The sequence below is a fragment of the Leeuwenhoekiella aestuarii genome (assembly GCF_004104055.1).
Taxonomy (GTDB): Bacteria; Bacteroidota; Bacteroidia; order Flavobacteriales; family Flavobacteriaceae; genus Leeuwenhoekiella; species Leeuwenhoekiella aestuarii.
Genome location: NZ_QOVJ01000001.1, coordinates 115,344 through 173,014 on the forward strand (window position 1 = coordinate 115,344; position 57,671 = coordinate 173,014).

Annotated in this window: 50 protein-coding genes and 1 tRNA gene (2 of these 51 cut by a window edge); 12 read left to right on the forward strand and 39 right to left on the reverse strand. The window is 37.5% G+C overall.

The features are described from left to right. Positions 1 to 534, forward strand: the 3' portion of a protein-coding gene (locus tag DSM03_RS00535) for an alpha/beta fold hydrolase (RefSeq protein WP_128761426.1). It extends 231 nt beyond the left edge of the window; the window shows 534 of its 765 coding nt (coding positions 232–765); its start codon lies beyond the left edge, outside the window; the stop codon is at positions 532 to 534. Between the two features lie 11 nt (positions 535 to 545). Then, entirely contained in the window at positions 546 to 1,154 is a 609-nt protein-coding gene (gene yihA, locus DSM03_RS00540; RefSeq protein WP_128761427.1) for a ribosome biogenesis GTP-binding protein YihA/YsxC, read from the forward strand. On the opposite strand, the gene DSM03_RS00545 is transcribed toward yihA, so the two are convergent. From DSM03_RS00545 to gldB, 3 genes are read right to left on the reverse strand one after another with little or no spacing between them, the layout of a single operon-like run. Continuing rightward, positions 1,141 to 1,509 carry a GTPase gene (locus DSM03_RS00545; RefSeq protein WP_128761428.1) on the reverse strand — a complete coding sequence of 123 codons (369 nt, stop codon included), beginning with the start codon at positions 1,507 to 1,509 and terminating at the stop codon, positions 1,141 to 1,143. The two genes, yihA and DSM03_RS00545, sit on opposite strands and share 14 nt — an antisense overlap. A 26-nt stretch (positions 1,510 to 1,535) precedes the next feature. Next, on the reverse strand, positions 1,536 to 1,859 hold the full coding sequence (gldC, locus tag DSM03_RS00550; RefSeq protein ID WP_128761429.1) for a gliding motility protein GldC: 324 nt from the start codon (positions 1,857 to 1,859) through the stop codon (positions 1,536 to 1,538). 11 nt (positions 1,860 to 1,870) lie between these two features. Continuing rightward, a complete protein-coding gene (gldB, locus tag DSM03_RS00555; protein WP_236638840.1) occupies positions 1,871 to 2,851 on the reverse strand; it encodes a gliding motility lipoprotein GldB in 981 nt (326 codons plus the stop codon). A gap of 85 nt (positions 2,852 to 2,936) precedes the next feature. On the opposite strand from gldB, the gene nadE reads away from it, so the two are divergent. Continuing rightward, positions 2,937 to 3,725 carry an NAD(+) synthase gene (gene nadE / locus DSM03_RS00560; RefSeq protein WP_128761431.1) on the forward strand — a complete coding sequence of 263 codons (789 nt, stop codon included), beginning with the start codon at positions 2,937 to 2,939 and terminating at the stop codon, positions 3,723 to 3,725. A 97-nt stretch (positions 3,726 to 3,822) separates the two neighbouring features. Further along, complete coding sequence (locus DSM03_RS00565) at positions 3,823 to 4,461, forward strand: response regulator (protein WP_128761432.1); 639 nt, start codon at positions 3,823 to 3,825, stop codon at positions 4,459 to 4,461. Here DSM03_RS00565 and dnaG read toward each other — a convergent pair. The 14 genes from dnaG to rsgA all read right to left on the reverse strand — a co-directional run bounded on the left by dnaG (position 4,458) and on the right by rsgA (position 21,704). After that, a complete protein-coding gene (gene dnaG / locus DSM03_RS00570; RefSeq protein WP_128761433.1) occupies positions 4,458 to 6,443 on the reverse strand; it encodes a DNA primase in 1,986 nt (661 codons plus the stop codon). The genes DSM03_RS00565 and dnaG overlap by 4 nt on opposite strands. Positions 6,444 to 6,560: 117 nt before the next feature. Further along, positions 6,561 to 7,592 (reverse strand): hypothetical protein, encoded by a 1,032-nt coding sequence (locus DSM03_RS00575; protein WP_128761434.1) that lies wholly within the window; start codon positions 7,590 to 7,592, stop codon positions 6,561 to 6,563. Positions 7,593 to 7,675: 83 nt separating this feature from the next. Continuing rightward, positions 7,676 to 8,416: a hypothetical protein gene (locus tag DSM03_RS00580; protein ID WP_128761435.1), complete on the reverse strand. Its 741-nt coding sequence runs from the start codon at positions 8,414 to 8,416 to the stop codon at positions 7,676 to 7,678. Continuing rightward, positions 8,397 to 8,966, reverse strand: a complete 570-nt coding sequence (locus DSM03_RS00585) for an RNA polymerase sigma factor (protein WP_128761436.1) — start codon at positions 8,964 to 8,966, stop codon at positions 8,397 to 8,399. The genes DSM03_RS00580 and DSM03_RS00585 overlap by 20 nt, the downstream gene beginning before the upstream one ends. A 207-nt stretch (positions 8,967 to 9,173) precedes the next feature. After that, a complete protein-coding gene (locus tag DSM03_RS00590; RefSeq protein WP_128761437.1) occupies positions 9,174 to 10,151 on the reverse strand; it encodes a polyprenyl synthetase family protein in 978 nt (325 codons plus the stop codon). Between the two features lie 27 nt (positions 10,152 to 10,178). Then, positions 10,179 to 11,222: a dual-specificity RNA methyltransferase RlmN gene (gene rlmN, locus DSM03_RS00595; protein WP_128761438.1), complete on the reverse strand. Its 1,044-nt coding sequence runs from the start codon at positions 11,220 to 11,222 to the stop codon at positions 10,179 to 10,181. A gap of 114 nt (positions 11,223 to 11,336) precedes the next feature. Then, on the reverse strand, positions 11,337 to 12,386 hold the full coding sequence (queA, locus tag DSM03_RS00600) for a tRNA preQ1(34) S-adenosylmethionine ribosyltransferase-isomerase QueA (protein ID WP_128761439.1): 1,050 nt from the start codon (positions 12,384 to 12,386) through the stop codon (positions 11,337 to 11,339). A 265-nt stretch (positions 12,387 to 12,651) separates the two neighbouring features. Continuing rightward, positions 12,652 to 13,875: a 3-phosphoshikimate 1-carboxyvinyltransferase gene (locus DSM03_RS00605; protein ID WP_128761440.1), complete on the reverse strand. Its 1,224-nt coding sequence runs from the start codon at positions 13,873 to 13,875 to the stop codon at positions 12,652 to 12,654. 25 nt (positions 13,876 to 13,900) lie between these two features. Then, entirely contained in the window at positions 13,901 to 14,227 is a 327-nt protein-coding gene (locus DSM03_RS00610) for a nucleotide pyrophosphohydrolase (RefSeq protein WP_128761441.1), read from the reverse strand. 90 nt (positions 14,228 to 14,317) lie between these two features. Next, complete coding sequence (locus DSM03_RS00615; RefSeq protein WP_161567081.1) at positions 14,318 to 16,306, reverse strand: transglutaminase domain-containing protein; 1,989 nt, start codon at positions 16,304 to 16,306, stop codon at positions 14,318 to 14,320. Between the two features lie 7 nt (positions 16,307 to 16,313). Further along, the gene (locus tag DSM03_RS00620) at positions 16,314 to 18,335 is read right to left on the reverse strand and encodes a DUF3857 domain-containing protein (RefSeq protein ID WP_128761443.1); all 2,022 of its coding nucleotides are present in this window, start codon (positions 18,333 to 18,335) and stop codon (positions 16,314 to 16,316) included. Positions 18,336 to 18,339: 4 nt separating this feature from the next. Continuing rightward, positions 18,340 to 20,241 carry a DUF3857 domain-containing protein gene (locus tag DSM03_RS00625; protein ID WP_128761444.1) on the reverse strand — a complete coding sequence of 634 codons (1,902 nt, stop codon included), beginning with the start codon at positions 20,239 to 20,241 and terminating at the stop codon, positions 18,340 to 18,342. 47 nt (positions 20,242 to 20,288) lie between these two features. Next, positions 20,289 to 20,741: a D-aminoacyl-tRNA deacylase gene (gene dtd, locus DSM03_RS00630; RefSeq protein ID WP_128761445.1), complete on the reverse strand. Its 453-nt coding sequence runs from the start codon at positions 20,739 to 20,741 to the stop codon at positions 20,289 to 20,291. Between the two features lie 9 nt (positions 20,742 to 20,750). Then, positions 20,751 to 21,704 carry a ribosome small subunit-dependent GTPase A gene (rsgA, locus tag DSM03_RS00635; RefSeq protein WP_128761446.1) on the reverse strand — a complete coding sequence of 318 codons (954 nt, stop codon included), beginning with the start codon at positions 21,702 to 21,704 and terminating at the stop codon, positions 20,751 to 20,753. Between the two features lie 78 nt (positions 21,705 to 21,782). Here rsgA and DSM03_RS00640 point away from each other — a divergent pair, with 78 nt between their 5' ends. After that, entirely contained in the window at positions 21,783 to 22,244 is a 462-nt protein-coding gene (locus DSM03_RS00640) for a hypothetical protein (RefSeq protein ID WP_128761447.1), read from the forward strand. A gap of 75 nt (positions 22,245 to 22,319) precedes the next feature. Here the strand turns inward: DSM03_RS00640 and DSM03_RS00645 are convergent, their stop codons facing one another. The 4 genes from DSM03_RS00645 to DSM03_RS00660 are packed head-to-tail and all read right to left on the reverse strand — an operon-like array spanning position 22,320 to position 26,256. Next, positions 22,320 to 23,411, reverse strand: coding sequence for a bifunctional 3-deoxy-7-phosphoheptulonate synthase/chorismate mutase type II (locus DSM03_RS00645; protein WP_128761448.1), 1,092 nt, complete (start codon positions 23,409 to 23,411; stop codon positions 22,320 to 22,322). Between the two features lie 28 nt (positions 23,412 to 23,439). Continuing rightward, positions 23,440 to 24,300, reverse strand: coding sequence for a prephenate dehydrogenase (locus DSM03_RS00650; protein WP_128761449.1), 861 nt, complete (start codon positions 24,298 to 24,300; stop codon positions 23,440 to 23,442). Continuing rightward, a complete protein-coding gene (locus DSM03_RS00655) occupies positions 24,287 to 25,435 on the reverse strand; it encodes a pyridoxal phosphate-dependent aminotransferase (protein WP_128761450.1) in 1,149 nt (382 codons plus the stop codon). Before DSM03_RS00655 ends, DSM03_RS00650 begins: the two co-directional genes overlap by 14 nt. Continuing rightward, on the reverse strand, positions 25,432 to 26,256 hold the full coding sequence (locus tag DSM03_RS00660) for a prephenate dehydratase (protein ID WP_128761451.1): 825 nt from the start codon (positions 26,254 to 26,256) through the stop codon (positions 25,432 to 25,434). The genes DSM03_RS00655 and DSM03_RS00660 overlap by 4 nt, the downstream gene beginning before the upstream one ends. 426 nt (positions 26,257 to 26,682) lie before the next feature. On the opposite strand from DSM03_RS00660, the gene gldA reads away from it, so the two are divergent. After that, on the forward strand, positions 26,683 to 27,576 hold the full coding sequence (gene gldA / locus DSM03_RS00665) for a gliding motility-associated ABC transporter ATP-binding subunit GldA (protein ID WP_128761452.1): 894 nt from the start codon (positions 26,683 to 26,685) through the stop codon (positions 27,574 to 27,576). Between the two features lie 10 nt (positions 27,577 to 27,586). Further along, positions 27,587 to 28,642, forward strand: coding sequence for an endonuclease/exonuclease/phosphatase family protein (locus DSM03_RS00670; protein WP_128761453.1), 1,056 nt, complete (start codon positions 27,587 to 27,589; stop codon positions 28,640 to 28,642). A 382-nt stretch (positions 28,643 to 29,024) separates the two neighbouring features. Here DSM03_RS00670 and DSM03_RS00675 read toward each other — a convergent pair whose 3' ends face one another. The 5 genes from DSM03_RS00675 to DSM03_RS00695 form a co-directional block, all read right to left on the reverse strand. Further along, positions 29,025 to 30,275 (reverse strand): cation:proton antiporter, encoded by a 1,251-nt coding sequence (locus DSM03_RS00675; RefSeq protein WP_128761454.1) that lies wholly within the window; start codon positions 30,273 to 30,275, stop codon positions 29,025 to 29,027. Positions 30,276 to 30,284: 9 nt separating this feature from the next. Beyond that, a complete protein-coding gene (locus tag DSM03_RS00680; RefSeq protein WP_128761455.1) occupies positions 30,285 to 30,728 on the reverse strand; it encodes a VOC family protein in 444 nt (147 codons plus the stop codon). Between the two features lie 21 nt (positions 30,729 to 30,749). After that, positions 30,750 to 33,389, reverse strand: a complete 2,640-nt coding sequence (locus DSM03_RS00685) for an MGH1-like glycoside hydrolase domain-containing protein (protein ID WP_128761456.1) — start codon at positions 33,387 to 33,389, stop codon at positions 30,750 to 30,752. After that, positions 33,382 to 34,200, reverse strand: a complete 819-nt coding sequence (locus DSM03_RS00690) for an SDR family oxidoreductase (protein ID WP_128761457.1) — start codon at positions 34,198 to 34,200, stop codon at positions 33,382 to 33,384. The genes DSM03_RS00685 and DSM03_RS00690 overlap by 8 nt, the downstream gene beginning before the upstream one ends. 268 nt (positions 34,201 to 34,468) lie before the next feature. Then, complete coding sequence (locus DSM03_RS00695; protein ID WP_128761458.1) at positions 34,469 to 35,764, reverse strand: serine hydrolase domain-containing protein; 1,296 nt, start codon at positions 35,762 to 35,764, stop codon at positions 34,469 to 34,471. Positions 35,765 to 36,311: 547 nt separating this feature from the next. On the opposite strand from DSM03_RS00695, the gene DSM03_RS00700 reads away from it, so the two are divergent. Further along, complete coding sequence (locus tag DSM03_RS00700) at positions 36,312 to 39,356, forward strand: beta-L-arabinofuranosidase domain-containing protein (protein ID WP_128761459.1); 3,045 nt, start codon at positions 36,312 to 36,314, stop codon at positions 39,354 to 39,356. 174 nt (positions 39,357 to 39,530) lie between these two features. On the opposite strand, the gene DSM03_RS00705 is transcribed toward DSM03_RS00700, so the two are convergent. The 8 genes from DSM03_RS00705 to DSM03_RS00740 all read right to left on the reverse strand — a co-directional run bounded on the left by DSM03_RS00705 (position 39,531) and on the right by DSM03_RS00740 (position 46,920). Next, positions 39,531 to 39,605, reverse strand: a tRNA-Val gene (locus tag DSM03_RS00705). Between the two features lie 64 nt (positions 39,606 to 39,669). Next, positions 39,670 to 40,893: a bifunctional folylpolyglutamate synthase/dihydrofolate synthase gene (locus DSM03_RS00710; protein WP_128761460.1), complete on the reverse strand. Its 1,224-nt coding sequence runs from the start codon at positions 40,891 to 40,893 to the stop codon at positions 39,670 to 39,672. Continuing rightward, on the reverse strand, positions 40,893 to 41,723 hold the full coding sequence (locus tag DSM03_RS00715) for an energy transducer TonB (RefSeq protein ID WP_128761461.1): 831 nt from the start codon (positions 41,721 to 41,723) through the stop codon (positions 40,893 to 40,895). Before DSM03_RS00715 ends, DSM03_RS00710 begins: the two co-directional genes overlap by 1 nt. A gap of 146 nt (positions 41,724 to 41,869) precedes the next feature. Beyond that, positions 41,870 to 42,262: an ExbD/TolR family protein gene (locus tag DSM03_RS00720; protein ID WP_128761462.1), complete on the reverse strand. Its 393-nt coding sequence runs from the start codon at positions 42,260 to 42,262 to the stop codon at positions 41,870 to 41,872. A 1-nt stretch (position 42,263) separates the two neighbouring features. Then, positions 42,264 to 42,968, reverse strand: coding sequence for a MotA/TolQ/ExbB proton channel family protein (locus DSM03_RS00725; RefSeq protein ID WP_128761463.1), 705 nt, complete (start codon positions 42,966 to 42,968; stop codon positions 42,264 to 42,266). Between the two features lie 76 nt (positions 42,969 to 43,044). Then, complete coding sequence (gene nhaB, locus DSM03_RS00730) at positions 43,045 to 44,517, reverse strand: sodium/proton antiporter NhaB (RefSeq protein ID WP_128761464.1); 1,473 nt, start codon at positions 44,515 to 44,517, stop codon at positions 43,045 to 43,047. 36 nt (positions 44,518 to 44,553) lie between these two features. Continuing rightward, positions 44,554 to 45,780 (reverse strand): Glu/Leu/Phe/Val dehydrogenase dimerization domain-containing protein, encoded by a 1,227-nt coding sequence (locus tag DSM03_RS00735; RefSeq protein WP_128761465.1) that lies wholly within the window; start codon positions 45,778 to 45,780, stop codon positions 44,554 to 44,556. 66 nt (positions 45,781 to 45,846) lie between these two features. Then, the gene (locus tag DSM03_RS00740; RefSeq protein WP_128761466.1) at positions 45,847 to 46,920 is read right to left on the reverse strand and encodes an anhydro-N-acetylmuramic acid kinase; all 1,074 of its coding nucleotides are present in this window, start codon (positions 46,918 to 46,920) and stop codon (positions 45,847 to 45,849) included. Between the two features lie 237 nt (positions 46,921 to 47,157). Here DSM03_RS00740 and DSM03_RS00745 point away from each other — a divergent pair, with 237 nt between their 5' ends. Beyond that, on the forward strand, positions 47,158 to 48,300 hold the full coding sequence (locus tag DSM03_RS00745) for an acyl-CoA dehydrogenase (protein WP_128761467.1): 1,143 nt from the start codon (positions 47,158 to 47,160) through the stop codon (positions 48,298 to 48,300). A 72-nt stretch (positions 48,301 to 48,372) separates the two neighbouring features. Here the strand turns inward: DSM03_RS00745 and DSM03_RS00750 are convergent, their stop codons facing one another. Both DSM03_RS00750 and DSM03_RS00755 read right to left on the reverse strand, forming a co-directional pair. Next, positions 48,373 to 48,945 (reverse strand): hypothetical protein, encoded by a 573-nt coding sequence (locus tag DSM03_RS00750; RefSeq protein WP_128761468.1) that lies wholly within the window; start codon positions 48,943 to 48,945, stop codon positions 48,373 to 48,375. 123 nt (positions 48,946 to 49,068) lie between these two features. Continuing rightward, positions 49,069 to 50,718 (reverse strand): solute:sodium symporter family transporter, encoded by a 1,650-nt coding sequence (locus tag DSM03_RS00755; RefSeq protein WP_128761469.1) that lies wholly within the window; start codon positions 50,716 to 50,718, stop codon positions 49,069 to 49,071. Positions 50,719 to 51,153: 435 nt separating this feature from the next. On the opposite strand from DSM03_RS00755, the gene galK reads away from it, so the two are divergent. The 3 genes from galK to DSM03_RS00770 are packed head-to-tail and all read left to right on the forward strand — an operon-like array spanning position 51,154 to position 54,391. Continuing rightward, the gene (galK, locus tag DSM03_RS00760; RefSeq protein WP_236638842.1) at positions 51,154 to 52,323 is read left to right on the forward strand and encodes a galactokinase; all 1,170 of its coding nucleotides are present in this window, start codon (positions 51,154 to 51,156) and stop codon (positions 52,321 to 52,323) included. Positions 52,324 to 52,338: 15 nt separating this feature from the next. Continuing rightward, positions 52,339 to 53,376, forward strand: a complete 1,038-nt coding sequence (locus DSM03_RS00765) for a UDP-glucose--hexose-1-phosphate uridylyltransferase (RefSeq protein ID WP_128761470.1) — start codon at positions 52,339 to 52,341, stop codon at positions 53,374 to 53,376. Position 53,377: 1 nt separating this feature from the next. Continuing rightward, positions 53,378 to 54,391, forward strand: coding sequence for a LacI family DNA-binding transcriptional regulator (locus tag DSM03_RS00770; RefSeq protein WP_128761471.1), 1,014 nt, complete (start codon positions 53,378 to 53,380; stop codon positions 54,389 to 54,391). Positions 54,392 to 54,475: 84 nt separating this feature from the next. Here DSM03_RS00770 and galE read toward each other — a convergent pair whose 3' ends face one another. From galE to glpK, 3 genes are all read right to left on the reverse strand, one after another. After that, positions 54,476 to 55,498, reverse strand: coding sequence for a UDP-glucose 4-epimerase GalE (gene galE / locus DSM03_RS00775; protein WP_128761472.1), 1,023 nt, complete (start codon positions 55,496 to 55,498; stop codon positions 54,476 to 54,478). Continuing rightward, positions 55,495 to 56,301, reverse strand: a complete 807-nt coding sequence (locus tag DSM03_RS00780) for an HAD-IIA family hydrolase (protein WP_128761473.1) — start codon at positions 56,299 to 56,301, stop codon at positions 55,495 to 55,497. The genes galE and DSM03_RS00780 overlap by 4 nt, the downstream gene beginning before the upstream one ends. 67 nt (positions 56,302 to 56,368) lie before the next feature. Beyond that, positions 56,369 to 57,671 carry the end of a glycerol kinase GlpK gene (glpK, locus tag DSM03_RS00785; protein ID WP_128761474.1) on the reverse strand. Its footprint extends 1,874 nt past the window's final position, so only the last 1,303 of its 3,177 coding nucleotides appear in the window; its start codon lies beyond the right edge, outside the window; the stop codon is at positions 56,369 to 56,371.

Consider the following 57,671-nt stretch of genomic DNA (forward strand, 5'->3'; position numbering starts at 1 on the left):
AAGCTGAAAGGCTTTAAAGAAGTAATACTTTTAGGAAACTCGCTAGGTGGGCATATTGCCTTGTATCACGCAAAACTTTATCCCGAAGTGATGAAAGCTTTAGTTATCACAGGAAGTTCTGGTTTATACGAGAGTGCAATGGGTGAGAGTTACCCTAAACGCGGTGATTATGAGTATATCAAAAAGAAAGCCGAAGACGTTTTTTACGATCCAGCTGTTGCAACTAAAGAAATTGTAGATGAAGTTTATGAGACTGTAAACGACCGCAATAAACTCATTAAAACACTTGCCATTGCCAAGAGCGCTATACGTCACAATATGGCACAAGACCTCCCCACGATGAAAACTTCAACGTGTATCATTTGGGGTCGAAATGACAATGTAACCCCTCCTGAAGTAGCCGAAGATTTCAACAAACTTTTACCCGATTCTGATTTGTTTTGGATTGACAAATGTGGTCACGCTGCGATGATGGAGCGCCCGCAAGAGTTTAATGAAATTCTTTCTGACTGGCTCAAATCACGTAACATATAACACCTTTTGTTATGCATATTAAATCTGCAGAATTTCTAGTTAGTAATTCTAATGTAGCCAAGTGTCCAAAAAATAAAATGCCTGAGTATGCTTTTATTGGACGTTCTAACGTAGGGAAGTCTAGTTTAATAAATATGCTTACCGATCGTAAAAACCTTGCAAAAACTTCAGGGAGACCGGGTAAGACACAACTTATCAATCACTTTATAATTAATCAAAGTTGGTACTTGGTCGATTTACCAGGATACGGTTATGCACGCGTTTCCAAAAAGGTTAAAAAAGAATTTCAAAAATTTATTACGCAGTATTTTGAAGAACGCGAACAATTAGTTTCTGCATTTGTTCTTATAGATTGCCGGCATGAACCGCAGTCTATTGATAAAGAGTTTATGGAGTATTTAGGTGAGAAGCAAATTCCATTTTCAATCATTTTTACCAAAACAGATAAATTGAAACCAAAAGCTCTTGAGCGCAATATTGAAAATTACAAACAAGAATTATTGGCAGGAGCTTGGTTAGAAATGCCTAATTACTTTATAAGTAGCGCTTCTAACAGCACTGGCAAAGATGACATTTTAAACTACATCGATCAGATTAACGAGCAACTTAAAGAAGCTTAGTCCTTCGTTCAATTTCTGTTATCAGATCTTTTTCAGTTTTCAAATGGTCAAAATCTGATTTAGCTAGAAATAATTCAATATTATTATCATCTTCCTTTAATACTACTGGAAAATTCAGCTTTGTATATTCTAATGAATTATATTTTTTAAGGAATTTATCTTTATGTAAGAATTCCATTTCAAAACTACTTTTTTCCCGAAAAGTTTTCCAAGATGTTCGCTCACGAAAAATCCCATGCGTTAATTTACAAAGTTTGCAACTATAAGTAGCGGGACTCAAAACTTTATGAAGACTATCAAGATGGGCGTTAAACCTTCCGGAATGCGCGTTATAAACAAAGATTAATTTCTTCACATTCCGAAAGATTTATTGAAATAATATTATTTTTTCAACTCTAATTTTTCAGCAAAATAATCGCAGAAATCCAGCATTGTCGCAGTCATTTTATCATCATCAGTAGCACGCTTAAATGTGTTTGCCATGCTTACTAAAGTCTGGTGAAAGAATACTTTCATCTCATCAACCGGCATATCTTTTGTCCACAGATCAATGCGAGCCGCCTCTTGTTTGTTGTGATCCCAAAGCGAAAGCATTAATGCTTTTGCAGGTTCGTGAGAAACACCACCATCTGGAGCGTTCCACGATATCTTTTCAGGAACACGGTTCTCATCTAATTCTATACTTAATTCAATTTCAGTTTTCATCAACTGTATTTTTATTTACGGGGTTTATAATTGGCTTGTTTAAAAATCTCATCACTGGTTTCACCCGGCAGCATTTGCAAAGGTATATTATTGCGCTGCATATAACTTTTTACAATTTGCCAGCCTATATAGCGACCCAATCGCGGGGGACTATCATTATCAAAAGACAAATAGAATTTCGAAAAAGGTGCCGGATTGATAAACCTGCTTAACAACTTACTATCTGAATCAAAAAGCAATTCGTTTTCTATAAAATATTTCCAGATATCAACTTCATTAGCAATTGCCCAGTCGTATTGCGCCGGAGTGTACCCAATTATTTCATTCTTGTCTTTTAGCGTCAATAACTGCTCTATCATATAGAGTCGTTTTCCATGGTAAATCATTTCATCAAGAAATCTACGCCCCCCATTTCTTCTAACCCATTTAGCCACAAAAACATCCGCAACATCAACATCAAGCTGTTCTTTTCTAAAATTTTGCGTGTAAAACCGCTGTATTCCATCATAAAAATGATGCTCAGGACCTAGATAATTATCCAATCCAATAATCAACAGGCTATCTGTAAGAATCACCGGAGTACGGTAAGCTACATCAGAAGTAATCGTGATCACCTCTGGGATAGACGTTTTGGGATAATAATATTTGATATGTTTAAACAGAGTTTCAAGATCAGTTTGTTCTTCGGCAAAATCTGGAAAAGCTTGCGCAACCTCTTTATTCAATTCAAGTTGAATCGTATCTTTTATTTTTTCAGCCCAAAATTCACGCGTATAAGTTTCTGGAAAAAGAAAAGGATATGCACGAATCAAATCATCTAAGCCTGAAGAATCTACCGCAGCAAATTTCTGATCAAAGCGCGCTACTTTTAGGTCTATAGGAATCTGAGAAATTTCTTCAGGTAATTTTGCATCATCGTTACAGCCAGACATTAAAAATGCAAGAAGCCCTAAAAAAAAGCCAAATACACGAACTAACCCCACTCTACTCACGATTAACTTTTTAAATTTTAGTAAATTCACGATCATAAAATTGCGCCGCAAAGGTAGTATTTACAAACTATAAATTCTGTTTCTTATGCAAACCGAAAAAGTAATCGATCACATTGTAACCTGGTTAAAATCTTATGCTACAAACGCAAACATTAAAGGTTTTGTTGTAGGTGTTAGCGGCGGAATAGATAGCGCCACAACGTCTAGCCTTTGTGCTAAAACCGGTTTACGCGTCTTGTGCGTAGAAATGCCTATTCATCAACCGGAGAGTCACGTTACTCGCGCTCAGGAACATATCGCTCAATTAAAAAAGCGTTTTGCTAATGTTTCAGATGTGCGCGTTGATCTTACGGAAACTTTTGAGACCTTTAAAGGAACTTTACCAGTTGCAGACGCAAACCCTACTTTAGAGTTAAGTCTTGCTAATACACGTGCTAGATTACGTATGAGTACACTGTATTACTTTGCTGGCCTACACGGTTATCTGGTTGCTGGTACAGGTAATAAAGTAGAAGATTTTGGCGTAGGTTTTTATACAAAATATGGTGATGGCGGTGTAGATCTAAGCCCTATTGCAGATTTAATGAAAAGTGAAGTTTATGCTATCGCTAAAGAACTTGGCGTTCCTGAAAGCATACAAGTTGCTAAACCTACAGATGGCCTCTGGGGCGATGACCGCAGTGATGAAGATCAAATTGGAGCAACCTACGATGAACTAGAATGGGCAATGCTTGAAGATGAAAAAGGTAAAATCGCAACAGACTTTGAAGGTCGCCAGCAGCAGATATTTACAATTTACAAAAACTATAATAATGCCAACAAACACAAAATGGAGCCAATTCCTGTTTGCGAAATACCGGCAGAATTAAAATAAAATGTTCGTTTAACCTTTAAATTTATTGTTACAGCGAAAACCATTTGCAATTAGCATAAATCATATTAATTTAGAAAGCTAAAGACATTTAATCTCTATGATTACGATTACAATAGCAGATCACCATCCCATCGTTATAGATGGGTTAGCTCACCTCTTAAAAGACATACAACACGAGATTACTGATGTTGTTACAGACGGAGATGACCTCATCCCGTCTTTAGAACAGCAGGTGCCTGATCTTGTAGTTATGGAGATAGATATGCCTAATCTGCAAGGCCTTTCTGCCATTAAAGAATTACGCAGATTATTTGCCGGAATTAAAATCATGGTTTTTAGCACGCATCCTGAAGGGATGTATGCCCTAAGTGCCATAAAAGCCGGAGCAATGGGTTATGTGGGGAAAACTGCAGATACAGACGTGGTTCTTAAAGCAATGCTACAGGTTGCCCGAGGCGGAATTTATCTCAACAACGACCTTGTTGAAATGCTTTCTAATTCTGATCCTTCTAAGAACAATTCTCTTGCTTATAAATACAAGAAACTTTCTACACGCGAGACCGAAGTACTCAACTTGCTTTCTTCTGGCAAGCGTAATAAAGATATTGCAGAGACATTAGACATTAATGAGAAGACGGTAAGCACTTACAAAACACGCTTACTTAAAAAACTAGATGCGAGTAGTCTTGCAGAATTGATTCAACAAGCGAGACTTTTACAGACTTCAGATCTTTAACGCATAAATGGCATAATCACCAGATTGCGCTTTTTTGCAATAAGAACCTCAAGCGTCTTATAATCTTTATACTCTTCCATAAATTCTTTAGCATTTTCAGGAAGCTCACCAGATTTTAGCTGCTCTCCAAATTCTGACATTTTACTTTGTATTAAAAAATGACGCAAGTTCAAAAGCGTTTGAACAGTTTCCAATCCTGAATTGTCTTTTAAAGATTTTACATAAATCTCGTGAGTATCCCATTTGTGAAGGGTGTGTCTTTCGGGTTCAAAAGCTATAGAAGATATTTTACCCATGATTTCAGGATCAAGGGTCTGCCCAAGTTGATCTAATTTAATCTCGCCTTCTTCACGTGTTAAATGCTCAATTAAAACGGGATAAATATTCTGAAAATCTTCATTAGCAAACTCCACTTCATCCTCCTGGAGATCTAAGTAGATTTTCTCATAGATAATAAGCTCCCGCTTGACTTCTTTTTCAACAAGGTTTCCCTCCTCGTCTTCCTCAATCATTAGATCTAAAAATTCGACTGGCTCTTTACCAAAAGTAATCAGTAGTTTAATGATGTTTTGCTCCAGTTCATACTGTCTGCGAAACTTAACTTTCTCCTCATTTTTTAGCGCAACCATTTCCCCGTTACCGCTAGCTTTCGGCTTCTCTTCTTTTACAACATCTTTTTTTCCTTTATTGCGTATTTGCGCCAGCGTATTAAAAAGAACATTTTCAGTGATATCCATAATACGCGCACATTCTTGCACATAGATTTCCCGCTTAATAACATCAGGAATTTTAGCGATACTTTCTACCATATCACGCACAAGCCCTGCCTTTTTAACCGGATCACCTTGCGCTTCCTTTACCAATAGGGAAGCTTTATACTGAATAAAATCTTTAGCATTTTCTTTTAAGAAATCTTCAACTTCGGTTAAAGTATGCTTTCGAGAAAAGCTGTCAGGATCTTCCCCTTCGGGGAAACTACATACCTTCACGTTCATTCCCTGTTCAAGAATCAAATCAATCCCGCGTATCGAAGCTCGCTGCCCGGCTGCATCCCCATCAAATAAAACAGTGATATTAGGCGTAAGACGGTTTATCAATCTTATCTGCTCTGGTGTAAGCGCCGTACCTGAAGAAGAAACCACATTCTCAATACCCAATTGATGCATCTGTATAACATCAGTATAACCTTCTACTAAAAAACAATTATCCTCCTTTGCAATAGCTTGTTTGGCATGATAGATACCGTAAAGCACTTTAGATTTATGATAGATATCACTCTCCGGGCTATTTAAGTATTTTGCGGCTTTTTTTTCGTTAGTCAAAATTCGGCCTCCAAAACCCAGAACTCTTCCACTCAACGACTGAATGGGAAACATTACGCGACCTTTAAACCGATCAAACTGCTTCTCTTCTTTTACGATAGAAAGTCCGGTTTTTTCTAAATACTCTAACTTGTAACCTTTACGAATTGCCTCTGATGTAAAGGCATCCCACGTATCAGGAGAATACCCCAACTGAAATTTCTCTATTGTATCTTCAGAAAAATCACGCTCTTTAAAATAAGAAAGCCCAATGGCTTTTCCCTGTTCAGTATTTAGTAGCGTTTTATGAAAATAGTCTTTAGCAAACTCAGAAACCACATACATACTCTCCCGCTCATTAGCCTGCTCTTTCTGCTCGTCTGTCTGCTCGGTCTCTTCTACTTCTATATTGTATTTTTTTGCCAAATATTTTATGGCTTCAGGATAAGTAAAATGCTCGTGCTCCATTAAAAAAGCAACCGCATTCCCTCCTTTTCCGCTTGAGAAATCTTTCCAGATCTGTTTTACCGGGGAAACCATAAAACTGGGAGAGCGCTCATCTGTAAACGGACTCAGGCCTTTAAAGTTAGAGCCTGATTTTTTTAACTGAACAAAATCTCCAATAACCTCCTCTACCCGAGCGGTTTCAAAAACATTATCTATAGTGGTTTTAGAGATCAAATTAGTGCTGTTTGCTAAATATTAAAAAAGAATGTTTGCAAATTTACTACAATAAAAAAACCTGCACGAGATTACACGTGCAGGTCTTACATTTCTTGTTAGTATATGCTCCCAAAGTTAATCCATATCAAAACGCAAACCTACAGAAATGTTGCGTTGCTCTATCGGATTGTTTTTAAAGATGGTATTTAAATCATATTTCACATAAAGCGCGGTATCGCCAAAAGCGACATAACCACTCACACCATAAATAAAATTATTAGTGTTAAAATTCTGCTTGAATTTATCCTTGCGGTCATCGCCATTTTCTTCATATTTCAGCTTTTGAATAGTCAATAGATTGAAGCCGGCATAACCACCCAATCCTATTTTAAACTGATTTCTTGTTGAGTATCTAAAGTAGTTGTCACCGGTATGTTTTGTTGAAGGACCAAATTCAAAATGAACAGGAAAAACCAAATGATCCATTCTGAATTTTGATTTATCAAGATTTAACGGAAACGCTTCTAGAACCGTCTGATCGCCCTGCTCAACCAAATATTGATTATCATCTAATTTTAACCCATTAAATTGAAAACTAAATCCATACTTCAATCGAAGAAAGTTAGAGTTTGTAAACACGCGGGTTTTCCAAGCCAGACCCAATTCAAAAAAACGACTGCCTCCTATTTTATAAGGTGAGTCGTTAAGAGACTGCCCTTCAATTAAAACATTATTAAAACCTATAGCCAACACGATATCTGAAGTTGTGCGACGATCGTAAACCACTTCTCTTTTATCGCTTCCCAAACTCAGCTTTTCATCACCTATAAAAATCCCGAAAAAAGAATCATCTTCAAAATCCTCATTACGCTCCAGAAGATCTATTTTGCTTTCTAAAATAGCCAGTTTATCTTCTATATTTCTGGCATGCTTTTTTGCAGCTTCTTTCTTTAAAATCGATGCCTCTTCTGCAGTTAACTCCCCATTTTCTTGGCGCTTGTTAATCGTTATAACCTCAATTTTTAATGCTTCTTTCTCATCAAGAATTACCTGTTCTTTCTGGGCTTGTAATTCTAAAACAGTCTCTTGTTTTTTAGTGGTTTGAGCACTGATTTTTGCAGGTAATAAACTGATACCTGCAATTAATAATAGTAGTAACGTTCTCATAATTTTTGATTTAGTTTCAGGATATCGCTCTCCGCCCTGGTGGCAGAGAGCAGTTTCCCAAAGATTGATGAATGAATGTTTATTTAATTATTGCGCGAAGCAACAGCTTCTCTGGCTTTTAGAAAGCCTTCTTTAAGCGCTTCAAAAACGCGGTCTCTAAAAGAGGGATCCAACTCTTCTTCAACTTCATACAGCAATGCTTCTGCACTTACTGCATTGCGCTCTTTATCAAATACTTTTTCTGAAATTATATCGCGCTGTGCATCACGCAACAGCTTATCTATTTCTGCGTCAGAATAGGCAACCCCAGCATTTTGTTGCTCCTGTACTTTTGCGATGATCGCATCTACTTCTGCATCTATTTTTTGTTGTACAGGAGCCTCTAAAGCTTCTTTCTTTCGTGACGTTTCCGTGGTAACAAGCGCTTCTTTTTGTTTAGGTGAAAGTTCAACTTTTGGATTGCTTTCGTTTTCGACTGGCTTTTCTTGAACACGTACTACTTCTTCTCTAACCAACTCCTTATCAATAAGCTTATTTTGTTTCTGCACTACCGGAAGAACTGTTTCAATTTTAGATTCTTCAACCGGCACTTCAACAACCTGAGGATTCTGGTTTTGATCGACTCCGAAAAAGAATTTTCCGCTTAAAACCAATACTCCTACAAAACTCGCTGCAAGCAATAACCAGCCGTAGTTCTTTTTACTTTTCCGCTTTGCGGAAGTATCAAGATCTTGTTCTATGCGTTCCCAGGCACCAGCCGATGGTTTGATCTCTCGCTGCTCCAGCCGTTCCCGCATATTTTCTTCAAATTTTATCGGCGCCATACTTATACGTATTTAATTCACTTAATTTTTGTTGAAGCAACTTTCTGGCTTTAAACAGTTGGCTTTTTGATGTACTCTCCGCGATTTCCAACATATTAGCAATTTCCTGATGTTTGTACCCTTCTATCGCATACATCACAAAGACCGCTCTATACCCTTCTGGCAATTGATCAATTAAAAGTTGAATGTGCTCAACTTCCAGATCGCTATTCTGCGGATTGTAAGTAGGGTCATCACCCTGATTATCATAATCTGTGAAAATCATTTTTTGCTCTTTACGCAAATAGGAGATAGATTCATTAACCATTATGCGGCGTACCCAACCTTCAAAACTACCTTCGTCTCTAAAGCGATCCAGATTTTTAAATACTTTTAAAAACCCATTGCACATCGCTTCTTCTGCTTGCATGCTATCTTTTAAATATCTTCTGCAAACACTTAACATTTTAGGTGAATGTAATTCATACAATCTTCGCTGCGCTTCCCGGTCTCCCTTTGCCGCCTTTTTAATAAGCTGTTTTTCGTTATTGAAGAATGTAATGACTTTCACAAAACCTATTTTACAAAGTTGCTTTAATCTGATTTATTGTTTCCTGTTTTCAATCAAATTGAATTCGCTTTAAAACAAAAAATTAAATCAAACTGTTTTAAAAACTCACTTCATATATAAAGACGCAGCATTTTTTAAAATGGTTGCCTGGTAGAAAAATATTTTTTGAAATAAATTTTAGCTTACCGTATTTCAGTATCTTAAAATTTATTTTTTCCGCTCAATCACATAATTCACCATCAAGACCAAAGCATCTTTATACTTAGATTCCGGATATTTTTTGAGTAATTGAAGCGCTTCTTGCTGAAGTGCTTTCATTTTAGACACGGCATAATCCAACCCACCCGATTGCTTTACGTAAGCGATTACTTCGTTTACACGCTTTTTGTCTTTATTGTGATTCTTAACCGAATTGATGAGCCACTTTCGCTGTTTGTCATTGCTGTTATTCACCGCGTAGATAAGCGGTAAAGTCATTTTTTGCTCTTTAATATCAATCCCGGTAGGCTTGCCTATTTTTTGAGAGCCGTAGTCAAAAAGATCGTCTTTAATTTGGAAAGCAAGACCTATAAGTTCACCAAATTTACGCATCGTCTCGATATCTTTCTTACCGGCATGCACCGCACAGGCACCCATAGCACAGCAAGCCGCAATAAGGGTTGCTGTTTTCTGCCGAATGATTTCAAAGTAAATTTCTTCGGTGATGTCAAGGTTTCTAGCTTTTTCAATTTGCAATAATTCACCCTCACTCATCTCTCTCACAGCTACAGAAATGATCTGAAGCAAATCAAAATCTTCATTATCTATAGAAAGTAAAAGACCTTTAGACAATAAAAAATCACCTACGAGAACGGCGATTTTATTTTTCCAAAGTGCATTAAGACTAAAGAAGCCACGCCTGCGGTAACTGTCGTCTACCACATCATCATGAACCAATGTAGCGGTATGTATCAACTCAATTACAGATGCTCCTCTATAGGTACGGTCATTGAGGCGCTCATCTCCAAGCATTTTTGCAACGAGAAAGACAAACATCGGCCGCATCTGTTTCCCCTTGCGGTTCACAATATAATGCGTGATACGATTGAGAAGCGGAACTTTAGATTTCATTGAAAGCGAAAACTTCTGCTCAAAGAGTTCCATCTCGTGAGCAATAGGCTGCTTAATTTGTTCGGCTACTTTCAATGTTCTGTTAAATCTTTTTTATACTATTCAGGCTTCTTTGTTAGCGAGTTGACCGCAAGCAGCATCAATATCTTTTCCGCGAGAGCGACGCACGGTAACAGTAATACCATGATCTTCAAGCTTGGCTACATATCTGTTTATTGCCTCAGGGTCTGCCTGCTGAAACTGACCATCATCAATAGGATTGTATTCGATCAAATTCACCTTACTGGGTACCGCCAAACAAAAATCTATTAACGCTTCGATATCTTTATCCTGATCATTTATACCTCGCCACACCACATATTCGTAGGTTATGCGCTTTTTAGTTTTAACATACCAATACTGCAATGCATCTTTCAATTCTTGAAGCGGCATCTGCTCATTAAACGGCATAATATCGGTACGCACATCATCTAGAGCTGAGTGTAAAGAAACCGCCAGATTGAATTTAACCTCATCATCTGCCATTTTCTTTATGATCTTGGGAACACCAGAAGTTGAAACCGTAATGCGCTTAGGAGACATCCCTAAACCATCAGGAGCGGTGATTTTTTCAATAGATTTAACTACATTATTGTAATTCATCAACGGCTCTCCCATTCCCATAAAAACGATATTAGAAAGCGGTCTGTTGTGATACAATCGACTTTGCTGATCTATCGCCACAACCTGATCAAAAATCTCATCAGGATTGAGATTACGCATGCGCTTTAAACGAGCAGTAGCACAAAATTTACAATTTAGACTACACCCTACCTGTGAAGAAACACAAGCTGTAGTTCTTGAAGAAGTCGGGATCAAAACAGATTCTACGGTAAGACCATCATGCAATTTCACTGCATTTTTAATTGTACCGTCATTACTACGCTGCATCTGATCAACCTTAATGTGATTGATCACAAAATGCTCATCCAGAAAGCTTCGGGTTTCTTTAGAGAGATTAGTCATGTCTTCAAAAGCGTGTGCGCCTTTGCTCCATAACCACCCATAAACCTGGTTTCCTCGAAAAGCTTTTTCGCCTTGAGCGACAAAGTAATCCCGTAACTCATCACGCGTAAGTGCCCGTATGTCTTTTTTAGTTTTTATCACGGTGCAAAGATACCAATTAGCAGCGTGTTAGCTATAACAGGTTTCTTAACTTTTAAGCATAAAAAATCCCCGATAAAATTACCGAGGATTTTTTATAATAATAGCTCTTTAGAATTAGATGATCAACATCGCATCACCGTAGCTGTAGAATTTATATTTCTCTTTCACTGCTTCTTCATATGCTTCTTTCATAAAATCGTGACCCGCAAAAGCAGATACCATCATCATCAAGGTTGACTTAGGCGTATGAAAGTTTGTTATCATACAATTTGCAATACTAAAATCATAAGGAGGGAAAATAAACTTATTAGTCCATCCACTGAATTCATTAAGTGTATGATTAGAACTTACCGAGCTTTCCAGCGCGCGCATTACCGTAGTACCTACTGCACAAATTCTTCGGTTTTCTTTAATCGCATTGTTTATAGTAGCAGTTGCAGGAGCGTGTATATACGCCTCTTCACTATCCATTTTATGCTTAGATAGGTCTTCTACCTCAACCGGGCTAAAAGTTCCCAAACCAACGTGAAGCGTTACTTCAGCAAAATTAAGACCTTTAATTTCCAGACGTTTTAACAAATGCTTGCTAAAGTGTAAACCTGCAGTAGGAGCAGCAACTGCACCCTCTTCTTTTGCAAAAATCGTTTGGTAACGCTCTGCATCTTCTGGCTCAACTTCTCTTTTAATGTATTTAGGAAGTGGTGTCTCACCAAGTTCTGTCAATTTATTTCTAAACTCCTGATATGAACCGTCATAAAGGAAACGCAAGGTTCTACCGCGAGAAGTTGTATTATCTATAACCTCAGCTACCAGACTCTCATCATCTCCAAAATACAATTTGTTACCAATACGTATTTTACGGGCCGGGTCTACAAGAACATCCCAAAGACGCGTTTCTGAATTTAGTTCTCTTAATAAGAACACTTCAATACGTGCTCCGGTTTTTTCTTTATTACCATAAAGACGCGCCGGAAAAACCTTAGTGTTGTTCAACACCATCACATCATCTGCATCAAAATAATCAATAAGATCTTTAAATAGCTTGTGCTCGATGGTTTGGGTTTTGCGGTTAAGAACCATTAATCTGGCTTCATCCCGATTTTCTGCAGGGTATTCAGCAAGAAGCTCTTTTGGCAAATCAAAGTTAAAATGTGAAAGTTTCATTCCCATGGGACGTCTGTTTTTAGGTATTTAAAATAGCGTGCAAATATACAACCTCAGGGTAGGGGTTGTCAAGTAAAACAGCGTTTAATTTATAAAGCCGCTTCCACACTAAGAAACGGAAGGTTTAATAGGCCAATAACCGAACATTTTACCTCAATCCCACCTATTGCAAATTGATTAAAGAACCGAATAGCAAGCACAAAAGATCTTTTTATCTTTTAGTACAAGTATAGGAAAAATTGAACCCTTGGCTATAGCCCTACGATTAAACCTCTTTGATCTTAAATCCTAGCGTTTTAAAATCATTCCAGAAATCAGGATATGATTTGTTTACCACTTCTGCATCTTCAAAAAGAATAGGTGCTCGCAAAGCGAAAGGTGCAAAAGCCATTGCCATGCGGTGATCTTGATACGTTTTTATGGTGACTTCAGACTGAAAATTAGTCACTCCTTCTAAATGAAGACTTTTATCGGTTACTGAAATATTTGCTCCAAGTTTAGACAACTCTGCTTTTAAAGCCTCTAAACGATCTGTCTCTTTAATTTTTAAGGTATGTAAGCCGGTTAAATCACAAGCAACACCCATCCCATAACAGGTAACCGCAATGGTCTGTGCAATATCCGGACTGTTTGCTAGATCAAACGCTACGCGTTGTGGTTTTGGTTTATTTTCTTTCTCAAGTAAAACTGCATTTTCTAAGAAAGTGGTTTTAACGCCAAGCTTGGTGTATAATTCTGCCAATACAGAATCTCCTTGCAAGCTGTTTTCTTTATAGCTTGATATCTTCAGCTTTGCACTATCACATAGCGCAGCAAGACTATAAAAATAAGAAGCACTACTCCAGTCTGACTCTACCGTCATTTCTGGAATTGTACTCTTTCCGGCAGGAGCAATTTTTATCAATTGACCTTTAAAGCTACTTTCAATCCCCAATTGCGTTAATAACGAACGTGTCATTTCGATATAAGGCACGGAAGTAATCTGACCCAAAAGTTCAATTTCTAAACCGTTAGGCATAGACGCTCCTACCATCATCAACGCAGAAATATATTGACTACTCACATTAGCGGCTAGTGATACTTTATTTTTCTCTAGTTTTTTTCCTTTAATGTAAAGCGGAGCATAACCTTCGTTTTTTAGATACGTGATGTCAGCTCCCAGATCGCGTAAGGCATCAACCAGTAATTTTATAGGACGTTCCTGCATGCGTGAGCTTCCTGTGAGTATGGTTTCACGACCTTCAAAAGCTGCAAAATACGCAGTCAAAAAGCGCATTGCTGTACCGGCGTGATGTATATCTACCGTTTTCTCTTTTGAGGCTAGTGCTTTTTGCATCACCTCGCTATCATTACTGTTGGAAAGGTTTTTTATTTTAAAATTTCCAAAGAGTGCCTGAAGTAATAATAATCTGTTGCTTTCACTTTTTGAACCGGTAATTTTTATATCACCAGAAAGTTTGGGTTCTTTTTGTTCTAATAGTAGTATCAAAATAGTAGCTTAAAGGTAGAAACCGTTATTGAAGTTTTTTGTTGTTGTGGTGGCGATCGTGATCACGCTTAGTTTTTAAATCGAGCTTTTTATCAAAAGCCTCCTGAAGGTCAATTCCGGTTTGATTGGCAAGGCATAAAACTACAAACAGTACATCTGCCAACTCCTCGCCAAGATCTTTATTCTTATCGCTCTCTTTTTCGCTTTGCTCTCCATATCGGCGCGCAATAATACGGGCAACTTCGCCTACTTCTTCGGTGAGTTGTGCCATATTGGTTAGTTCGTTAAAATAACGAACCCCGTGTTCTTTTATCCAATGATCAACAGCTTGCTGCGCATTATCAATTTTCATAAACCTTAATCTTTGCTAAAGTGCTAAATTAAGGTAAAGCAGAAAATCTAAGTCGTGATTATCCTAAAAAAGAAAAGTTGTCTTTAAAAATTAAATACTTTTTTTAAGAATCACTTTTTCGTTCTCTTTGTCTATACGTATTTTAAAGAATTCTTTTAACGTCTGATAATAATCGGCCGGCATAAAAGTACTATTCAGATTGATGCGCGTCATAACCTGCAATATATTATTCTGTTCATGTATCGTATAGAGAAAAATACCCATATCATCGGGCAACGCTATTTTTGTAGATTCAGGAAGGGAAGCTACTGCATATCCAGCAGGTAGCTCTATTGAAATATTAGTATTATGTGTGAACGGATAATCAAAATCTATAGGTGAGATGCGCTCGTCTGACTTAAAAGGCGACTCTCTTTCCCTGAAGAACAATAACGGATTTAAGAAAATCTGTCCCGGAACCTGATCTACAGCCTGATCAATTTTAAACTGAAAAGATTCAACAATTGGTTTTTCGAGTTTGTTCAAATCTTTTAATTGATGTGCTGTCAACTCATCTAAACCAAAATAATCCAACCGTTTTTCGCCCCAATTTTTCACATCCTGAGTGCCTACACTGTGTCGTATTTTAAGAGCTTCTAAACTAGAAAAACGTTGCTTGAGTTCGCCCTCAAGACTACCATCTTCATTTAAAACAGCTTTTACATACCTATCTATCTGGGGTTTTATAGTCTCAAAAAGATCAATCTCTTGAGAAACCCCCTTTTCATTCACCATTCTTCCTTTCCAGTTGTAAACGCGTGTTGGTAAAATATTTGGAGCGCTCCACTTGTCTGTGGCATCAAGTAGAATCGTCTGCATTTCAGATCGAATACCTACGACTACATAATTGTAACCTTCTAAAGTAGGAAAATGTGGTATTCCAAAACGTTTTGTACCCAATAACACAGGGTGAGCCGAAACTCCACACTCCCTTAAAAGGGCTGTAAGCAACAGATTTATTTCTGAAACATTACCGCTTCCATTTTTGTAGGCCTTATCTATGCCTTCATCTGTATATTTTCCATAATTACCGTTCCAGGAAATTTTAGATTTAACAAAGCGCAGAGCTGCTTTAATTTTAGCATCCTGCGTTTTATTTGCTGCTAAAATCTCGGCCGCTGCTTCTTCAAGAAAACGAGTACTCTTGAGCTCACCACCAAAATCATCGTGTTTAAAAATTGTTCGTGCTACCTCTTCCCAGGTTGTAGAATATTCCCTTTTGTTATCATTAAAATTGGTGGAGATCAATTCATAAATTATGCTGCGACGGTAGTTGTCAGGATTTATTATATAAACCTCTTTCTTGAGCGCGGGAACATCTTTTTGCTCATATTCTGCAACGAGTTCTTGATAATTGAAGTAATTACTTTGATTAAAATCACCATTAACTGTTATCCCACCTCGTTGTACAGATTCTTTGGGCATAATATCAAAATAACCTTTTTTTATTCTGCGAAACTGAAACATTCCGGGAGTTCTGATTTTTGCATAATAATCAATTACCGGAATATCTTCCTGAATAATAAGATCATCTATTTTATAGAATGGGGAAACCATTTTATAGCTCCATTCTACAACACTTCCCACTTGAGCAGCTGGCATTGTAAAGGCAGTCTCGTCCCATCTTTCTGATCTTTCGGTTTTAAAAATCGCATCTTTATCCAGCTTACTCTTTTCTATTTGACCTGAATTGAAATTATAGGTAACTCCTTTAATATCATCTACTAATTCTTTGCCAGAATCACCATTGTATAATCTGATTTTTTTAGTAGCATAATTTAAACCTTCCTTATTGAGAATTTTTATGCGCTCTGTAACCTCTGTAACGATGATCCACCCGTCATCATTAGAATCATAATCAAAATATGTTTCTCTTACTTTGTTAAGATAAGCTGCCGGTGCTGTAGAATCCTTCGCATAAACTTCTAAGGTAAGTTCTGCTTCTGATACATCTTCTAATTCATAATCCTGAGCGCTTAAAACAGTACAACTAAAAATAAGGTACAGTATGCTATAAAAGGTTACACGTAATGATTTCAAAATACTCTTAAATTTTAGATAGTACTATTTTCTCATTCTGTTTAGAGACAATCATCTCATAGAATTTTTTTAAATCGAGATACAATTCTGCAGGAATTAAAGAACTGTTCAATGAAAACTCCGTTGAAACACTAATACCCGTAGCACTTTCAGAAATCATATATCTAAAAGAACCCAAATTATCTATCAGGCTCATCGCTCCACTTTTTGGCAAACTTTCTACTGCATAACCTTCAGGAACTTTAATTTTAAGAACATATCGGTCTTTCCAAGGAAATCTAAAATCTATAGGATGGTTACGCTCTTCAGATTTAAATGGATTTTCTGCTTGTGTTAAATAAAACAAGGGCGAAACGTAAATTTTACCTGCCACCTCTTCCACCCCTCCATTGAGCATTTCAAAATCATAAGAGACTTCTACTGGCTCATAAACATTGTCTAAATTTTTAAATTCAAAATCATTTATTTCAACTCCAGTATGAATTTCCTCTAAATTTTCTAGATGTTCCTGCTCAGTTTTTCCTTTAAATTTTCTTCTATATGACAATCCATAATGCCCGGTATACCTACTTTTTGCTGTGCCAGTGGTCATCAAATCATCACTAATTTCAAAATTAACCAAGGTACTTTCAATAGCGTGAGTGGTAGGGTATAAATCTACCCAGTCTGAAATCCCGTCTTTACGAATCAACCTTCCCTGCCAGTTGAGTAAACCCTCTTCTAAAAGATTTACAGCTCCCAGCTTATTAGTAGCATCCATCAACATGGTATTACCATCTATAGTAACTCCTGCAATAACATCGTTAAAACCATCACGGGTAGGAAAAATCGGTATGCCATTATCTCTGGTGCTTAAAATGACCGGGTTTGCATCAAGACCGGCATACTGCAGCATACTCACCAGCAATAGATTTATATCCGCACTGTTTCCGGTTCCTGTTTTATACGCTTCTTTAACGCCTTGATCTGCATAAATACCTAAAAAGTTATTCCAGGTCATACGCCGCTTCACAAATTCAAAAATGCGAACCACTTTCTCTTCTGAAGAAACAGCTCCTTCTAACACAGCATCCACATCATCATCAAAAAAGCGTTGATTTTTTAATTGACCCCCAAAATTTTCTGAATCATAAATGGTTTTAGAAACGGCTTCCCAATTACTAGTTATTTTTTCAAAAGGCTCACCGGGATATTGTGTATACGAAAGCTCAAAGCTAATTGCCGAACGGAAATTATCTATATTAGAAGAAAACACTTCTTCTTTTAGGCTAGGTACATCACTCGCTTCAATTATATATTTTTTACGCTGAAAATCTATTGTTCTGTTCTGAACTGCTGCTCTTGTACCTCCTCTTAGCGAACCACCACTTGAAATTCCCGGCCTAACGGTATAATTAACCTTATCTGCAGTTGTAGTCTCATTAACATCAAGAGGTAAAAGTCCCTTTCTGTGCATTTGATAGATTAACCATTCCGGACTTGTAAATGTGATTTTGGCTTTATTTAAAGGAATCTCTTCTTGAAGTTTCACCTCATCAATAGTTGAAATAAATGGAGACATCACTTCATATTTAAATTCTATCACACAACCTTTTTGAAGGTTGGGTAACGTGAATTTTTCTATATCATAATATTTATTACGCTCTTCAGAAAAAATACCATCCTTGCGTAATTTAGTTTCTTCAATATTAGAACCTTCCAATGTATAGGTTACACCTCTTAAACCACTTATAGTTTCTTCACTTGAAGAGCCTTGATAAAGTGCAACTTGTTGTGTCGCCCATTTAAATCCTTCTGGATTGTAAATTTTAATACGCTCATAAACTTCAGTTTTAAGAATGAAACCACTATTCTGTAAATAATCAAGATGGGAATATTTCTCCCGGTATAAAATTGCAGCGTCCGCTTCGGGATCAAGAGGATGTGCCTCTTCTTGCAATTCTTCTAAAGAAACTTTACTAAACCTAAAATCCTGAGCAAAGCAAATTGAACTCACTAACAAAAAAATGATACACGTAATTTTATGCATAAGCTTATATTTTTTCAATTAATAGTTTTTGATTGTCGTGCTTCACAATCGTTTTATAAAAATCCCGGTATTTCTCGTAAGCTTCTACAGTAAAGTCTCCTTCATTAAATTTCAACATACGCTTACAGGTTAACTTGTCACCCTCAAGTTTATAAGACACTTGATACGTGCCAAATTCTTCAGTATACTCAACAGATTCAGGTAATGCATTTACTACATAACCTTCAGGGATTATGATTTCGATATTTTGCTTCTCTATGGTTCCGCGAAGATTTACAAACCCGGTTTTTCTGTCTCTATATCGCGGTGGAATTGCTTCGCGTGAAAGCGCAAAGGGATTTGCTCTAACAAGCATATTATCACTTACCGAAGTTGTATAGCCAGTTATATCACAATTCAGTTTTTCATCATAAACCACATCAAGTCTGTTGTTATTCAGTTTAATATCTGAAACGGAAAGACTGTTAATACCACTCCATGTCTCGTAATAATAATCACTCAAATCTTTATCATCTTTTCGATCAAGATTCATTCGGTCTGCATAAAATATACCTTTAGCCTCTCGAGCAACTTCACCCGAAAGATTACCAGTCTCATCTAAAACCAGGTTGGCATTAAGGATATCTGTATTATCTTCCTGATCGTATTTTGTAGTTTTTACAATCCTACCGCCATCTTCAGTAAGCAAAAGCACTTCTCTATCATCTGTAAACCTACCCATATAACCAAAAGGGGTTTCCTGACTGGTACATTCTAAAAACTTAATCTCATCGCCCAGCTGCACGCCAAGAATGGCGTGATTACCCTGCATAGCAACCACATCGGTCTCGAGAGATTCTTTACCCCGATCTCCATACAAAACTGTGTAATAGGATTTGACTCCAACTGCATTTAAAAGACTTTGTGTATAATTACTAAGCGCTTTACAATCGCCATAACTCAGGCGTTGTACATCAGAAGCCAGCATAGGTTTCCACCCACCAATCTCTACCTGCACACTTATATACCGCACTTTATCCTGAACAAATTGATATACTGCTCTGGCTTTTGCTTCATCATTAGGCAAGTCTTTGGTTAGCTCTTGAATCTCAGCAATAGTAACAGCGTCTAGATCCTGAGTATCTTTAACCAACTTTTCATTCATCCATTTTCCAAAATCTTTCCAGTTACCCGCAATACCGGGGACTCCTGCCAGATAAAATTTATCAAAAAAACACTTTACCCGCGGCACACGTTCATCAAGCCCTTTTGATCGATATTCAAACGTAACCGGCTCAAGATTTTTAGCTACCCAGGTTGTTTTACCGGGTGTTTCCTCTTTGGTAATACCAAATTTTTCTAGATTGGTTTCTTTAATATGCAGGGTATCTTCTGGATTGTGAATGATAGTGAATTTAGAATATTCGGTTCCGCTCGCATATCGCGAAACAGGCATCCACGGCCATAAAAAAGCAGTGGTCTCACTAACCCTTTCTGAATTAAATTGAATGGTAAATGGATACGATGTAGGCGTATAATCCAAGTAAAGAACTCTGCTGTCTGCGTACAAAGTTCCACCGGAAACCGCGCTAACATCTTTGAAGTCTCGTTTTTTGAATTTGTCTTTTTCTACGCCTGTAACAGTATAAATAACCGCTTCGATACCTGAAACTTTAGAGTTGTTATCATAACCAGCGTAAGCTTTTACGTCAGATAAACCGGCTTTATTGTAAACCGTAACAAGTCTCGAGATGGTAGTCCTCAATTTGCCTTCATCAGAAAGATCAAAGGTAATTTCTTCGTGACGCAAAACGCTGTCTGCGCCATCTGAAAGCTCAGGATCTACAGTAAGTGCAGAGAGCTCTAGTTGTTGACTATGTGTTAGTAAGGGGATAACAAATAGCAGGAATATTAATTTTCTTGCCATATATCTTAAAAAATGGCAATATACTAAAATCTTAATATAATCTTAAATTATTCTCTATTTTTGGAATCAAGCGTGATGGTAACAGGACCATCATTCACTAAAGAAACCTTCATGTCAGCGCCAAAAACTCCGGTTTTAACTTGTTTTTTAAGTTTTTGAGAAAGTGTTCCTACAAATTTTTCATAGAGCGGAATTGCTACATTTGGTTTAGCTGCTTTTACAAAAGAAGGGCGGTTTCCTTTTTTTGTAGAGGCATGTAGTGTGAACTGACTAATCAAAAGAATTTCTCCTTCCTGATCTAAAATGCTTTCGTTCATCAGACCTTCTGAATCGCTAAAAACACGTAAACCGCAAATTTTTGAAGTAAGCCATTCTATATCTTCCTGCGTATCTTCAGTCTCTATACCTAGTAGAATCATAAAGCCACGACCTATCCTACCTTTTATGACATTTTCTATAGTAACTGAAGCTTCACTCACTCGCTGAATAACTAGTCTCATAATAATTAATTAAGGCTGTTGATCATAAACATTTCTTCTATAATTTTCTTCGTCACCTTCAATGATCTGTTTGTAACTCTGATATCTGGACCAGTGCAATTCGTCATGCTCCAAAGCTTCTTTAACTGCACATTTAGGCTCTTCCAGGTGTAAGCAATTATTAAATTTACATTGATCTTTCAGTGCAAAAAATTCAGGAAAATAATTACCTAGTTCTTCTCGCTCGATGTCTACAACTCCAAAACCTTTTATTCCCGGCGTGTCTATAATACGCGCATCAAAACTGAGATCAAACATTTCTGCAAAAGTCGTAGTATGCTGCCCTTGCATATGCTGATCGCTGATCGCTTTTGTTTTTAGGTCTAAAGTAGCCTCTATTGCATTTACGAGGGTAGATTTACCAACGCCACTATGTCCCGAAAACATACTGGTTTTACCCAACATCAAATCTTTAACCTGTTCTACATTTTTTCCGGTTTTTGCTGAAACACCAATACAGGTGTATCCTATTTCACGGTACATTTCTGCGAGATATTTCACTTCTCCAAACTCTTCATCACTCAAGGTATCTACTTTATTAAAAAGTAAAATTGCCTCGATGTGATAGGCTTCACAAGTAACCAAAAAGCGATCTATAAAAGCAGTAAAAGTAGGGGGGTTATTTAACGTGATGACTAGGAAACAGCGATCTATATTAGCAGCAATAATATGTGTCTGTTTAGATAAGTTAACAGATTTACGAATGATGTAATTGTCACGAGGTTCAATATCTTTTATCACTCCAGTAACCGCATCGCCCGTTTGCTCCAGTTCAAAAATAACACGGTCACCTACGGCAACAGGGTTTGTACTCTTAATACCCTGTATTCTAAAGCGTCCTTTAATTCGGCAATCGTAAAATTTGCTTGACTCACTTTTAACGCTATACCAGCTTCCGGTTGATTTGTAAACAGTTCCTTTCAAAAATATTATTACTAATTTAGATTGTAAAACTACTTTATTTTAGAGTAACCTTAATCTTTATCCTACAAAATCAGTCTTATGAAAATTTCTTTTTATTTATTTTTATTCTTAGTATCAGGAAGCGCTTCTCTTTTTTCGCAGGTTATGGAATATCAAACCGTAACTGTTATTGAATCTATTGTACCTAATGGCTTAGGCAGGTCAAGAATGATTTCTACTTTGGAAAGCAGAGATTATAAAGATTTTACTTCAACGCGTTCCGAGGAAGACGACTCCCGTAACACTGCAGACCGAAGCTCCATTAGGCTCAAGAATTTTGAAGAAACCAAATTGCTTAATTTTTTTAATATTGGAGGAATTCGTTTTCAGAACATTGCGTCTAATGATGCGGTAGTAACTTCTAAAATTAATGAAATGGCCGAGGAAGGTTGGGAACTTGCTTTTGTAAATAGTGGTGTTGAAAGCTATGGAGGCGATGGTGACGACAATGGCATTTATGTTACCCGATATATTTTCAAAAGACCAAAACAGCAAGAGTAACGTATTTAAAAACCCATAGTTTTAGATGTAAAAAAGGCGCTCATTGAGCGCCTTTTTTACATCTAAAACTTATTTCTAAGCTTCTTCCATTCTAGAAATTTTCTTCTGATGGTTGATCGACTCTTGGTGGATTGCTTTAAACACACGCAAGATAAATTCTTCACTTAAGTTATGCTTTTCGCCTTCAAGAATCATTGCTCCCAAGATCTCATTCCACCGCTTAGACTGAAGAATAGCAACGTTATTTTCAGTTTTAAGTTCACCTATAGAGTCGGCTATTTTCATACGCTTCCCTAAACTTTCAATAAGCTGGTGATCTACCACATCGATCTGAGTACGTAGTGTATTCAATTTATTGTTGAATTCGGCTGCAGTACCTTCCTCTTTACGAATCTTAAGGTCCTTCATAATCTGAACAAGTTGCGAAGGTGTAATTTGCTGTTTAGCATCACTCCAGGCATTGTCTGGATCGTAATGTGTTTCAACCATAATACCGTCGTAATTTAAATCAAGACCGGTCTGGCATAGATCAAAAATAATATCACGACGTCCTGCAATATGTGATGGATCTAAAATTAAGGGAAGATCTGGAAACTCGTTCTGAAGATCTACAGCAACTTGCCACTCTGGGTTGTTACGGTAACGGGTCTTCTCATATGTTGAGAATCCTCTATGAATAACACCCAGGTTTTTAACATCCTGAGTATAAAAACGCTCTACAGCTCCTAACCATAATGCTAAATCAGGGTTTACCGGGTTTTTGATAAGAACGGTCTTATCTGTTCCTTTAAGAGCTTCAGCAATTTCCTGAATATTGAAAGGAGAAACCGTTGTACGCGCACCAATCCAAAGGATATCTACATCATGTTTTAAAGCAAGTTCTACGTGGTTAGGGTTTGCAACTTCAGTAGTAGTAAGCATCCCAGTCTCTTCTTTAGCCTTCTGAAGCCATTTAAGACCTAATGCTCCTACACCTTCAAACATTCCCGGACGGGTACGTGGTTTCCAGATACCTGCTCTAAAAACAGTAGCATCTGTATCTTTTAGCTCGTGAGCAATTTTCAATACTTGCTCTTCAGTTTCTGCGCTACAAGGACCTGCGATTACAAGCGGGTGATCTAAATTGAAAGCGTCTAACCAGTTTCTAAGTTCTTTCTTATTTTCCATATTCAACAAATTTACGGCAATTAACCGATTACGATAATCCTTTAAGTATTGATTTTATGTGATTTGTATTGTGCATCTCGTTAAAAACTTCCTCATAATCTTCTGCTTCAAGAACGTTTTTAAAATGCGTTAAATTATTTATGTACTCTGTTAAGCTCTCTAATACGTTAGCTTTATTCTCTTTAAATATTGGTGTCCACGTTGCAGGATTACTTTTTGCAAGACGCACTGTAGAGGCAAAACCACTACCCGCCATATCAAAAATATCTTTCTCGTTTTTCTCTTTCTCAATTACCGTTTTTCCCAGCATAAAACTACTAATATGCGACAAATGAGACACATAAGCAATGTGTTTGTCGTGCGAATGCGGATTCATATATCTAATCTGCATGGGTAGTGCTTTAAATATTTGCATTGCTTTGTCTAATAGATCTTCACGGGTTTGTTCTACCTCACACAGAATCATCGTTTTATCTTTAAACAAATTTTCAATCGCAGCAGATGGTCCTGAAAATTCAGTACCGGCAATGGGATGTGCTGCTAAAAACTGATTGCGTTTAGGATGATTTCTTACTGCATCACAAACACTTCCCTTTGTTGAACCTACATCTATTACCAATGCGTTTTCTGCAACTGCATCTAAAACTGCAGGTAAAAACAAATTTGCCTGATCTACAGGAATTGACAAGATCACAAGATCAGCCTGACTCAAGGCTTCAAAACGAGATGAGTGATCTATCACACCCAAACCAATCGCTTCATCAAGATGGTCTGCATTGCTATCAACACCATATACTGTACTTCCTGGTAAAATGCGTTTTAAATCCCGTGAAAGCGAACCACCTATTAGTCCTATTCCTAAAATGAATATATTTTTAAAATCTTCCAATGGCTTCTTTGATTTTATCTTCGGTTACACACAGTGAAAAACGAATATATCCTGCTCCCTGAGAGCCAAAAATACTTCCCGGGGTTAAAAACACGCTTTTATTTAATAAAATATCATCTATAAATGCTTCTGCATCACCGGCGCCTTCGGGTAATTTCGCCCAGATAAACATTCCGGCTGCATTTTTATCATATGTACACCCCAGCAAATCAGCCAGCTTCCACATGTGTTCTCTTCGGCTTTTATAAACCTGATTGAGTTCATTAAACCATTTTTCGCCTTCTTTTAAAACAGCGGCAGCTCCTTTTTGAATTCCATAGAACATACCACTATCCATATTGCTTTTTACAGTTAAAACGGTGTTTATGTATTCTGAAGAACCCAACAACATCCCCACTCTCCAGCCACTCATATTGAATGATTTGCTCAGAGAATTTAATTCTATAGCTACTTCTTTTGCTCCCGGAATACTTAAAATACTCTGCGGATTTTCATTTAAAATGAAACTATATGGGTTATCATTTACTAATAGTATTGAGTTTGCTTTCGCAAAAGCCACAAGGTCTTCAAAATCTTTTGTAGTAGCTTTTGCTCCCGTTGGCATATGTGGATAATTAACCCACATCAACTTCACCTTACTCAGATCTTTTTTAGATAAAGCTTCATAATCTGGCATCCAGTTATTGGAAGCATCCAGATTATAATAAACCGGCTCTGCTTCAACCAGACGTGTTACCGAAGTATACGTTGGGTAGCCCGGGTTAGGAATCAACACCTCATCGCCGGGATTTAAGAAAGCCATACTGATATGCATGATTCCTTCTTTTGATCCCATTAAAGGCAAAATTTCGTTCTCATTATCTAGACGCACACCATAACGCGCTTCATAAAAATCAGCCATTGCCTTAGTCAATTCTGGCAAACCTTTGTAACTCTGATATTGATGCGCAGGACCATCTACCAGAGACTTGGTCAATGCATCGATAACATGAGGAGGTGGCGGTAAATCTGGACTACCTATCCCCATGTTGATTATAGGCTTACCTGCCGCTGCAAGTGCACGCACTTCTTTTAGCTTTCGCGAAAAGTAGTACTCTGAGGTCTGGTTTAACCGCTTAGCCGATTCTATAATCATCCTTTTCTATTTTTATATTCACCTAAAACTTTAAATTCAAGCGCCATTATATTCAACAATTTTTTTGCTTTCTCGAAGTCTGTATAATTATCAAAAGTAACATCTACAAAAAACGAGTACTTCCATGGTGTCTCTATAACTGGTAAAGACTGAATTTTTGTAAGGTTCAATCTACAATCGCTCATTACATTAAGTACTGCTGCAAGACTTCCCCGTTTGTGGTCTGCCAGAAATTTAACCGAAGCCTTATCTGGCACCTCTGCCTCTGTCCTTCCGTTTGTATTCAGAATAAAGAAACGTGTTGAATTCTCTTTTATAGTCTGAATATCTTCAGCAATAACATCTAAACCATAAATCTGTGCAGCTGTTACTCCGGCAATTGCACCAATCCCTTTAAGATTTCCATCGGCAATACGCTTTGCGGCCCCGGCAGTATCATCATCTTCAACCAGCCTAATATGCTCTTTGTCTTTAAAAAATTCCTTGCACTGTAACAAAGCCATAGGGTGAGACCATACTTCTTCAATATCCTTTAAATGCTGCCCAGGTAAAACCATCAAATTTTGACTTATTCCCAGATAGCGCTCCCCTTCAATATTAAGCTTGTGATTATCAATCAATGCGTAGTTAGGGATTATGCTTCCTGCTATAGAATTTTCAATAGCCATTACTGCATCTGTCGCCTCACCTTTAATCAGACAATTCACCAACTCTTGAAAACTACGGCAAGCTATAACTTCCACGTCTTCAGCAAAAAAATCCTGAGCGACTTTATGGTGAAAAGAACCTTTAATTCCCTGTATGGCTACTTTATGTTTCAATTATCTCTAGTTCAGTTTATAACAAAAAAAATCCCGATTTTTTAAATCGGGACCCTATGATATTGTATTACTACACGATACTCTATAGCGGTCCCATCTCTCTCCAGAAGAAAAAGAAATAATAACGGTTAAAAAAGTAAGGTACGTAAGACATGTGATTCATTAATTATGCTGCTAAAGTACTTAAATAAATAAGAAGAATTTTAAAAGGGAGTAATTTTTACACATTTCAAAAAAAAAGGATGAATTGTTTGAAGAAAACAAAATAGAACCTCGTATTTAAACTGCTTTGTTAGAAGATATTTTTCAAATAGCCTAATCTGTCAACTTTATTTTATAATGAACTAATTTTAAGGTTTTGAAAACAGCCACCTCACTGCTATTTGTTTACTTTTAACTTTTAAAGTTTCCTTATTTTAAGCCAACATGTCTATAACTGTAGAGGCCATAACAAAAATCTACGGTGCTCAAAAAGCACTTGATGATTTATCTTTTTCGGTCAAAAAAGGTGAAATCACCGGTTTTTTAGGTCCTAACGGAGCTGGTAAAAGCACGATGATGAAAATATTAACGACCTACCTAAAACAATCATCAGGGACTGCTTTTATAGCTGGTTTTTCTACAGAAAAAGAAGCTTTAGAGGTTCAAAAACGAGTGGGATATCTTGCAGAGAACAATCCGTTATATCCGGAAATGTACATTAAAGAATATCTTAAACTTCACGCTGATCTCAATCACACTTCAAAAGATCGCATAGCTGAAGTTATCTCTCTTACCGGCTTGCAACCTGAAGTAACCAAAAAGATCAAACAATTAAGTAAAGGATACAAACAACGTGTAGGCCTGGCTACTGCCTTAATACACGATCCTGAAGTTCTAATTCTTGACGAACCCACAACGGGTCTTGACCCCAATCAACTGAAAGAAATACGCGAGCTCATCAAGACTATAGGCAAAACCAAAACCGTTTTGCTTTCTACACACATTATGCAAGAGGTTGAAGCTATTTGTGACCGAGTTATAATCATTAATAAGGGGAAAATTGTTGCAGACAGACTATTAGAAGAACTTAAAGCGGGTAGTGAACAAATCATAAAAGTAGAATTTAATTATCGTGTAGAGGAAGTAGCTCTAAAAAATTTACCTCAAGTTAATCATGTGAATAACATAGAAGGTTTTAGTTATGAAATCAGTTTTGATACGCAAAAAGATATGCGTCCCGTTCTGTTTGATTTTGCACATGATAACGGACTAAAAACACTCCAGCTTTCTCGCATAAATACTTCTTTAGAAGAACTTTTTCATCAACTCACCCGCTAAACTCACCCTAATGGTTTTATACGGATTCGCCTTATTTCTGATAATAATTGCTCTTTTACCGCTCACTCAAGGCACCCATTGGATCATTAGAGGCTGGGATTTTATAAGAGTTCAAACCTGTTTTCTTCAAGCATTAATTCTTGCATTAATAGCGATTTTTAAATTTCCCGTAGATGAGTGGGAATATGTTGTGGCCATAACCTTATTGGCTGCTTTTATTTTTCAATTATATGTAGTGTTCCCCTATTCACATTATTATCCAATACGGGATTCAAAGCCTGATGACCCCGCATCTCTGAGACAAATAAGTTTGCTCAGTTCTAATGTTTTACAAACCAATGAAGAATACCATAAACTCATAGAGCAAGTCAACATATATACTCCAGATATTTTACTTGTTATGGAAACTGACAAGAACTGGGAAAATGGTTTAAAAGAATTAGAAAAAGAGTATCCTAATATCGTACGAGTTCCTTTAGATAATTTCTACGGAATGCATTTGTATAGCAAATATGAGTTGGCAGAAACTCAGGTAAATTATCTGGTAGAGAAAGATGTACCTTCCATTTTCACTAAAGTTTACTTCGGAAGCGATAAACCTCTGGAGCTAATTTGTGTTCATCCGGCACCTCCCAGCCCTACTGAAAATGAAACTTCAGAAGAACGTGATGCAGAACTTCTAATTGTAGGCAAAGCAGTACGTGAGCTCGACCCTGACCATCCTATTCTGGTATGTGGCGACCTTAACGATGTGGTTTGGTCTCGGGTAAGTAGATTGTTTGCAAAAATCACTGGACTCATAGACCCCAGAATTGGCAGAGGTTTATTTCCTACCTTTCATGCAGACTACTGGTATTTACGTTTCCCTATAGATCATTTATTTCATTCAAAAAATATTGTGGTAGATCGTATGCTGAGACTTCCTAATATAGGCTCTGACCACTACCCCATGTTTTTCACATTTTGGTTAGAAAACGGGGAAAAAGTTGAAAAACCAGAAATTGATTCTGAAACCAATGAGGAGGTTGAAGAGCGCATAGATGAAGGTCTGGATCGCGCTGAGTAATGTTAAGATGAAATAACCCAGTAAGCCTCGAGTAAACTACCTCGGGGCAAGCCCACGAGGCATTCGTTAGAAACAAATTTTCAATTTCGAGGCAAGCCTCGGGGTATTAAACCCTTTGGCGGCGCCAATAAAAAAGCCTCCTTTCGGAGGCCCCAACTAGTCAGGTCTAATGTTCATAATAAACGAGTCCCTAAACCCAACCTGACATACTTTTAGCTTAGTCAAGTCTATATTTTATACTTGTTCAAAAATAAACATATTTATTATTTTGAGTAATCAATATTGAAAAAAATAATTATTGAAAAGCCATAAAAAAACCATTAGTTTCCTAACGGTTTTTTAAACTTTTACTTTTATCTAATCAAATCACACAATACAATTCTCACATTTCAGCCTTATTGACACCAAGTTTTTTAATCACAGAGCCTACGGTAAGCCCCTGTACAAGAATTGAAAAGATCACGATAATATAAGTTATGACTAAGAAAAGCTCACGATGCATATCTTGAGTGAGACTAAGCGCTAACGCGATTGAAATTCCTCCTCGAAGGCCACCCCACGTCATGATAACATCAGTACGCGGTACAAAATTGAGATGTTTTTCAAAAAAGTTGATAGGGATTAATAATGAAATATATCTACAAACCAGCACCACTGGGATCGCGATTAGACCTGCAATAATCGTCGGCACTTCAAAGCTTATGATCAGCATTTCCATACCTATCAATACAAACAGGATCGTATTTAATAAGATATCTATTAACTCCCAGAATTTATCTACATAAGTTTCTGTAAGCTCAGACATAGTGTGTTTACGTGCTGTATCGTTTCCTACTACAAGTCCTGCAGTTACCATTGCTAGCGGCGCAGACATATGAAGCTTTTGAGCTGCTACTGTACCGCACATAACTGCGGCAAGTGTGATGATCACTTCAATATCATAATCATCTATAGATTTTAATAATTTGTAAGTCAAATATCCTATTCCTAAACCCAATCCTATTCCCCCTAAAACTTCAAGACCAAATAACTCTAAAATATCACCAGGAGTAACCGGCTCTGACGACCCGGCTATTTTAAAAATGGTAAGAAATACCACTACACCAACTCCGTCATTAAATAGAGATTCTCCTACTATTTTGGTTTCTAAATTTTTAGGTGCACCTGCTTTTTTGAGAATTCCTAATACTGCAATTGGGTCTGTAGGCGAGATCAACGCTCCAAACAACAGGCAGTAAATAAAATCAACACCCAGTCCTAGCACCATTAATAGATAATACAAGGCTCCACCAACAAGAAATGTTGAAGTTAAAACGCCTACTGTTGCAAATACGATTACCGGCCAGCGCTGTACTTTGAGTTGTTCAAAATTAGTATGTAGCGCCCCTGCAAAAAGTAAGAAACTCAACATACCTTCAAGTAATACTTTCTCAAAATCTATACTGCTAATAATCTCCTTCTCTGCCTCTAGCAAGGTATCATCATAATAGGCGATACCTAAAACTCCCAATGTAAAGAGAAGCGTAATCAACATCAAACCTATGGTATTGGGCAGCTTAAGAAAACGTACGTTTATATAACCAAAAACTGCGGCAAGACCTACTAAAATTGCTGTGATTAGATAAAAATCCATAGATTCTTTTTAGAGCTTATTGGTGTTGATTTCTATCCAATACCCATCTGGATCTGTAAGATATATTTGTCGTACACCATCAGGTCTTGTGTTTGTAGTACCGGCTTCGCCTGGCCAATTCTCAAAAGGAATATTTTTAGATTTCAAAAACTTCATAAAACCATCAAGATCATCAATATTCAAAGCCAAATGCACTCCTTTATGAGGCTTGAAGGCTTCTTCACTTTCTATCAAATGAATCTGAACGTTGTTATTTAAAGCAAACCATCTGAATTTTGGCCCTAAACCTGCATTATCAATCTCAGGTAATCCTAAAATATCACTGTAAAAAGCTGCGGCTTTATCTAAATCTTTAACCAAAAGGGCATCGTGATCTTTAGTAAGTTTAAAATCTTGCGCTGTCATCACGTGTAAAAAGAATAAATTAATAAGAAGAATATAGGCGATTTTCATGATTTTGAGATTGAATTACTATTAATATATTTCATGGATCATGTTTGCAATAAGAGCAGTCCAACCTGTTTGATGTGAAGCTCCTACTCCTCGACCAGTATCTCCATGAAAATACTCATAAAACAAAACTAGGTCTTTAAAATGAGGATCTTTATAAATCTCCTTGTGTTGCTCATTTATCGGTCGGTCTCCATTTTCGTCGGTATGAAAAAGAGTTAGCAGGCGCTTCATCAAATCATTCCTAATGTCATTAAGACTTAAGATCTCTCCACTTCCCTTAGGATATTCTACCTCAAGATCTTTACCGTAATAATCTCTAAATTCTTTAATTGCTGTAACAAAAAGATAGTTAAATGGCATCCACACAGGGCCTCTCCAGTTAGAATTTCCTCCAAACATAGAAGACTCAGATTCTGCCGGCTCGTACTTTATCTCATAATTAGATCCGTCAATATCTATTTTATAGGTTTTTTCATGAATTTTAGACAATGAACGCAAACCGTGCTCACTCAAAAATTCTTTCTCATCAAAAACTGCACTTAACATGATCTCAACACGTTCTTTAGGAACAAGAGCCAAGAGTAAATCTGAATCATCAGAGAATTCCTGAATAACCATATACTTCAGGTTTGCCATTCGGTATTTTCTAAACCAGTTGACACTGTATTTAAAATTAGGCAGACGATCTAAAGTCTCTCTCTTAATATGTAAAACAGCGATTAGAGACATAATCCCAACTATAGATCGTACTTTTATAGGCTGAAAGCTTCCGTCTTCAAAAACCAATTTATCATAAAAGAAACCTTCTTCTTCATCCCAGGTCCCTTCATAATCTTCATTGAGTTTATTTAAAGCTTCAGCAATAAATATAAAGTGACCAAAAAATTTGGTCGCCATATCTTCATAAGAAGGATCTACTAACGCTATTTTAATTGAAATCTCAAGCATATTCAGGCAATAAAGTGCCATCCAGGAGGTACCGTCTACTTGTTCTAATGTCGCGTTACCGGGGATACCACTACTGCGATCAAAAACTCCAATATTATCAAGACCTAAAAAGCCACCTTGAAAAACATTATTCTGCCTACGGTCTTCCTGATTTACCCACCAGTTGAAGTTGAGCGATAGCTTGTTGAAAATTCGCTTAAGAAAATCTATATCTTCTTTCCCGGCCGTATCCCGTTCTATCTTATAAATCTGTAGCGCTGCAAAAGCTTGTGTAGGCGGATTAACATCACTGAAATTCCACTCGTAAGCAGGTATCTGACCGTTAGGAGCCATATACCATTCTTTAGTAAAAAGCAGCAACTGCTTTTTTGCAAATTCGGGGTCTATATAAGCCATTGTAATGCAATGAAACGCACTATCCCAGGCAGCATACCAAGGGTATTCCCAAGCATCTGGCATGAGATGAATATCATGATTCCGCAATGTTTTCCAATTGCTGTTACGGCCGTGATAGCGTTCTTGCGGTGGTGTAGAAACTTTAGGGTCTCCTTTGAGCCACTGTTCTACTTCGTAGTTATAATACTGCTTAGACCATAATAAACCTGCAAAAGCCTGACGCTGAATTTCTTTAGCCTCATCATCTTTTATTTGATTAACACCTTCATAAAAGTCTAAACACTCTTGAACTCGTTTTTCAAAAAGGGCGTCAAACTCTAAATCAAATGCTTCATCTTTTAAATCAGCATTGGTTAATCTTAGTTTGAAAACTACCGTTTCTCCAGCCTTTACATTGCGCTCATAATGCGGTGCAAACTTGGTCCCTTCCTGTTTCTTTTTTGCTAAACTGTAGTCGTTGTTGACTACTGTTTTATGAAAGAAATCTTTTTTATAAGGATGATCGTTTGTTTGTAAATATAAACGCTCATCGTTAGTTTCATTTTCGGTAAAAAGCTGGTGATCGGGCTTTTCAAAATATAAATTATAATCTCCCGTATACGGATGCTTTATGTGTACCGAAGGTGATTTGCTATTTTTATTCTTCACTATGGAAGGCTTAAAAGGCATATCTCTAATACTCCAGAAATTACGAATCCACAATGTAGGCAATACATGTAATTCTGCAGTTTTAGCGTTTCGGTTTGTCACTGAAATTTTAATGCAAATATCATCAGGTCCCGCCTTTGCATATTCGGTAACCACGTCAAAATATTCGTTTTTATCAAACAGACCAGTATCTAAAATCTCATACTCGTCGTCTTTTCGATTTCTACTGCGGTTTTTAGTCACCAGATCCCCATATGGATATTCATTTTGAGGGTATTTATAAAGGTGCTTCATATAAGAATGCGTAGGCGTATTCTCTAAATAATAATAGAGTTCCTTTACATCTTCACCGTGATTGCCTTCCGGACCCGTTAAACCAAATAAACGTTCTTTTAATATAGAATCTTTTCCATTCCATAAAGCAAGGCCAAAACACACGTTACAATAACGATCTGTAAAACCTGCCAAACCATCCTCTCCCCATCTGTAAACCCGACTTCTCGCATGATCGTGCGGAAAATACCCCCAGGCATTACCGTGTGCACTGTAGTCTTCACGCACGGTCCCCCATTGTCTCTCGCTTAAATAAGGCCCCCAATGTAACCAGTCTTCTTTACCTGAATAATGTGAATCTAATCTTTTTTGTTCTTCTGTATTTTTTTTAACCATTTGTTGTAAATCCTGGATAGCACGTCATTCCCCCATCAACGAATAAGGTGGTGCCATTAATATATTCTGATTCATCTGATGCCAACCAAGCAGCCGTACTGCCTATGTCTTCTGGAATTCCTATACGTTTATACGGAATCAGTTTATTTAATTTGTTGAGTGCACTTTCGGTTTCCCAAGCATCTCTATTAATATCTGTTTTTATAGCTCCGGGAGCAATGCTGTTACATCGTATTTTAAGAGGCGCATACTCCTGACAAATACTTTCCATAAGCATATTTACCCCACCTTTTGAGGCCGCATAATTAGTATGACCTGCCCACGGAATAATCTGATGTACAGAACTCATATGAATAATCTTGCCTAATGACTTAGATACTCCTTCTCTTATTCCTCTACGCATAAACTCTCGCAATGCTTCACGTGCACACAAAAACTGACCGGTTAAATTGACATCTATAACCAGTTGCCAGTCTTTTAAGGTCATCTCATGTAAAGGTGCGTCTTTTTGTAAACCAGAATTTGCAACTAGAATATCTACGGTTCCAAATTTCTCTATTGTTTCTTTGAACATAGCCTGAACCTGATCTTCTTTACTAACGTCGCATTGTATTACTATGGCCTCCCCACAGGTTCTATCTTTATTTATTTTATCTGCTACCTTATTTGCTTCTTCTTTTGAAGAGTTATAATTAACCACCACATTAGCACCACCTCTTCCTAAAGCAAGCGCTATGGCAGCACCTATACCCGAACTTGAACCAGTAACAATTGCGGTTTGACCTTTTAGACGTTCATTTGGTTTTTGCATTTTAGTTGGTTTTAAATGTTAAGTTATAAATAAGTTTTTAGATTCTAATTTAAGCCAACTTACTGAGGTAAAACCAGCTCTTAACGTTATTTAATAAAGTACTAGTGCAAAATGCAAATTATCTAGTAAAGTCCTTTTTTTTATTGTAATTCTTAGAAGTAGCAAGCATTTTTTGAAAATGACATAAAAAAAAAGAGTCTGATTTCTAAAGACTCCCTTCGCCATTTTTTATTTTATTTATAGTACAACTGAATATTCCGTACTTCGTCTATTCGGTTGTAGCGAACTTTCCTAATTCTAATTTATCAATCGGCATATTCATCACCTCATTTACAATCTCGTGTAATTCTGGAATTACAGAACTTGCCAATGGAGTAAGACTGTTAAACAGTACTGAAATGCCCAAATCTTCGCTCGGAAACAATGCAATTTCATTTCTAAAATCACTAACGCTTCCTCCGTGATGTATCATTTTACTTTGAATACCGGTTTCTGCATCAACAAATTCATGTATGCGCCACCCGTAAGCATATGAAGATCTCAAATGCCCCTTCCAACGCTGGTAATATTTATGCGCATCAGGAATTTCAACCTGAGGCTTAAACACTCTTGATATACTTTCTGAATCTAAAACACGCTCGTTATGGCCTAATAAAAAACGCATCCATTTCCCCATATCATCTGCACTTGCATTTATTCCTCCTGCTGCAACTGCATTAAAATACTTTTTATTAACGAGCAGACGCTTCCATCCTTTCCAAGTACTTTTATGCGGAAATGCATAATTATTGGTTTTGATCATTGCTTCATAATCTGTAGAAGCTGTTTGCATATTTAAAGGCGTGAAGATTTTATTTTGAAGTAATTGCTGGATGGTTTGCCCGGTTACCGTGTGCATCATTTCACCACTCAGTGCGAACATGGCATTTTGATAACTATACATTTTACCGGGCTTTGCTATCGTGTTAATTATATTAAATCTTGAAGCAATCTCCGAAAGCTTTACTCCGTCTTCAACTAAATTTGTGTAGCAATGATAAGGCACACCCGTTGTATGAGAAAGCACATTTGATAAGGTTAGTTTTTCTGCGTTGAGTTTGTTTTTTAATTGAAATTGAGGCACTAGATCTACAACTTTATCCTCCCAATTCAATACACCTTCTTTAACCTCAATTCCTGCTAAAATACCGGCAAAACCCTTAGACAAAGAGCCTAACCTAAAAACAGTTTGATCATCTACAGTATCGTTCTTAAAAACGTTGCGATTACCAAAGCCCTCTTTAAAAAGAATAGAATCTCCCTGAACGATACTTACACCTGCTCCAATGATCAACCTCTTATTAATTGCATTTTCAAAATACGCAGCGATCTCTTTTGCCAGAGCAGCCTTTCTGCTTCTGTAAATATAGCTTGCTTCTTTTTGAGCCTGAATTTTTAACGGATTAACAAATTCAATAGCGTGAGTTTTTTTTGATTGGGGCTCTTTAAAATCTGGAGATGATAGTGCAAAAAAAGAAATGAGCACCAAAAAAGTACCTAAAACAAGGGGTTTGCGAATAATCATTGAATATTGGGGTTTAATCTATTTGGTTAAAATTGTCGTTTATTAACCAATAACAACGTTTAAAGATAAAAATTATTTTAACAAAACTTTTAGTTTTTACTATGAAAGTCAGATTTTATATTCTCTTTTACCCTATTCAGATCTGATGCAATAAGAAATCAGCTAAAATTGTTGATTAAACGTTTTACTATATGCTGTCTAAAGTTTTTCAATTTGATGGAAAAAATAATCGCTGTGCTTTTTATCGTAAACTAAAACGGTACTGCATTTACAATGGACTTCAGTACACCTGAAAATGCTGAATTAAAAAGCCTTTTGAATCATTTTGACAAAGTAGTTTACAACTACATTATTGAGAACAGAGTTAGTATAATCTTTTAATCCAAAAAATAAGTCACGCTTTTTTTAGAATCAAAAAAGTATTGGTAATAAAATATCAAAAGTGATGAGTTTTTAATTAATCTATACAGCTTCAGCAATTTATATTTACAGAATAATCAAACATTTATATACACTCTAAAGTTCTAAAAACATTATTTTTCAGTCTATGAACGTTTCTTTTGCAAAAGTTTTACTCAGCTTAACCACCCTTTTTCTTTTTTACAACCCAATTGTGTATGCTCAAAATGGAGATCAGATTTTAGACGGTATAGGAGAAACCGGTTTGATCGCACGTTATATTTTTGATGGAAACGCAAAAGATTGGTCACGAAATAATTTACACGCAAACCATCAAAAAAATGAGGCTTCTTATGTTTTAGACGAAGAGTTTGAAAAGGTTTTAAACTTATCTAATGGCTCGTATTTATCCCTTCCGGAAGAAACATTAAATGGTATTGAATCCTTAAGCATTACCACTTGGATTTACTTAAATACTGCAGAAAAAAATCAATACCTTATTGATTTTGGCACCTCTGAAGACTCACACCTCTTTGTTGATCTAACTGGAAATTACACCAAGAATCTTGAAGCTGCATTGGCAAAAAACGGGAAAGCGGATGTAAAAATACAACTACCTAGCCCGGAAGCTCAAAAATGGGTACATCTTGTAATGGTTATTGATTTCCCTTCACAAAGCTTCAGCACATATTTAGATGGCAAGCTTGCTGCAACCACAGAAGCTACAGATCTGGATTTGAGTACGATTTTTAGTACTGAATCTAACACCCTTTTACTTGGTAACTCATTATCTAAAAATGATTCAAACTTAGATGCTCGACTACACGACTTTAGATTGTATCGCATTCCACTAAGTAAAACTCAAGTTGCCCGCATTTATCAGAATTCGTCTAAAACCGGAAAAAGTGTGGTCAATGAGCGTGCTGAGCCAGAAGATAACCTTCCTGTTTTTGAAGACACAATCCCCCAACTTTACAATCAATATTTAACTGCTGTTTCAGATGTTACTGTTAAAACAGTTGTAGGTCAGCTTCCGCGCTTACCCAGATTTGTAAAAGGCAGTTATAAGCTTCCGGTAGGAACTATTCAAGTACGTGTGCTCTGGCCTGCTCCAGAAGATAACAGTAGTGTTTTAACACCTGGCACATATACCATTACCGGGCGAGTTTCAGGAACAGATTTTAAACCTACAGCAAAAGTAATTGTAAAAGAGAACGATGCAAATGCTACACCTGATCGTACGCTGGAACCCTTTCAATTGAATGAGGTGTCTCTTGATGCAAATGCTTTAGGACACGATTCAAAGTTTATTGAGAACCGCGATAAATTCATCAATACACTTGCTGAGACTAATCCAGATTCTTTTCTGTATATGTTTAGAAATGCTTTTGGACAAAAGCAGCCTGAAGGTGCAGAACCCCTAGGTGTCTGGGACACTCAGGAAACTAAATTGAGAGGTCACGCAACCGGACATTATTTAACAGCAATTGCACAGGCATACTCGAGCACTACTTATGATAAAGAACTACACCAGAAGTTTGAGGACAAAATGAATTATATGGTGGAAACTTTATACGACCTTTCTCAACTTTCAGGCACCGCTAGAAATGCAGGCGAAGATTTTGTTTCAGACCCTTCTGCTGTGCCAACGGGGCCAGAGAAATCTTTTTATAATTCTGATTTGAGCGAAACCGGTATCAGAACCGATTACTGGAATTGGGGCGTGGGTTACATCAGCGCTTACCCTCCAGATCAATTTATTATGCTTGAAAAAGGAGCGAAATATGGTGGGCAAGAAGACAGAGTTTGGGCACCGTATTATACACTACATAAAATATTAGCTGGACTTATTGATGTTTATGAAGTAAGTGGCAATGAAAAAGCTCTTAGCGTTGCCGAAGGAATGGCAAAATGGGTCTACATACGACTAAGCAAGCTTCCTACAGAGACCTTGATTACAATGTGGAATACGTACATCGCCGGTGAATTTGGCGGTATTAATGAATCACTGGCGCATCTGTATCGTATTACCGAAAAACCGGAATATTTAAAGACTGCTCAATTATTTGACAACATAAAAGTATTTTATGGTGATGCAGAACACTCTCATGGGTTGGCTAAAAACGTAGACACCTATCGCGGTTTGCATGCCAATCAACATATTCCGCAAATTATGGGAGCTCTTGAGCTGTACCGTAATTCTGAATCTCCGGAATATTATCATATTGCAGATAACTTCTGGTACAAGACCAAAAACGATTATATGTACAGCATCGGCGGTGTAGCGGGAGCGAGAGACCCTGCAAATGCTGAATGCTTTGTGGCACAACCAGCTACGCTTTATGAAAACGGTTTATCTGCCGGCGGACAAAACGAAACCTGCGGAACCTATAATATGCTCAAGTTGACCCGCGGACTTTTCTTCTACAGTCAACAACCGGAATTGATGGATTATTATGAGCGTGCCTTGTACAATCAGATTTTAGCTTCAGTGGCAGAAGATAGTCCGGCGAACACCTATCACATCCCCTTAAGACCGGGATCAAAAAAGCAGTTTAGCAATGCTGATATGAGTGGTTTTACCTGCTGTAACGGGACTGCATTAGAAAGCAGCACCAAACTTCAAAATTCAATCTACTTTAAAAATGTTGATAACAAAGCACTGTTTGTAAATCTCTTCGTGCCTTCAACCCTAAACTGGACGGAAAAAGATATTACAATCAAACAAGAAACAGCCTTCCCGCACAAGGACCATAGTACATTCACTATTGAAGGGAAAGGGAAATTCAGTCTCAACATTAGAATACCCGGTTGGGCTAAAAACGGAGTTGAACTTAAAATTAACGGAAAGATTCAGAATATTTCTATTGAGCCCGGCACCTATTTAAACGTAGAGCGCAAGTGGAAAAATGGCGATACTGTCGAACTCAAAATGCCTTTTAGTTTTCATCTGGATCCGATTATGGATCAGGAAAACATTGCCAGTTTATTCTACGGTCCGGTATTATTAGCAGCTCAGGAATCTGAACCGCGTACAGATTTTAGAAAGATTACGCTAGACGCTTCTGATCTCGGAAAAACCATCAGCGGAAATCCTGAAAAGTTAGAATTCAAAATTGATGGAGTTGTATACAAGCCTTTTTACGAGACGTATGACCGGCACTCTGTTTATCTGGACGTAACCTTGAAATAAAAGCTGCTAAAACGAAGGAAAAAGACCTCAATTGATTACACCAAGCAAACAACACAAAAAGAAAAACCCGCTAAATTAAGTTTAGCGGGTTTTTCTTTTTATTACCCTTATTTAATATAGCTAGGTCAATATATCTTTAAATAAAAAAGGCTTCACATTTCTGTGAAGCCTTTGTGGGCAATGAGGGATTCGAACCCCCGACCCCCTCGGTGTAAACGAGGTGCTCTGAACCAACTGAGCTAATTGCCCTTCTCGTTAGCGGATGCAAATATAAACCAATATTTAAGACTGCAAAACACTTTTTTGAAAATAATTAAATTATTTCTGCGACTACAAAAGTACTCCCCCCTATAAATATCAGATCCTCAGCATTTGCCGCTTTTTTTGCAGCCTCAAAAGCTTCTGAAATTTTTTTAAATTTTTTTCCTTTGAGATTAAAAGCAGCCGCTTTTTGCTGCAATTCATCAGAATTTAGCCCTCGAGGAACATCCGGTTTGCTGAAGTAATAAATGGCATGTTTAGGAAATAACGGAAGAACACTATTTAAGTCTTTATCAGAAACTACTCCTAATACTATATGAAGTTCTTTATAGCGCTCTTCAGCAAGCTGATTCATCACATAAGCAAGTCCTTCTTTATTGTGCCCTGTATCGCAAACTATTTTAGGACTGCTCTCCTGAATAACTTGCCAGCGTCCTAAAAGTCCGGTATTAGTGATCACTTTTTCAACTCCTTTTATTAAAGCTTCTTTAGAAATGCTTAGCGCTGTATTTTCATTTAAAACTTCAACCGCTCTTTGAACCGTTTTTTTGTTTTTATGCTGGTAGCTTCCTTTTAACTCACTTTCTAATTCAGGATAGTCAAAATCTGAAGCATAACTTATTTTGGCTTCTACCCCTTTTGCTTTAGCATCAAAAACACAAGTAGTTTGATGCTGACGCTCACCTATGACAACCGGAATATTTGCCTTTATGATTCCCGCTTTTTCTAAAGCAATCTCTTCAAGCGTGTCCCCTAAAATAGCTGTATGATCGAGACCTATATTGGTGATAACAGAAAGAATTGGCGTGATAATATTAGTAGAATCCAATCTTCCGCCAAGACCAACTTCTATCACTGCAATGTCCACTTTTTGCTCTTTAAAATATTGAAAAGCCATACCTACGGTGAGCTCAAAAAACGAGAGCTGATTTTGCGCTATAAAAGCCTTATGCTGCTCGATAAATTGAACAACGAATGATTCGTAAGCTAGCTGCCCATCTATGCGTATACGCTCTCTAAAGTCTTTTAAATGCGGAGAAGTGTGTAATCCTGTTTTATAACCTTGCTCTTGCAAAACCGAGGCCAGCATATGACTGGTAGAGCCTTTACCGTTTGTGCCTCCCACGTGAATGGTTTTATAAGCCATTTGAGGATTTCCCAAGCGATCACAAAGCAAAATGATATTGTCTAGATTTTTTTTGAATGCGGAAGCGCCTTGTCGCTGAAACATAGGCAAACGTTCAAACATCCAGTGCAGCGTTTGCTGATAGGTCATTATTCTGAAAGACTAAACTTGTACACTATTTTACCAATCTGACGCGAAGGTGCATCAGTGTCCGGGTTAAATTTTGTTGCCAGCGCTGCTGCTTTTGCAGGGTCAAGTAAACAACGGCTGTTGTTTGTAGTACCACGTACTCCAGGCGTCGCTTTGATCACATTTCCATTACGATCTACTTCGATACTTACAACAACGATACCAGCTTCATTGCAATCTTGCACACGCTTAGGCTTGCTGAGTGCTTTACGGCCACCTAACTGATAATTACCATCACCATCAAGACCTTTACCATTACCGTAATAACTCGATGCGTTAGGATCTCCATTAGGATCACCTTTATCGCCGGCTTGATTATCATTCCCTTCATCGCCGGTTGCAGTTCCGTTGCTTTTAGGTCCGTTTAAAATGCTTGATAACGCATCTGTGGTAGACTTGTCTGGCTTAGGATCTGGTTTCTTAGCTTCTACAGGTTTTGTAGTAGCTTTTTTAGGCTGCTCAGTTACGGTTTTTTTTACTTCCTTTTTAGGCTCATTTTTAATAACAGGTGCTTCTTCTACTTCTTGCGTCACCACTTCTTCTTTCACTTCGGAAGTTTTCTCTACCTGAGGTTCTGGAGTTGTGTTACGGGGAGCAGATTGTACAGCGGTCTGAGGCTGAATATTACCTGACCCTACATCTGAAGTACCGAAATTAATAGCGATACCACTCTCTGGAGGTGGATCAAGATAGTTTAATCCGGCAAAAAATAAGATCACCAACAACAAGGCATACAAAATGCTTGTTAAGGTGAACGATTTTCGTTTATGTTTTGTGTCTAAAAAGCTCAAGACCGAATTATTGTTAAATGTATATATTCTGGTAATTCAAAAACCAAACCACTTTAAAAACAGCGCTAAGGATTGAAGCGACATCCCCCAATTGCAATTGGGGATATAGCTGAAAGCCTGACGGCGATAGCCGGAGCGCCCCAATACTAATTAGGCCTTACAGCCAATACGATTTTGTATTTATTTCGGTTTGCAATATCCATCACGGTAACAGCTTCTTCGATAGGCACACCTTCTTCTGCACGTAAAATAATGGTAGGATCTTCAACACCTGTTAGCTCGCTGTTTATAAATGCCTCCAGATTATTTGAGGTCACCCGTTCTTTATTCACATAGATATCGAGATCTTTAGTAATACTTACTGAAAGGTTTTGTTGATTACTGGTTTTCCCTTTTGCTTTGGGCAGAATAAGATCTAGCGCATCTGGAGTGATAGCCGGTGAGGTCAGCAAGAAGAAAACCAATAACAGAAACACAATGTCTGTCATGGAACTCATACTAAACTCCGGACTTACTTTATTTCTTCCGCGTAAGTTCATCTTAAGCCGGTTCGTTTAATAAATCTAGAAAGTCTACCGCAGTTGCTTCCATTTGGTGTACTACTTTATCTGTTCTCACTACGAGGTGGTTATAACCTATATAAGCTACAATACCTACTATAAGACCCGCTACTGTTGTGGTCATCGCTGTATAAATACCTTCGGCAAGATTACCCATCTCAGCCTGACCACTACTGGTCGCCAACTGATGAAAGGCCAAAACCATACCTATAACCGTACCCAGGAAACCAATCATAGGACCAGCACCAGCAATAGTCGCCAATACACTTACATTTTTTTCCAGACGATAAACTTCTAATCGACCTGAGTTCTCAATCGCCGTGTTGATGTCTTCTAACGGACTACCAATACGACTGATTCCTTTTGCTGTAAGTCTTGAAACCGGACTGTTTTGCTGTGCGCATAATACTTTTGCGCTTTCTAAATTTCCATTAGCGATATGATCTTTAATTTGATTCATAAAGTTACTGTCCATATCAGAAGCAGCTTTGATCGCAAAAAGGCGCTCAAAGTATATGTAAATCGCCACAAAAAGGAGTACAAAAAGTACAACAATGATAATCTGACCGGGCAAACCGCCACTCATCAAAAGATCAAAAAGTGAAAGCGTCTTCTCTACCGGTTCTTCTTCGGCAGCAAGAGAAGGAAGTGTTTCTGCACTTTCCTGCAACAAGAGTGTAAGCATAGTTTATTTTAATTAGTTATGAGATAAACGTGCAAAGTTGTTTAAAATTATATACACCCTTGCACGTTTTAGTTTTTTATAAGAACATATAAACTCCAAGTAAACCAACACCTCCTAAAACAAGCGTATAAGGAAGCGCCATTTTTACCATTTTACCGTAAGAAAGATTGATTAATGGAGCTAAGGATGAGGTAAGCAAAAATAAGAAGGCAGCTTGTCCATTAGGAGTTGCAACACTAGGAAGGTTTGTCCCTGTATTAATAGCTACCGCTAAATGGTTGAATTGCTCTCTGGTAATATTACCCGCATCAAACGCTACCTGAACTTCATTAATATATACCGTAGCTACAAAGACATTATCACTAATCATAGAGAGAATACCATTTGCTAAATAAAACATGGAAGGTTGTGTTTCTACCGGAAGCGTCAACACATAATCAATAATAGGGGTAAACAAATGCTGATCGTGAATCATCGCAACGATCACAAAGAAAACAACTAATAATGCTGTAAAAGGAAGTGCTTCTTCAAAAGCTTTACCTAAACTGTGCTCGTCTGTAATACCCATAAATGCAGTTTGAACTACAATTAAGAATAAACCGATAAATCCTACCGGAGCTAAGTGCAAGGCTAAACTTAAAATTAAAAGAATCGCGGAAACACCTTGAATCCAAAGACCGAAAGTTTCTTTCTTTGTTCGTTTCTCATCAACTTCAGTAGTGTAATTTTCGATAATAGTACGAGCTACTTCTGGTAATTTATCACCAAAGCCGAAAAGTTTGGTTTTCTCAAGAATAAACGTAGTTATAATACCACACACAAGAACAGGGATCGTGATAGGCATCATTCGCTGGAAAAATTCAATAAAATCCCAACCCATTTTCTCGCCAATCAATAAGTTTTGAGGCTCCCCTACCAATGTACAAACACCTCCAAGAGCAGTACCTACAACACCGTGCATAATCAAACTACGTAAAAAACCTCTAAACTGCTCTAGTGTTTCACCACTTAAAGCCTTGCGATCAGGAACCTTATCAGCATCATAATCTGCATCTTCCATAGAGTGTATTTTGTGATATACTCCATAGAAACCTACAGAAACACTTATCAGTACTGCAGTTACGGTTAATGCATCAAGAAAAGCTGATAGGATCGCTGCCAGAAAAACAAAGAGCATAGAGAGCACGACCTTAGATTTGATCTTAGTAAATACTTTAGAGAAGATATACATCAGCATCGGCTTCATAAAGTAAATACCAGCAACCATAAACACTAAAAGTAATACTACTTCAAGGTTTTGATCTACTTCTTCATATGCTGCTTCAGGACTGGTAAGCCCTAAAATAAGCGCTTCTAAGGCCAGAATACCTCCAGATTGCAACGGATAACATTTTAAAGCCATCGCTAAAGTGAAAATAAATTCACCAATAAAGATCCAAGCTGTAACCATAGGACCTAAAAGATAATATGCGAACACATTAAAAAATAAGAAAGCTATCATCGCTAACTTGAACCAGCGCGGGCTACTACCCAAAAAATATTTTAACATTTGTATTTGTTTGTTGGTTAATTTTTCATTCTAAAGTTAAACCAGCTGTTGCAATGCTATTTCAAAAGCTGTTTTACTGATGTTATTTTTACTGCTATTGTGATTGTATGTATTCTGAATGGCATTTTTGATAGTTTGAGAAGTATCGTTAAAAATAGCTTCATCAGTCATCTGCACCCGACGCTCCATAAAATAAGCAAAAACGCGAGCCATACCGCAATTTGATATAAAATCTGGAATTACCGAAACACGTTCGTCAGTATGTTCCATAATAGGACCGAAGAAAATTTCCTTATCGGCAAAAGGAACATTTGCCCCACACGAAATCACTTCGAGCCCGGCCGTTATCATGGTATCTATTTGTGCCTGAGTAACCAATCTTGAAGCTGCACATGGTGCAAAAATTTCAGTTTTGATTTCCCAGATCTTTTTATTCACTTCTTCAAACGGAATTAGATTAGACGCTACTAATGTATTTCCCTTTTTAGTCAAGAACAAATCTTTTATTTCTTCAAAAGAAAAACCTTCTTCGTTGATCAGGCCCCCGGCTGCATCAATAATTCCTACAATTTTAGCACCTTGTTGAGCTAAGTAGTACGCTGCTGCCGCACCCACATTACCAAAACCCTGAATAACAGCTCGTTTCCCAGTTATACTTCCTCCATAAATATCATAAAAATGACGCGCAGCTTCTGCAACACCATAACCGGTGATCATATCTGCAACCGTATATTTTCTGGAAACATCTGGGGAATAGGCCGTGTTCTCTAAAACTTTGATCACACCTTGACGCAGCTGTCCAATGCGGTTTATCTTATCTGCTTCAGTTGGTCTGAAGTGGCCGTTAAACACCCCTTCTTGTGGATGCCAAACACCGCTTTCTTCTGTAATGGGAATAACTTCGTGAATCTCATCTACATTGAGATCTCCTCCCGTTCCATAATAACTTTTAAGCAAAGGAGATACTGCAGCATACCAGCGTTCTAAAACGCCTTTTTTACGGGGATCAGCAGGATCAAAATTGATTCCGCTTTTCGCTCCACCAATTGCAGGGCCCGAAACTGTAAACTTTACTTCCATGGTTTTCGCCAATGAAAGTACCTCATTACGGTCTAGCCCTTTACGCATACGAGTACCGCCTCCGGCAGCACCACCTCTCAACGAATTAATCACCGTCCAGCCTTCTGCTTCGGTCTCGGGATCATTCCAGTGAAATACAATTTCAGGTTCTTTAGTTTCGTAACGATTTAATAAATCTTTCATGAATTTATTTAGAGGGTTGACAAATATAACGACTTAGGTGGTTTTCCCTATCGTTTTCGTATTAATTTAAGGTGAACATACTATACCTGCGCAATGATTTTTTGAAGCACCTGTAATAGAATTCAATACATTTATAGAATTGCGTAAACGCAAAACACCCATAAAAGCAAAAATTAAAGCTTCTTTAAATTCGATGGTTTTTGCATCGGGTATTTCAAGCTTAATTTGAGACAATTGCTGCGTGCGTTTTATTAAAAATTTATTGTAAGCTCCGCCACCAGTTACCAAAACGCGATTTTCACCCTTTCCATTTGCTAGCAAATTTATATTTGCTGCCAGCTGCACAGCCATATGCTCAGTAAAAGTCGCGATCTTATCTTCAATAGTGGCTTTAGATTGATTGAGTATAGGAAAAATTTCACGTTTTACCCACTCTAGCCCTAAGGATTTTGGAAAAGGCTCTTTATAAAATATCAAATTATCAAGCCGATTGAGCAATGAACCATCAACAGCTGCTGAAGCTGCTATTGCTCCATCTTTGTCAAAACCAAAACCCAATTGACGTGTCAAATGATTCAACACAATATTAGTTGGACAAATATCATAAGCGATGCGCTTCTGATTCTGCTCAAAAGAAATATTAGCAAAACCACCTATATTCAAACAAGCTTTAAAATCTTTAAACAGCAACCTGTCTCCTATGGGAACCAAAGGTGCACCTTGCCCGCCAAGCGCAACATCCTCAATCCTAAAATCACAAACAACTAAAATTTTACAAATCTTCGCAAGTTCAGGTTTGTTCCCTATTTGGTAGGTCACTCCCTGATCTGGTCGATGAAGTATTGTATGACCGTGAGATGCAATCGCATCAATTTTTAATGGGTTTCGGTCTCGAAAAGTATTGATTGTCTTAGCGAGGTATGCTGTATACTCAATATCCAGCGATTTTAATTCTTCAGGAGATAAATCTACCGCATCTTGTAAACGAACTACCCAGGCTTCAGGGTAAGGAATAGTCTCACATACCAACAACTCGTAACTCCACCTTGCTTCTCTTTTAAATCTCACATAAGCGAGGTCTACCCCATCTAAAGAAGTGCCACTCATCACGCCTAAAACAGTATAAGAAGTGCTATGCATAACAGCTTAAATTATGATAATCCTTAAATTTTTGCGTGAAAACTATTAAATATTTAAATTTCAGCATATTTATTATTACTTTTTGAATTTTCAATAAAATAATTGATTTATTTTGCAAAGTATTATGCAAGCATAGTAAAACAGTGTCTTTAAGATGCTGTTCAAATATCTAAACCTATTCACTGGGTGAAAGGTATTAAGAAAACGATATATTTTAATCTAAAACTGAAATTAGATATGGATTTTAGCCTGAGTGAAGAGCACATTATGATACGTGATGCAGCTCGTGAATTTGCACAAACCGAATTGCTTCCGGGAGTTATAGAGCGTGATGAAAAACAACATTTCCCAAAAGAATTGATTCAAAAAATGGGAGACATGGGCTTTCTGGGAATGATGGCTCCTACAGAATTTGGCGGCGGAGGAATGGACAGCATCTCTTATGTGCTGGTAATGGAAGAACTGAGCAAAGTTGACGCTTCTGCATCTGTTATCGTTTCAGTAAATAACAGTCTTGTGAATTATGGCCTGGCTGCTTATGGAAATCAGGCTCAAAAAGAAAAATACTTATCAAAATTGACTACCGGTGAAAAACTAGGTGCTTTTTGCTTAAGTGAGCCCGAGGCTGGAAGCGATGCTACTTCTCAAAAAACTACCGCAATCGATAAAGGAGACCATTATATTTTAAACGGAACCAAAAATTGGATTACCAATGGTAGTTCTGCAGACTATTATCTAGTTATTGCTCAAACTGATAAAGAAAAGAAACACCGCGGTATAAATGCATTTATCGTAGAGAAAGGATGGGAAGGTTTTGAAATAGGCCCTAAAGAACAAAAATTAGGCATACGAGGTAGTGACACACATTCTTTAATCTTTAATGATGTAAAAGTGCCTAAAGAAAACCGTATCGGTGAAGATGGATTCGGATTTAAGTTCGCAATGAAAACACTTAGTGGCGGGCGCATAGGTATTGCGGCACAAGCACTGGGGATTGCCTCAGGTGCTTTTGAACTAGCTAAAGATTACTCTAAAGTACGTAAAGCTTTTGGTACCGAAATTTGCAACCACCAGGCAATTGCATTCAAACTAGCAGATATGGATGTTGAAATTGAAGCAGCACGTCATCTGGTTATGAAAGCTGCCTGGGATAAAGATCAGGGGAACAACTACGATATCTCAAGTTCTAGAGCAAAGCTTTATGCTTCAAAAGTAGCTATGGATGTTACTGTTGAAGCTGTACAGATTCATGGCGGAAACGGTTTTGTAAAAGAATACCACGTAGAACGCTTAATGCGTGATGCAAAAATCACGCAGATCTACGAAGGAACCTCCGAAATTCAAAAAATTGTTATCTCTAGAGGATTGCTAGACAACTAAAAGTCTCATTTTAAATAAAGAAAGCACCAATTTTAAAAAGAAAATGGTGCTTTCTTTATCTAAAATCTTCTCTTAAAACGAATAACTCAGAAGAAAATGAAAATCAGGAAACAGGAAAAAATCATCTGCGTTTTGATCTTCTAAATCATAAGCAACTCCTACTCCTGCTGCCAGTTCAAAACTAAAATTATTCCAGATTTCTCTGCGCATACCTGCATTACCCGCAAGTGCGAGTGACGAAATAACATCATCTTTATGATCATTTCCTATTGTAAACCAATCGGGTTGAAAGGTAGTTTTCAAACTCACATAGTCTGCAGAGTTATTGGAGGTATGTCTACCTTTTTCAGCTCTGCTTTTAATGCTATGATACCAGCGTGGTTCAATCTCAATTTCTGGGATAAGCATATACAAATAATTGTAATCTGTCACATAGCCTTGTGTGTAACCACCGGTAAGACCTACTTGACTCCTAAGCACAACCTCATCAGAAAATTTTGCTTCATTAGTGAACCAAACACCAAATAACGTTCCTTGCAGACTCCATAGAGATTGCTCTACTGATGCTGCAGCCGAAATTTCTTCTTGTGCAAAACTTTGAAATTGCGCACAGACAATTGTAAATACGAGTAGTAATTTTCTCATAATAATGAATTTGGGTTTAAAAAATTCAAAATTAATATTTCAAAAAAGAAACTTCATTTTTTTTTTAAATACAAGCATAAAAAAAGCCCTTCGGTGAAGGGCTTTTTATTTTTTTCTTAATGACTATCGCGCAAAATACACGTAAATACCTATAACAATAAGGCATATAACCGCTCCCACTTGTTTTACATATTTAAAAGGTTCTATAGAAACCTGCTTGGTATATTCTAATACAAATGGTTCTTTTCTAGGATAAAACTTACCAATAATTAACATGATAGCAATGTTTAATACAAACAAGATCGCCATAATATGCAAGTAGTGAGGATAAGCCTCTGCCTCAACCATTCGCAATGCTTCAACATCTGTTATCCCACTCGCCTTAGCTGTATCTAATGCATCATTAATAAATTTAGGCTTCAATAAAAATTGACTTACGATATACATTAACGAACCTAAAATAATACCAATTTTTGCTGCTATAGCCGGTACACGCTTAGTTAAATACCCAACAACAATTATTGTAAAAATTGGAATACTGTAAATACCGTTGATCTCCTGCAAGTAACTGAATAAACTTCCTGCATTTGCAATTAAGGGAGCAATAAACATTGCCGCAAGTGCCAGACAAACTCCAAAGATTTTACCGTATTTGACAACAGTACGCTCTGAAGCATCTTTATTGATGTGTTCTTTATAAATATCTATACCAAATAAGGTCACCGAACTATTAAGAACGCTATTAAAAGAACTCAGGATCGCACCAAATAATACTGCCGCAAAAAAGCCCATTAAAGGTTTTGGTAAAACAGCTCTTACTAACTCAGGATAAGCCAAATCACTACTAGCTAAGCCACCTTCAAAATAATAGAACGCAATCATACCGGGTAATACTAAAATCACCGGACCTAATATCTTTAAAAATGCAGCTAACATAAGTCCTTTTTGACCTTCTGCAAGACTCTTTGCTCCAAGACCCCGCTGAATGATTTGCTGGTTTGTTCCCCAGTAAAACAACTGCACGAGCATCATTCCTGTAAAAATTGTAGAGAAAGGCACTTCTTGACCAGGCTCACCAGTAGAATCAAAACGCTCAGGATTTGCATCAACAAGTACTTTTAATCCATCTAAAACACCACCATCTCCAATAGCCATTAAACCAAAAACAGGAATTAACACCCCTCCAATGATCAGACCTATTGCATTGATACTGTCTGAAACAGCTACAGCTTTAAGCCCTCCAAAAACCGCGTAAATAGATCCTATTATTCCTATTCCCCAAATACAGATCACTAAAGCCGTAGTATCAGAAACACCTAATAATTCAGGAACATCAAACATACCACTTATCGCAACGGACCCTGAGTATAAAATCACCGGTAATAACACCACGACATATCCCGTGAGGAACAGTCCAGAAGTTATTGTTTTTGTAGCCTTATCAAATCGTTTAGACAAAAACTGCGGCACCGTTGTAAGCCCACCCTTTAAATAACGTGGTAACAGAAAAACAGCTGTTACTACTATAGAAAGTGCAGCTAGTGTTTCCCAGGCCATCACAGAAAGACCATCTTTGTAGGCACTTCCGTTAAGCCCAACTATCTGTTCCGTAGATAGATTGGTAAGAAGCATCGAACCCGCTATTACACCAAAGGTTAAACTTCGCCCTCCTAAAAAATAACCATCAGAGGTTGATTCATCAGATTTTCTGACTGACCACCAGGATATGAGAGCCACGAGAATTGTAAATGCTAAAAAAGATATTAATGCCATAATCTACATAGTATAAAAACAACCTCAACGAAACCGTTGTAGTAAGCAACTCTGAGGTTATAAAATTTTCAGGCGCTAAAGTAATGTAATTATCGTGTTTTGCTCACTGAATTTTATCTAAAAACGAGCATTAATAATAAAAAAACCTGAGATTTTAGCAAAATATAGATTTTATACCCGTGTTTTTACAAATGTTTCAAAAACATTGTTGAAAGCGTGTATAACAAAGAGTAGCACTAACTGTAGAACAACTTAAGTTTTTAAGGTCAACTTTCAACTACCTGAAAAATTAAAGAAAAAATCATTATTTTTAAACGTAAAAATTACATTTAATATTATATATGTATCTTTACAAAAAAAATTCTAGGAGGCATCTCAAAGAATTTAAAGCTCGGTAATCGAGTATAGTAAACTTAACTTAAACCAAACGGTATTTTGGCAAATCAAATCACACGCGCTCAATCTCCTGAGCAACTTGCTCAATTGGGCCATTTTAATGCTGAAGTCATTATAAATTCTCCCGGAAGAGTGAATCTGATCGGGGAACATACAGATTACAACAATGGCTTTGTTATGCCCACAGCGATAGACAAAACCATCCAGTTTCATTTAAAGAAAAACGGCAAAGCATCACATTGTAGCGTTAGCAGTTTAAACTACGATAGCTTTTTTGAGTTTGATTTAGCTGTTGAAGATCATAATGAAGCAGAATGGACCAAATACATTGTAGGTGTTACCGAAGAAATAAAAAAACTAGGTCACAAACTTGAAGGTTTTGATTGTATGATGCTGAGCAATCTACCTATGGGAGCAGGTATCAGCTCGTCTGCAGCACTTGAATGTGGTTTGGCTAGAGGGTTGAGTGAATTATTTAACCTCAACTTGAGCAATCTGGAGATTGTTAAGCTTTCTCAAATGGCAGAGCACAATTATGTAGGCACTAAATGTGGAATAATGGATCAATTCGCATCTGTTATGAGCGAAGAAAACCACGTGATCAAATTAGATTGCAAAAGCTTGGAATATGACTTACTCCCTTTTGCCATTGAGCCTTATAAACTTTTATTGCTGAATACTAATGTTTCTCACAGTTTATCTACCAGTGAGTATAATGTGCGTAGACAAGAGTGTGAAACCGGTGTCGCCTTATTGCAAAAATGGTATCCGGAAGTTCGGTCTTTACGAGATGTAAATCTAAAACAGCTTGAAGCTCATAAGGCAGATTTTGATCCAGTAGTTTACAACAGATGCTCTTATGTAATCGAAGAAAATGAGCGTGTAAATAAAGCCGCAAAAGCATTAAAAGCTGAAGACCTAGAGACCTTTGGCAAATTGATGTACGCCTCTCACGAGGGACTTCAGCATAAATATGAAGTGAGTTGCAAAGAATTAGATTTCTTAACCGAATTTTCTAAAGATCACGAGGGCATTTTAGGATGCAGAATGATGGGCGGTGGTTTTGGGGGCTGCACGATTAATTTAATTCATCAGGATGCTGCAGAAGATTATATAGAAGCTGCAAAAAAAGCTTACTTTAAAGAATTTAACCGCAACCTTACCGCTTTTACAGCAATGCCAGCAAATGGTGGGGAACGCTTACACTAATAAAAATAAAAATCCATGGTAGATTTTAATGATAATTCGCACAGACGTTATAACATATTAACCGGAGAATGGGTTTTAGTTTCTCCACATAGAACCAAGCGCCCGTGGCAGGGTAAAGAAGAAGACGTGGTTGTAGAAGAGCGCCCGTCTTATGACCCTAGCTGTTATTTATGTCCGGGAAATGAGCGTGCCGGCGGGCACACAAACGAAAACTACAAAGAGCCCTGGTCTTTTGTAAATGATTTTGCTGCTCTCAAAAACGATGTTCCTCAAGCAAAATTTAAATCCGGACTATTAAAAGCCGAGTCGGAAAGTGGAATTTGTAAGGTAGTTTGTTTTTCTCCAGACCATTCGCTTACGCTTCCGGTTATGGAAGTTTCTGAAATTGAAAAAGTAATCGCTTTATGGCAACACGAGTTTAGAGAACTGGGCAAAAAACCCGATATCAATCAAGTTCAAATCTTTGAAAATAAAGGAGCAACGATGGGTTGTAGCAATCCGCACCCCCATGGGCAAATCTGGGCACAGCGCACCATTCCACAGGAAGTTTCAAAAAAGAATAAACAGCTTCGCGAGTATTGGAACAATAATAAATCAAGCTTACTTGGTGATTATATCAATGAAGAATTAGAATTAAAAGAACGTCTTATTGTAGATACTGAATTCTTTGTCGCGTTAGTTCCCTACTGGGCTGTTTGGCCTTACGAAGTAATGATCTCACCTAAAAAGCAACACCGTACTATTTTAACGCTTTCTGCCGAAGAACGTCTGGACTACGCTAAGATCATTAAAGCAGTAACTATAAAATACGATAACCTGTTTAAGATCTCTTTCCCTTATAGTTCAGGAATTCATCAGGCACCTACAGATGGTCAGGATTGGGACTCATGGCATTTTCATATGTCATTTTACCCGCCATTGCTGCGCTCAGCGACGGTAAAGAAATTTATGGTAGGCTATGAAATGTTTGCAACTCCACAAAGAGATATAACTGCTGAGATGGCTGCAAAAACTTTACGTAATTTAGCAGACGAACATTACACGAAAAAATAAAATGTCTACTAAAACCACTCTTAAGGGAATTGCTGAACACTTAAACCTCTCTATATCTACAGTTTCTAAAGCGCTCGCAGATAGTCCGGAGATAAGTGACTCAACAAAATTATTGGTAAAAACTGCAGCTAGACAACTTAAATACCGGCCTAATGCAATGGCACGTGGTTTAAAAAGTAGCCGCACCAATACTCTTGGAGTTGTTATACCTAATATCATGCATAATTTTTTTGCTAAGGTTATTGTAGGTATGGAAGAAGAGGCTACAAAAAACGGTTACAGTCTGGTGACTTGCATTTCTAATGAGTCTCTAGAGAAGGAAAAGCAAAGCCTCCATATGCTAAGCGATGTTTCGGTTGATGCAATTATCATAAGCCTTACTTCTGAAACTCAGGAAACAAATGAAATAGAGCATCTTAAAGATATTCTGCACTATGATATTCCATTAGTTATGTTTGATCGTGCAAATAGCGATTTGGCTTGTGATAGTGTGGTCATCAATGATTACAAAGGTGCTTATGATGCTGCAGCTTATTTGTTGAAAACTGGATGTAGAAACATTGCATTTCTTTCTACGCTTAACAACACTTCCGTAGGCAACAAACGTTTATCTGGATATCAAGCCGCATTAAGCGATTACGACAATACGCTAGTTCCAAAAGTAGTATATACTAAGCTGACAAGCCTAGAAAATGACCTGGGTACTTTTATCGAAAACAATGATATCGACGGGCTCATAACTACAGATGAGTCTAGTGCTATTTATTCCATGAACACACTTCGAATTAAAGGAAAACAAGTTCCGGAAGATGTAAGTGTAATTGGTTTTACAGATGGAAATCTAGCTCGTAATTATTTCCCCTCTGTGACTACTGTTAAGCAACAAGCTGAAATTATGGGAAAAAAGGCAGTGCAAATTGCATTGAAAAACCTCAACAACAAAGATCAGCACGAGCCAGTACAAGAAATCATTGAGACAGAATTAGTAATTAGAAACAGCACCAAAACAATTTAGATTCAATACTATTCTTCTAAAAAAGCGAGAAGCCGGTTCTAACTTAATTAGAACCGGCTTCTCGCTTTTTATCAGGAAAATAAACTATTCTATTCCGCGAACTTTCTTCTCCCAATCCCAAGCAGATCTTAATGCATCTGCTAAAGACAATTGTGATTTCCAGCCCAATTCACTATTTGCTTTATCGGTATCTGCGTATGCAGCGACAACGTCTCCTTCGCGGCGATCTACTATTTTATAATTTAATTTTTGACCCGAAACTTGTTCAAAAGTTTCAATTACTTCCAGAACTGAACTACCAGTACCCGTACCTAAATTAAACACTTCGTAATTGGTTTTATTTTTATCTTCTACCAATCGCGTAAGTGCCATAACATGCGCCTTAGCCAAATCTACTACGTGAATATAATCGCGTACACAAGTCCCATCAGCGGTAGGATAATCATTTCCAAAAACAGAGAGCTGCTCTCTTAAACCGGCAGCAGTCTGTGTAATAAACGGCACTAAATTTTGTGGAACTCCAAGAGGTAACTCCCCAATTTCAACACTAGGATGCGCACCTATTGGGTTAAAGTAACGTAAAGCAATCGCTTTGAATTTATCGTAAACTTTAGTCGTATCTCTTATAATTTCCTCCCCTATTTGCTTAGTGTTTCCATAAGGAGATTCAGCCGGTTTCACCGGTGCGTTTTCAGTTATAGGAAGTTCATCTGCCTGACCATAAACTGTACACGAAGAACTAAAAATAAAGTTAGCCGAATCTTTTGCTGTGAGTTCTTGCAATAAATAAACTAAAGAACTCAGGTTATTCTCATAATACAATAAAGGTTTATGCACGCTTTCACCCACTGCTTTAGATGCAGCAAAATGAATTGCTCCGACTATATCTGCGTATTTTTTAAAAAAAGCTGAAACTGCATTTTTATCACGAAGGTCTAATTTTTCAAAATCCGGCTTTTTTCCGGTTATAGCTTCTATCCCGTCTAAAACTGCTTCTGAAGCATTAGACAAATCATCTATAATAACAACCTCATAGCCCGCATTTTGCAATTCTACTACGGTATGCGATCCTATAAAACCTAAGCCTCCTGTTACTAATACTCTCAAAATTCTGCTTTATTATTTTCAACGGAAAGCTTTTCTAAAGCCGCGTCAATATTAAAATCTTTTAATGAATCTATAATCATATCCGGCCCAAAAGCATAGTTATCAATGTGTTTTGCTTTTGAAACACCAGATAAAGTAAGTATGGTTTTATAACCCATTTGTATAGAGCCTAAAATATCAGTATCCATCGTATCACCTATGACGATGGTCTGGTCTGTGGTAAGTCCTAATTTCTTTCGTGCAGCACGCATCATAACCGGGCTGGGCTTTCCTACTGAAAATGCCTTGCGACCAGTAGCTTCTTCAATCATTTTAACAATCGCCTTGATTCCCAGGTTAGACCAACCTATTTTCATCGGAGAAGGGTCTAAGTTAGTCGCGATAAGTTTGGCTCCGCCTAAGATCATATCCACAGCATTGTTTGCCATTTCTAACGTGAAGTTTCTTCCTTCACCCACTACTACATAATCAGGATCTTGCGTCACAAGACTATAACCGTTTTCATGTAAGCTAGTAAGAAGTCCACCTTCTCCTAAAACATAGGCTGTTCCGTTAGGCTTTGTAAAACCTAAGAACCACGCGGTAGCCATTGCGCTGGTATAAACATTTTCTTCTTCAATGCTTATACCCATAGGCTTGAGTTTATTTACAACATCAATAGGGCTGCGCTGACTGTTATTAGTCATAAACAAAAACGGTATTCCACGCTCTTGCAATGTTTTTATAAATGTATCTGCTCCTGGAATTAGGTCATTACCACTGTAAATAACCCCGTCCATATCTATTAAAAATCCTTTATCCATCGGGTAATTTGCTTTAAATGTAAAATTAACTTTTAAAGTTAAGCATGTTGTACTTTTTGAACAAAAATTAAGCTTCTATCTCGTTGTCGTAAAAGTGAGTAGCATCGTAAAGCAACTCATCTAATTTTGCATTTTCGAAGCTTACACGCGCTTCATCCCAATCGAGATAATTGATAAAATCTTCAACAGCTATTTGCTGATACTGATTGATGGTGTTGATATCAAAATAAAGCCTTCCGGTTCTTCTTACAAAAAAATCAGCTAAGCTATTTGTCATCTCATAATGCACACTATACCAAAGCTCTGCACGCAATAAACGATCATTTACATCAGTATTTCTAAAATAATTGATCTTGTTCTTTATAATCTCGGTTTGCTTACCATAAGTCGAAGTTAAATACCAAGCTTTATACTCAGCATTCTCAATATTCAGAAATTCTAAAACCTCTTGCAATTGCGCCTGATACTGTTCTACTTCGGTTGAATTACGCATCGCATGAGACGTTAGAGCGATATGCTGTGTACGGGACTCGTCAAAAGTCTTATCGTATTTTTCTTTAAGACGTTTACTAACGGTTTCATTAACCCGTTGTGCCATTTTTCGGTATCCGGTTAACTTTCCGCCAGCGATTGAAATCAAGCCGCTTTTACTGATGAACGTTTCATCTTTTCGCGACAGCTCAGAAGGATCTTTTTCTTCTTCGTGAATAAGCGGTCGCAAACCTGCCCAACTTGATTCTACATCTGCTTCGGTTAAATTGATATCGGGAAATGTACCATTAACCGCATCAAGCAAATACTTAATATCATCTTTTGTAGCTACGACGCGATCTAAATTTCCCGAATAATTGGTATCTGTCGTACCCACATAAGTAACTCTACCGCGCGGAATCGCAAAAATCATACGCCCGTCTGACACATCAAAATACAGTGACTGATGTACGGGTAATTTTTCCTTCGAAAAAACCAAGTGCACCCCTTTTGTGAGGTGCAAATGTTTATTATTCATCGACTCATCTTTCGCCCGAAGCTTATCTACCCAAGGTCCGGCTGCCGAGACAAAAGTTCGACCTTCTATCTCAAAAGATTGACCGGTATTGTGATCCAAACAATTTACGCTCGTAATCTTGCCTTTATAGTTGTAGACAAAATCACTCATCTCACAGTAATTGAGACAAACCGCACCAAACCCGGCGGCTTTTTTCATCAATTCTATAGTGAGACGTGCATCGTCTGTGCGATACTCGGCATAATACCCACCTCCCAAAACTTTAGATTCATCCAGAATAGGTTCGCGCTCCAGCGTTTCTTCTTTAGTAAGCATCTGGCGTTTATCATCGCCTTCAACACTAGCGAGCAAATCATAGACT

Bases quoted from the DNA above. Each gene is read 5' to 3' on its own strand.
- yihA (WP_128761427.1), top strand. From the start codon at position 546: ATGCATATTAAATCTGCAGAATTTCTAGTTAGTAATTCTAATGTAGCC.
- gldC (WP_128761429.1), bottom strand. From the start codon at position 1,859: ATGAAAACTGAAATTGAATTAAGTATAGAATTAGATGAGAACCGTGTT.
- nadE (WP_128761431.1), top strand. From the start codon at position 2,937: ATGCAAACCGAAAAAGTAATCGATCACATTGTAACCTGGTTAAAATCT.
- DSM03_RS00565 (WP_128761432.1), top strand. From the start codon at position 3,823: ATGATTACGATTACAATAGCAGATCACCATCCCATCGTTATAGATGGG.
- DSM03_RS00575 (WP_128761434.1), bottom strand. From the start codon at position 7,592: ATGAGAACGTTACTACTATTATTAATTGCAGGTATCAGTTTATTACCT.
- DSM03_RS00580 (WP_128761435.1), bottom strand. From the start codon at position 8,416: ATGGCGCCGATAAAATTTGAAGAAAATATGCGGGAACGGCTGGAGCAG.
- queA (WP_128761439.1), bottom strand. From the start codon at position 12,386: ATGAAACTTTCACATTTTAACTTTGATTTGCCAAAAGAGCTTCTTGCT.
- DSM03_RS00610 (WP_128761441.1), bottom strand. From the start codon at position 14,227: ATGAAAATTGATAATGCGCAGCAAGCTGTTGATCATTGGATAAAAGAA.
- DSM03_RS00620 (WP_128761443.1), bottom strand. From the start codon at position 18,335: ATGCATAAAATTACGTGTATCATTTTTTTGTTAGTGAGTTCAATTTGC.
- DSM03_RS00625 (WP_128761444.1), bottom strand. From the start codon at position 20,241: ATGGCAAGAAAATTAATATTCCTGCTATTTGTTATCCCCTTACTAACA.
- dtd (WP_128761445.1), bottom strand. From the start codon at position 20,741: ATGAGACTAGTTATTCAGCGAGTGAGTGAAGCTTCAGTTACTATAGAA.
- DSM03_RS00640 (WP_128761447.1), top strand. From the start codon at position 21,783: ATGAAAATTTCTTTTTATTTATTTTTATTCTTAGTATCAGGAAGCGCT.
- DSM03_RS00645 (WP_128761448.1), bottom strand. From the start codon at position 23,411: ATGGAAAATAAGAAAGAACTTAGAAACTGGTTAGACGCTTTCAATTTA.
- DSM03_RS00655 (WP_128761450.1), bottom strand. From the start codon at position 25,435: ATGATTATAGAATCGGCTAAGCGGTTAAACCAGACCTCAGAGTACTAC.
- gldA (WP_128761452.1), top strand. From the start codon at position 26,683: ATGTCTATAACTGTAGAGGCCATAACAAAAATCTACGGTGCTCAAAAA.
- DSM03_RS00670 (WP_128761453.1), top strand. From the start codon at position 27,587: ATGGTTTTATACGGATTCGCCTTATTTCTGATAATAATTGCTCTTTTA.
- DSM03_RS00675 (WP_128761454.1), bottom strand. From the start codon at position 30,275: ATGGATTTTTATCTAATCACAGCAATTTTAGTAGGTCTTGCCGCAGTT.
- DSM03_RS00680 (WP_128761455.1), bottom strand. From the start codon at position 30,728: ATGAAAATCGCCTATATTCTTCTTATTAATTTATTCTTTTTACACGTG.
- DSM03_RS00685 (WP_128761456.1), bottom strand. From the start codon at position 33,389: ATGGTTAAAAAAAATACAGAAGAACAAAAAAGATTAGATTCACATTAT.
- DSM03_RS00690 (WP_128761457.1), bottom strand. From the start codon at position 34,200: ATGCAAAAACCAAATGAACGTCTAAAAGGTCAAACCGCAATTGTTACT.
- DSM03_RS00695 (WP_128761458.1), bottom strand. From the start codon at position 35,764: ATGATTATTCGCAAACCCCTTGTTTTAGGTACTTTTTTGGTGCTCATT.
- DSM03_RS00700 (WP_128761459.1), top strand. From the start codon at position 36,312: ATGAACGTTTCTTTTGCAAAAGTTTTACTCAGCTTAACCACCCTTTTT.
- DSM03_RS00710 (WP_128761460.1), bottom strand. From the start codon at position 40,893: ATGACCTATCAGCAAACGCTGCACTGGATGTTTGAACGTTTGCCTATG.
- DSM03_RS00720 (WP_128761462.1), bottom strand. From the start codon at position 42,262: ATGAACTTACGCGGAAGAAATAAAGTAAGTCCGGAGTTTAGTATGAGT.
- DSM03_RS00725 (WP_128761463.1), bottom strand. From the start codon at position 42,968: ATGCTTACACTCTTGTTGCAGGAAAGTGCAGAAACACTTCCTTCTCTT.
- nhaB (WP_128761464.1), bottom strand. From the start codon at position 44,517: ATGTTAAAATATTTTTTGGGTAGTAGCCCGCGCTGGTTCAAGTTAGCG.
- DSM03_RS00735 (WP_128761465.1), bottom strand. From the start codon at position 45,780: ATGAAAGATTTATTAAATCGTTACGAAACTAAAGAACCTGAAATTGTA.
- DSM03_RS00740 (WP_128761466.1), bottom strand. From the start codon at position 46,920: ATGCATAGCACTTCTTATACTGTTTTAGGCGTGATGAGTGGCACTTCT.
- DSM03_RS00745 (WP_128761467.1), top strand. From the start codon at position 47,158: ATGGATTTTAGCCTGAGTGAAGAGCACATTATGATACGTGATGCAGCT.
- DSM03_RS00750 (WP_128761468.1), bottom strand. From the start codon at position 48,945: ATGAGAAAATTACTACTCGTATTTACAATTGTCTGTGCGCAATTTCAA.
- DSM03_RS00755 (WP_128761469.1), bottom strand. From the start codon at position 50,718: ATGGCATTAATATCTTTTTTAGCATTTACAATTCTCGTGGCTCTCATA.
- DSM03_RS00765 (WP_128761470.1), top strand. From the start codon at position 52,339: ATGGTAGATTTTAATGATAATTCGCACAGACGTTATAACATATTAACC.
- DSM03_RS00770 (WP_128761471.1), top strand. From the start codon at position 53,378: ATGTCTACTAAAACCACTCTTAAGGGAATTGCTGAACACTTAAACCTC.
- DSM03_RS00780 (WP_128761473.1), bottom strand. From the start codon at position 56,301: ATGGATAAAGGATTTTTAATAGATATGGACGGGGTTATTTACAGTGGT.